We start from the raw sequence: 57,671 nt of genomic DNA on the forward strand, positions 1-57,671 counted from the left end.
CTCGTCAATTCTCTATCACCTATAATAAAAGGCTGAATGCAAAATATGAAGTTACTTATGAGAATTAAATAATAAAAGTTGTACAACAGCCTACATGCCTACATAAAATCGCTCAAAATCCGCATATACAAAGGATTTCTTGTACTTTTAAGCCTACATAAAGCCTACATCATTTCTACGTGATACCTACATGTTTTAACATTTATACACGGGGTAGAAGATGGTTTTTGTCTGAATAACAACTTTTATCCTTAATACTTGTTGTAAAATTCTCTAGAGAATTTTGTGCTTAGCTAGGCAGTTAGCAATGTTTAGTACGGCACTTAGCCAAAAATTCTCTAGAGAATTTCGCAACTACCCTTACTACAAATTATTGCAAGTACGTTGAAAAGTAACTTTTTGCTCGGCAGGAAGCCACTTCTTGTGCCTCAAGAAGCTACTTCTGACCTATCAAAAAGCTACTTTTTGTGGATTTTATGTAGGAATCATGTAGGCTTTATGTAGGCTTTTGTGGGGCTTTATGTAGGCTTGGACAACACGAAAACGCCCATAAACACAGTTGTTTTGATCAATTTTATGTAGGCATGTAGGCTAACTGCGATTATTTTATTCGCTTAAATACGAATGTGGCTGGAACATGGTCGCAGAAGTAGAAGCCGTAATAGTGAAGTTTTAGTCGAGTACTTGTAACCTCATAACCGAATGGCACTTCATCAATCTTTAGAACAGGATAGTTGGAATAAGTAGTTTCTTCAGAAGAAACAAGAGTCAACTTAACTGGTGTACTCGGTGTTGAGGCGTTCTTCTCGTCTTCGGGAAACAGAATGGTTCCATCTCCTTTAATCTCAATCGTATAATCATTTGGAATATCCTTCTTCCATGCGTTTTGTCCATCATCACCTAGTGATCCTGGTCCATTCTGTACTTCAAGCAAACGCCATCTGCCATAGAGACCTTCCCCTTCGAATTCATCACTCGAACAACCAGTTATGCTGATGGATAGCAGCATAACAGCAAAAATCTGTAAAAAACAATTCTTCTTCATACTTATAGCTTTTTTATGTTTGTTACTGACAAGATAATGAGAGAAAGTAGGAATCCTTGTATGGAGAAGTGTATTTTTTACAATTTGTTAACGTTGGGGGACTTTTAACGTTGGTAGATAATTCGTATCTTTGCAACCAAAATATCAATATTTTCTAACGAACTATGATCAGAAATGTTTTTTTAGTAGCCGCTTTGTTGGCTACAAGCCTCTGCCAGGCAGAGGAGGTAAAGGTGAAATCACCAAGTGGAAATCTGGAAGTTACAGTGAACGATGAGGGTGGCAAGGCTACCTATCAGGTATCGCTCGATGGCAAGCAGATGGTTACCAAGTCGAACTTAGGCTTGAACACCAGCATTGGCGATTTAACCCAGGGCTTGAAGATTGTGGATAGCAAGACCGAAGCTGTGGCAAAGCAGTATGATATCCGTACCGTTAAGGCTTCGCACATTGATTACAAAGCCAACAAACTTACATTAACACTCGAGAATGAACAGAAGTTGCAGATGACTGTTACCTTTATGGTGGCCGATAACGATGTGGCTTTTAAGTATGGTATTGCCAAAGCTCCACGCGGCATGCAGCGCACGCTGGTGTTTGGTGAGGCTACCAGCTTTAACTTTCCTGATGGCACCACCACGTTTATCACACCACAGATTGGTCCTAAGACTGGTTGGGCAAATACCAAACCCAGCTACGAAGAGGGCTATAGCGTTGATGGCCAGCTGAACGAGAAGTCGCACTACGGTCGTGGCTATACCTTCCCTTGTCTGTTCCACCTGCAGGATGGCTGGGCATTGGTAAGTGAGACAGGTACCACCGGCGCTTATTGCGGTACACATGTTTCTGATTATCAGCCTGGTACAGGCTATACCATCGCTTTCCCAGATAAGGGCGAGAATGGTGGCTTTGGTTCGGAGTTCGTAGCGCTGTCGTTGCCTGCCGAAACACCTTGGCGTACCATCACCGTAGGCTCAACCCTGAAGCCTATCGTTGAAACTACCGTAAGCTACGATGTGGTTGATCCACTCTACGAGGCTTCTGAACAGTACAAGGAGGGTCGATATACCTGGAGCTGGCTTATCTGGCAGGATGGTGCTACCGTTTATAAGGATCAGGTACAGTTTATCGACCTGGCTGCGGCTATGGGCTACGAGTACTGCTTGGTTGATGCCCTTTGGGATTCCCAGATAGGTCGTGACAAGATGGTGGAACTCTCACGTTATGCCCAGAGCAAGGGTGTGAGCCTGATGCTTTGGTACAACTCAAATGGCTATTGGAACGATGCGCCTCAGGGCCCACGTAACTGTTTGAACACCTCGCTGGCACGTAACCGCGAGTTCAAGTGGTTGCAGCAGATTGGCGTGAAGGGCATCAAGGTTGATTTCTTTGGTGGCGACAAGCAGGAAACCCTGCAGCTTTACGAGGATATCATGGTTGATGCCAACCGTTACGGCATTCAGGTTATCTTCCATGGATGTACCCTGCCTCGCGGTTGGGAGCGTATGTTCCCCAACTATGTAGCTTCTGAGGCTGTGCTGGCCAGCGAGAACGTGTTCTTTGGCGAGGGCGCTGCCATTCACGAGCCATTCGACCTCACCTTGCATCCATTCTGCCGCAATGCTGTGGCATCGATGGACTGGGGTGGTGTGATTATGAATAAATATCTGAGTCGCGACAACAAGAGTCGTCACTCTCGCAAGACTACTGATATCTTCGAGATTGCTTCAGGCATCACCAACCAGACATCTATCCAGTGTGTGGCCATGTGTCCTAACAACCTGCAGGAGCTGCCTCAGTTCGAGCTCGACTTCCTGAAGACTCTGCCTGCTACATGGGATGAGACACGCTATATTGATGGCTATCCTGGTAAGTATGTGGTACTGGCCCGTCGCCATGGTGCCGATTGGTACATCGCAGGTTTGAATGCCCTGAAGGAGCCACTCAAGCTCACACTCGATCTCTCGATGTTGGCTGGTAAAACACCAACTATCTATGTAGATAACCAGAAGGGCGAGCCTACCATGGGTACCCTGAAGGTAGATAAGAAGGGTAAGGCTAAGGTTACTATCCAGCCTAATGGAGGATTAATCATCAAATAACAAATGACATGAAGAAATTACTAACTACTATGTTGCTGGCTGCAAGTGGTGTGCTTGCAGCTTCAGCCGCTAACGAGCCCCTGCCATTAATCCAGAATGTGCAGGCTTATGAGAGCTGTTCATTGAATGGCGATTGGAACTACATTGTTGATGTACAGGAAGAGGGCTATTACGACTATCGCATGAACCCTATGCGTAATGGTTTCTTTATCAATGCCAAGCCCCAGAAACCTGAGGATTTGATTGAGTACGACTTCGACAAGTCGCCAACCATGAAGATTCCTTCTGACTGGAATACACAGGACGAAAAGCTGTTTTTCTACGAGGGAACAGTTTGGTTTAAGAAGAGTTTCCAGGCTGTGCCTATGACCGAATGCCGCACCTTGCTGTATTTCGGTGCTGTAAACTACGATTGCCATGTATGGGTGAATGGTAAGAAGGCTGGTCACCACGTGGGTGGCTTTACCCCATTCAACTATGATATCAGCGACTTGCTGAAGAAAGGCGAGAACACCGTGATTGTTAAGGTAGATAACAAGCGTCATGCCGAGGATGTGCCCACACAGATTTTCGACTGGTGGAACTACGGTGGTATTACCCGCGACGTGAAGCTGGTAAAAGTGCCCATGAACTATCTGGAGAACTACGATCTGCAGCTGAAAAAGGCCGCCAACAAGGCCAAGGTGAGAGAGCTCGCCTTTTCGGCTAAGATGAACGCCAAGGAGGCTGGTCATCAGGTAGAGGTGTATATTCCTGAACTGAAGTTGAAACAGCAGTTCACTACCGATGCCGAAGGCAAGGTGAGTGGTGTTCTGAAGGTGGCTGCCAAGAAACTGCAGCTGTGGTGCCCAGAGAACCCCAAGCGCTATGATGTGCAGCTCACGCTCGATGCAGGTATGGTTGCTGATTCTATCGGTTTCCGTACCATCGAGACACGTGGCAAGCAGATTCTGCTTAACGGCAAGCCCATCTTCCTGAAGGGTATCTCTATCCACAATGAGAAGCCCAATGGTGGCGGACGTGCTAACAGCGTTGAGGATGCTCACACGCTGCTTTCATGGGCCAAGGAGTTAGGTTGTAACTTTGTGCGTCTGGCCCACTATCCTCACCACGAGGAGATGGTGCGCGAGGCTGAGCGTATGGGTATCCTGGTATGGAGCGAGATTCCTGTTTACTGGACCATCGCCTGGACTAATCCAAACACCTTCGCCAATGCCAAGCAGCAGCTTACCGATATGATTGCCCGCGACCATAATCGCGCTAACGTGATTATCTGGAGTATCGCCAACGAAACCCCACACTCTGCCGAGCGTGATAAGTTCTTAGGTGGTCTGGCCAAATATGCCCGCACACTCGATAACACCCGTCTGATTTCGATGGCGATGGAGGTTACTGGTGCCTCGAACTATGTGAACCGTTTGAACGACAACATGAACGAGTATGTGGATGTAGTAAGCTTCAACCAGTATATTGGTTGGTATCGCGATGTAAACGATGCCCCAAAGATGAAGTGGGTGATTCCTTACGACAAACCCGTGATTATCAGCGAGTTCGGTGGCGGTGCCCGTTACGGCTATCATGGTGCCAAGAACCAGCGTTGGACCGAGGAGTTCCAGGAGAATCTCTACAAGGAGAATACCGCCATGCTCGATAAGATTGAGGGTCTGGCAGGTACTACACCTTGGATTCTGAAGGACTTCCGTTCGCCTCGTCGTGTTCTGCCTGGTGTGCAGGACTACTATAACCGTAAGGGTCTGGTAAGCGATAAGGGCGAGAAGAAGCTGGCCTTCTACGTGCTGAAGAAGTGGTACGAGACTAAATAATAATAAATAAGGTATTATCCAATGAAAAAGGAACTTAAGACTATTGGCAGTTGGGCTATGATGGCGCTTGCTGCATTAATTACAAGTTGTAACACAGCAACAGACATGGAACAGCAAATAGATGAACTCTACCAGAAGATGCCTCAGGAGGAGCGCATCGCACAGCTGAAGAGTATGTATATGGACGAACTCTTTGATGCTGACGGCAAGTTAGATACAGCCAAGTGTAAGGAACTGATACCTTATGGTATTGGTCATTTCTCACAGTTCTGCATGCAGCAGCCTCGCGATCCGAACGAACTGCGCGATCGTGCTGTGGCTATTCAGGACTGGCTGATGCACCATACACCCAACGGCATCCCAGCCCTCTTGCACGAAGAGGTGCTCTCGGGTATCAATACCTTAGGTTCTACCATCTATCCCCAGCAGATTGGTCAGGCAGGTTCGTTCAACCCTGAGTTGGCTGAACTGAAAACACGTCAGACCAGTACGCAATTGCGAAAAATGGGTGGTATTTTTGCCCTGTCGCCAATGGTCGATGTATGTCGCACCCCCAGCTTTAATCGCTTGGAGGAGTCGTATGGCGAGGACGGCTACCTGTCGGCTGTGATGGGTACCGCCTTTGTTGACGGCTTGCAGCAGGGCGACTTGAAGAAAGGTGTTGGCGCCTGCTCTAAACACTACTTAGGTTATGGTGGTGGCGGCGATGCCGACGAGAAGGAGATGATGGAAGAGATTCTGTTGCCTCACGAGACTATGATTCGTTTGGCTGGTAGCGTAGCTGTAATGCCAGGCTATCACGAGGTGCATGGCACAAAATGTGTGGCTAACAGCGAGATTCTGCAGGATATCCTGCGTGGTTACGTAGGCTTTGATGGTATGGTAGTGAGCGATTATACCGCTATCGACCAGATTCCGAATATCGACAGCGCCGTAGAAAAGGCTGCCGCTGCCATCAATGGTGGTAACGATGTCGACTTCCCCTTTGGTGCCAACTATCAGCTTTTGCAGGAGGCTATCGATAAAGGTCTGGTTAAGCCCGAGGTGCTGGAGCGTGCCGTGAAGAATGTGCTGCGCACTAAGTTCCGTATGGGCCTGTTCGATAAGGATGCCTACCTCTACTCGAAGGAGGATATCAAGCTCGATACTCCCGAAGAGCGAAAGACGGCTTACGATATCGCTACCCAGAGCGTGGTGCTGTTGGAGAACAATGGGGTGCTGCCACTCAAGGAGGTGAAGAACGTGCTCCTTACTGGTCCTAATGCCAACTCTATCTGGGCTATGTGTGGCGACTATACCTATCCTGCCATGTCGTACTTCTGGAAAAAGGTCGACTATAAGTCGGAGAATCCTCACATCGTGAAACTGCTCGAAGGTATGCAGAACCACAAGCCCGAGGGTGTTAACGTGATGTATTCGCGTGGCTGCGATTGGACCGAGGAGATTGAGACTAAATATGGTGAGCTGGGCGATGCACGTGCTTGGGAGTACGAGTTGCTGCACCGCAAGGTGGATGCAGGCGAGAAGGCCGACAAAGCAGAAACCCTGCAGATGGCTAAGGATGCCGATGTGATAATTGCCGCTGTTGGCGAGAATGTGATGCTTTGTGGCGAGAACCGCGATCGTCAGGGACTGCGCTTGCCAGGTAAGCAGGAACAGTTTGTTGAGGAACTCATCCAGACAGGTAAGCCTGTTGTACTGGTGATGTTTGGCGGTAGAGCTCAGGTTATCTCTGGCTTAGCCGAGAAGTGTGCTGCTATCATTCAGGCCTGGTATCCAGGCGAGGAGGGTGGTAATGCCGTTGCTGATATCCTGTATGGTAAGGTATCTCCATCGGCCAAATTGTCTGTCAGCTATCCTAATGTTGAGATCAACGAGCCCATCTGCTACAACTATGCTGCCGAGAAGGATGCACGTGTTGCATGGCCCTTCGGTTATGGTTTGAGCTATACCACCTTCGAGTATGCTAACTTAGAGGCTACAACCGAGGTTACTACCAAGGACGAGAGCTTTAATCTCACCTTTGATGTGAAGAATACTGGTAAGGTGGCAGCCGATGAGGTGGCACAGATCTATCTCTCGCCTGCCGATAAGAGTCTGCAGATTCGTCCTATCCAGCTGCAAGGCTTTGCCCGTGTATCGCTGAAGCCCGGTGAGAGCAAGAAGATTAGCGTGAAGATGTACACCGAGCAGTTAGGTTATTATACCCATGATGGTCAGCGCCAGTGGAACATCCAGCCAGGCAAGTATATCATTAAGGTAGGCGCATCATCGCAGGATATCAAGTTGCAGCAGGAGATTAACGTAAGTGGCGAGCCGGTTAAAATGCCTTTGAGAAAGTTCTATTTCTCAGAGGCAAAACAGATTTAACCTAAAGATAACATTACGATAACTCAATGCTTGTGCAACTTTTCGTACCTTTGCAACGTCAAACAGATAAAAATAACAATTTAAAACGATAAAGGTATGAAAGCAATCATCACAGCAGCAATGGTTATCGCCATGTGTCTTAGCACTGTTAGTTCGTATGCAGCTAACAATCAGAGTGAGGCTCAGAAGGTTGAGTATCGTTATGAATACGATGAGCAGGGTCGCCTTGCCTTCAAGGAGATGCTGAGCTGGGATGAAGCCACACAGCAGTGGCAGAAGAGCAGCCGCCTGACTTATAAGTACTTTAAGAATGGCTACAACGAAGAGGTTAGTCAGTGGAATGCCGATAAGCAGACCTATGATATCCCCTCGCAGGTAACGCTCTACCGTTCGCAGGCTCCTAATCTTACAACGGTTAAGACCTATAAGATGAACGAGGCACACGACAACATGTATCTCACCAGTCGTACGGTAGTCATGGAACCTTTGGATGCTTATTTGCTCGCGTTGAAGTAAATTCTCTCTCTTTAAATTATAAAAACCCTTAAAGGGTAAAAGAATCCGTGGTCAGTTTACACTGATTACGGATTTTCTTAGTAACTTTGCACCCGAATTTATAATAATACAAAAACAATGGAACTAATTAGAGGTAAGGAATTTGGAGGCGAGAGGCCTCTGTTTGCCGCTCATGATTTGAGATTAGAAGAGATTACAATTGTAGATGGAGAGTCTGGTATCAAGCAGTGCCAGAACATGGAATGTTACGATAGCAAGTTCTATGGAAAATACCCTTGGTGGCACGTGGATGGTGCTAAAATCGAACGCTGCTATTTTGCACCTGGTTCGCGTTCGGCCATCTGGTACACCAACGATCTGGTGATGAAGGATTGTACGATTGATGGCCCTAAGTTCTTCCGTGAGATGAAGAACGTAGAGCTGGAGAACGTGGTGATTAACGATGCCGACGAAACTTTCTGGAAGGTAGATGGCTTGAAACTGAAGAATGTGAAGCTGCATGAGGGAACCTATCCCTTCATGTTCTCTAAGAATATCTATGTAGATGGATTGGAGAGTGATGCCAAATATGTATTCCAGTATTGTGAGAATGTAGAGATTCACAATGCTAAAATTATCACGAAGGATTCGTTCTGGGAGTGTGAGAATGTGACTATCTACGATTCTACGCTGGATGGTGAGTACCTGGCTTGGCACTCTAAGAATGTGCGCTTGGTTAACTGTCATTTGGCTGGCGAGCAGCTGTTGTGCTATGCACAGAACCTGGTACTTGAGAACTGTACCTTTGACGCTGCTTGCGACCGTGTGTTTGAATATTCAACCGTTGAGGCCGACATCAAAGGCCACATCGAGAACATTAAGAACCCCACCAGCGGCCACATCGTTGCCGACAGTATAGGTTCGATTACTATCGATGAGAACGTGCGTGAACCAAATAATTGTATTATAGAAACAAGAAAATGAAATACGATTTTGACGAGTTGGTAGAACGTCGTGGAACGGGATGCGTAAAGTGGGATGCGGAAGCCCCACGTTCAACGGGGGGCTGGCTTCCGCCAGGGGGCAATTCCGAGTTTAAGGAAATAATTCCTCTGTGGGTGGCCGATATGGACTTTAAGGCTGCCCCGGCTATTCTGGAGGCCGTTCGTAAGCGTGCCGAGCACGGTGTGTTTGGTTATACCGTAGTTGAGGATGATTACTACGAGGCTGTTATCTCATGGTTCCAGCGCCGTCACGATTGGACAATCCATCGCGAAGAAATTCTCTATACCACAGGTGTCGTTCCTGCCATGAGCGTGGCCATTAAGGCGCTCACCATGCCAGGTGAGAAGGTGCTGATCCTGTCGCCCGATTACAATTGTTTCTTCTCGTCAGTTCGTAACAACGGTTGCGAGGTGCTTGAAACAGCCTTGAAGCGTGTTGGCGATACTTTCGAGGTGGATTGGCAGGACTTTGAGACCAAGTGTGCCGACGAGAAGACTACTGTTTTCTTGCTTTGCAATCCTCATAACCCCACAGGACGCGTGTGGACTAAGGCTGAGCTGATGCAGATGAACGATATCTGCTTGAAGTACGGTGTAAAGGTGGTGAGCGATGAGATTCATTGCGAACTGATGATGCCAGGCTATCAATTCCAGCCGTTTGCGGCTGTGAGCGAGGCATGTCGCCAGAACTGTGTCATCCTTAATTCGCCTTCAAAATCGTTCAATATAGCAGGTTTGCAGGCTGCCAACATCATCTGTTCACAGCCTTCATGGCGCCGCAGATTGGATCGCGCTATCAATATCAACGAGGTGTGCGATCTGAATCCCTTCGGTCCTGTAGCCCTGAAAGCGGCCTATAACGAGAGCGAGGAGTGGATTGATGAGCTGAACCAGTATCTCTGGGGTAACTATCAACTGCTTTGCGAGTTCGTGGCAGAAAACATCCCTCAGTGGAAAGTTTGTAAACTGGAGGGCACCTATCTGCCCTGGGTAGATATCTCGGCCATGAATATGACCTCGCAGGCGCTTTGCGATATGCTGCTCGATAAGGCTAAGGTGTGGATTAATCCTGGCACGATGTACGGGCCTCAGACAGGCGAGGGCTATGTGCGCTTTAACATAGCTACTCAGCGTTCGCGACTGAGAGAAGCCTTGGAAAGAATAAAGGATGCACTCGGTTGAGTGCATCCTTTTTCTTTATTAGTTAATCAGGAATATCTTTGTAAGACCGTTGTAGGTTGCCTTAACGGTGGCACGTCCTTCTACAACTTTGCTTATCTCAAACCTTACTTCAGGTACATCAGAAGTGACAACAATGTTTGAGTTGTCGCTTACTTTACCATATACCTGATAGCGGGTCTGGTCGGTATAGCCGTTCAGATTGGTGAAGCGGATAGGTGTTGTGGGCATTACTAACTTCTGTCCGTCAACCTCAATGTTAACCTGAGGCACAACTGGAGCTTCGAACTTGTCGCCAGCCTTTGAGAAACCGATACCGTGCAGGTCGAACAGTCCCTGAGGGCGCTGAGGTCTGCGTGGGCCCCACTGTGGGCGCATAGGGGCTTCAATCTCGGCACCATCGGCCACCAGATAGATAGCGTGCTTACCTGTCAGTCCTTCGACTGCAGGTGTGCTTACCTGGTAAATCTTAGCGGTACGTGGAGCATCAGCAGGAATATCCAGAACAGCAATCTCTTCGCCCTTCCATGGGTTATCCAGACGAACGTGAATCTTAAAGGCACCATGTCCGCCTGGTGTCAGGTTCAGATTCAATGTGGCGCCATCGCCTTTACTGATGCCTTTAAAGGCCTTGATGCCCTTGGTGTCGGCTTTCAGTCCGCCAAAGCCAAAGTACTTAAAGCCTACAATACCAGTATTGGTAATGCCTGCCAGGTCCATCGAGTTGTTCCAGATGTCGTGGTTATCCTGCATCCAGTCGTTGCTGTTTGTGCCGCCAGTCATGAAGCAGGCGATACCAGCCGAATAGTACTGATAAGGAGGCAGACCAAAAATCTGGAAACCCTCAGAGGTTACCTCGGCACCTGTATATTCTGTGCCATCGGTAGCCTTGGCTGTCCAACTGTTATCAGCAGCATATGGATCGTAACCGGTAATCTTTACGGTACCGCCTTTAGCTACAGGTTTCTTATCCCATGTAATCTTAACAGGAGCAACCATTGCCTGACGGGCATAGCCGAAACCACGTGGTGGACGATGATAGAATACGTACCACTGACCGTTGATCTCCTGCAGCGAGCCGTGGGTGTTGTGGGCCGCATTGGTGGTAATCAGCTTCGAACCATCTTCGCCAGTTACTACACCACGTGAGTCAACCAGTACACCACCAGAGCGCCATGGGCCTAATGGTGAATCGCCAAAAGCATAACGCAGGGCAGAGTTAGTAGAGCCCTGTCCGTAGTCAGGACCGCTATAACCAGAGAATACCATCACGTATTTGTTGCCTACCTGACGGATGCTCGAAGCCTCGAAGAAGTTGAACTCGCCAGGGTTCTGGCCTTTATAGAGGGCTGGATACTGCGTGCCCTCTGGGTCGCGTACCTTACCATAACTGGCCGATGCGGGGATAAAGTAATCGTGCAGCTCAGTGCCTGGGCGCATTGAGTACATGGTATTCTGATCCAACTCGCAAGCGGTTGAGTGCTGGAAACCATAGAATACGTAGGCACGGAAACCTTTAGCGTAATCGGGATCCTTCTTGTTGGTTACAGGCTCGATAAATACTGATGGGTCGAAATCAATCAATGAGCCAGGCAGACACTTGCGACCATCCTCTGTGAGGTTGATGGGAGTGAAGGGGCCGTTGGGGCGGTCGCCCTTACAAACCATGGGTACACGCTGCCAGCCACGAGAGTGGGGGTACAGATAGTAAGTCTTCTTACCTGTGGCCTTATCTTTTACCTCAACCAGATCGGGGGCAAACATGGTGTCCCACTGACCGTCAACATAATGGGTGAAGATTGGACCTTCGTCGCGCCATTGGCTTAAGTCCTCAACAGGTGCCGACCACATGCGGATATCGCTTCCGCAGTAGGCTGTGTAGTTTGTGTCGTGCGAACCAATAATGTATGCACGGAACTTTCCTGGCTGATCGGGATCCTCAAATACACGGGGTTCGCCATCAGGCAGATGCTCCCAAAGCGGGAGGTACGGATTCTGTGCCTGAGCCGATAATACGGCCAGCAACAGAAGGGGTAACATAAAAAGTCTTTTCATATAAATATGGGTTGGGTTTTGTGAAAAATTGTGTGCAAATTTAGTAAATTATCCACATTTATGCTATTAATTTTAAAGGAAATGTTTAACTTTGCAACATATATGAAAGTAATTGTAACTATTCTGGCGTCTTTGTGTATAGCATCGATGCACGCAGCCGACTTTAACATTAAAAGTTATGGTGCCCAAAACGACACCACAGTACTCTCTACGCATGCTTTACAACAGGCCATCGACGCTTGCTCTGCTGCAGGCGGTGGTCGTGTGGTGGTGCCTGCAGGTAAATATAAGATAGGTACCATACAACTGAAGAGTCATGTACACCTGTATCTGGAACAAGGAGCTACGCTCTATGGTAGTACCCGATTAGAGGATTATATACCGATGAAATCGGACTATTTGTCGCTTCGAACGCAAACTACCACCATCCAATTGATCTATGCTGATGGCGTGCAGGATGTGTCGATTGATGGCTTGGGTACCATAGATGGTCGAGGACGGGCCTTTAAGAAACTCTTGTGGAACGATGAAGGCATCACCCGTCCGCATCTGATTCGCTTTATCCAGAGTCAGGATATTCTGGTGCGTGGTGTCACCTTGCGTAATTCGGGCTGCTGGATGCAGCATTACTTGGCTTGCGACCGCTTGAATATCGATGGAATCAAGGTTTTTAATCGTAATAACTATAATAACGATGCACTGGATATTGATGGCTGCCATGAGGTGATTGTGCGTGGTATGATAGCTGATAGCGACGACGATGGTATTACGCTGAAGAGCACCTCGCCCCGTCTTTGTGAAAACGTGCGTATCAGCGATTGTGTGGTATCGAGCCATTGTAATGCCGTTAAACTGGGTACTGAGACCAATGGCGGCTTCCGAAATATCAATATCTGCGGTATAGTAGTAAAACCCAGCTACGATCAGCAGGAGAAGTTCTTCGGACAGTGGATTGGTTCGTCGGCTATCTCGCTTGAGATTGTGGATGGAGGTGTGCTGGAGAATGTGAAAATTGCCGATTTCATCGTTGAAGGCACCGAGTCGCCTATCTTTGTACGTTTGGGCCATCGTGGACGTGGCTACAAAACTGGGCAGCATATCGATCATGTTGGTTCGATAGATGGTGTGCATATCAATAATATCCAGATTCGTAATGCCGGCTCCATGGGCTGTTCTATTACAGGATTGCCTGGTCATCCTGTACGTCATGTGTACTTATGTAATATATCATTGCATCATAAGGGTGGGGTAAAAGCATCTCAATTAACCGAAATTGCCGATTCCATCGCCGATGAAAAGGCTGCCAGCTATCCTGAGGCTACAATGTGGGGCAATCTGCCAGCCAAAGGTTTCTTTGTGCGTCATGCACGAGATGTGCAGTTCTCTAATATCCACGTTTCAACAGTTGATGAGGATGTTCGCCCTGATTTTGTGGAAGTTGATACCGAGGGATGGGGCGATCAGGGTGACGGTACGTATCGCAACCCTGTGCTGAATGCTGATTTTTCAGATCCTGATGTGATTCGTGTGGGTAACAAGTTCTATATGGTGGCTTCTGATTTCCACTTTATGGGTATGCAGGTGCTGGAGAGCGACGATATGGTGAACTGGCGTTATACCTCTCAGATATATCGTCGTTTCAACGAGCCCGGATGGGATTCTAACCAGCATTATGCCGGCGGTTCATGGGCACCTAGCATTCGCTATCACCATGGACTATACTACGTTTATTTCTGTACACCCGACGAAGGCCTTTATATGTCAACAGCCAGCAATCCTGCGGGCCCATGGGCACCGTTGCACCTGGTGAAGCGCGTGGCTAAGTGGGAAGACCCTTGTCCGTTCTGGGACGAAGATGGACAGGCTTATTTAGGGCGCAGTCAGCATGGCGCTGGTCCTATTATTGTGCACCGCATGTCGGCCGATGGCAAAACGCTGCTTGATGAGGGTCAAACGGTGTATGAAGGTCCTATTGCCGAGGGTACTAAGTTTATGAAGCGTAATGGCTGGTACTATCTTATAATTCCTGAGGGTGGTGTCGGCACAGGCTGGCAGACAGTTTTACGTTCTCGTAACATTTATGGCCCCTACGAGCGTCGTATTGTGTTAGAGCAGGGTTCAACTGGTGTTAACGGCCCTCACCAAGGTGCTCTGGTTGATGCACCTGATGGCTCATGGTGGTTCTATCATTTCCAGGAGACACCCGTACTAGGGCGTGTGGTTCATCTGCAACCGGCTCGTTGGGAAGCCGATTGGCCAGTGATAGGTGTCGACTATGATAAGAACGGTATTGGTGAGCCGGTGGCTGCTTGGAAAAAGCCTATTTCTTCGGCGGGAACTGCCAGTTTCCAGTCTTGTGACGATTTTAATGGCGCCTTAGGACTTCATTGGCAATGGAATCATAATCCGGTTGATACGCATTGGAATCTCACCGATCGCAAAGGCTGGCTCACACTCAATGCCTTGCCTGCAGATAGCCTGAAACAGGTTCGCAATATGCTTACTCAGAAGGTGATTGGCAATCTGAGTGAGAGCTCTACCAAAGTAAGCATTAAAGGTGATAGTTATGCGGGACTTTTCTGCTCTGGTAAGTTGTTTTGTGGGGTAGGATTGTGTAAGGATGGTGTGTTTACTGAGTTCGGTGGTCAGCGTAAACTAATCGCTAAGGCGAGCTACCAGGAAGTATGGTTCAAGGTAACCAACGATTGTGAGCAGAATCGCCACCTTTTTTATTATAGTATAGATGGAGAGCATTATCAGTCTGCAGGTTCGGCATTCGCTATGCGTGGCGGTTATTGGAAAGGTATCCGTGTGGGACTGTTTAACTACATTCCTACAGGCAAAACAACCGCTAAGAGCCAGGCATCTTCGTATGCCCAATTCGACTATTTCAATCAAAAATTCGCCCAATAGTTTGGCTGATTGCTAAAAATCTCGTACCTTTGCACACGAAAGAACACGCGCCCTGATAGTTAAATGGATATAACAAGGTCCTCCTAAGACTTAGTTCCGCGTTCGATTCGCGGTCGGGGTACGAAAAAAGAGCTGCATTCCATCTGGAACGCAGCTCTTTTTTATAAGCGATTGTTTGATTACTTGTTCTCAGCAACCTCTACGTCGTCCTCCTTGATTGTACGGCCCATCCAAAGGAAGGCTGTAGGAGCGGCGATGAAGAGCGAACTCAGAGTACCGAATACAACACCCAGAATCATAGCCAGAGAGAACGAGCGGATGCTATCACCACCAAGGATGAAGATAGCCAACAGCACGATCAGTGTGGTTACAGAGGTGTTGATGGTACGAGCCAGTGTCTGGTTCAGTGAGTCGTTGAACAACTGCTGACGGTCGCGCTTGCCATACAGACCGAGGTTCTCACGGATACGGTCGAATACTACCACCTTATCGTTGATAGAGTAACCGATAACGGTCAGGATAGCACCGATGAATACCTGGTCGATCTCGAGCGACATTGGAACCCAACCCCAGCACAGTGAGTAAACACCGATTACGAGCAGGGCGTCGAGAGCCAGAGCCACAACAGCACCTACAGAGAAGGCGAGGTTGCGGAAACGCAGCAGGATGTAGAGGAAGATAGCAATCAGAGCGATACATACGCTGATGATAGCACCATGAGTAATATCCTTAGCAACTGAAGGACCTACCTTAGCAGAGCTGATGATTGAACCACCCTCGCGAACATCAGGATTCTTGAATGCCTCAACGTTCTCCTGACTTACGAGACCAGCCTTCTTCAGTGCACCGAACAGGATGTTCTCAGCCTTGTCGTCAACCTCAGGATTGTTGCTCTCGATATCCCAGTTGGTAGAGATACGAACGGTCTTACCATCAGTACCCAGAGCGATAACAGAGGTGTTAGCCTCCTGGTTAGCCTTCTCGCCGATAGTGTTGATGAATGCACCTGCCATAGCCTTACGAACCTCCTCAACAGGAGTCTGCTTGTCGAGTGTTACAACGTAGTTACGACCACCAGTGAAGTCGATGCTCTGGCTCAAACCACGAACAAAGAACGAACCAATGCAAACTACTGCTACAGCAGCCCAGAGAGCATAGGTCTTCTTGTAAGCGCCCATGAAGTTGAACTTAGCGTTCTGCATCAGGTTCTTTGAGTAACCAGTTACGAAGGTGAGGTTAGTCCACTTATCCTTGCCCAGCATGTAATCGTAAACTACACGAGTGAGGTAAACGGCTGTGAAGAATGAGATAACGATACCAATGATCCATGTGGTAGCGAAGCCCTTAACAGGACCTGTACCGAAGTAGAGCAGGATGATACCGGTAATCAATGAAGTGAAGTTAGAGTCGAAGATAGCGCTGAAAGCGTTAGAGTAACCCTTGTTCAGAGCCTCCTTAACACCAAGACCCTTCTTCAGCTCCTCCTTGATACGCTCGTAGATAAGCACGTTAGCATCCACAGCGGTACCCAGTGTCAGTACGATACCGGCGATACCAGGCATTGTAAGAGCGGCCTGGAACGAGGTAAGGATTCCCAGTGTGAAGAACAGGTTGAACAGCAGAGCGATATCCGAGAGGAGACCTGGTACAAAGCCGTAAAGCATGATCATGTAGATCATCAACAGTACGAAAGCTACTACGAATGAGATAATACCCTGCTGGATTGACTGAGCACCCAGTGAAGGACCTACAACCTCCTCCTGTACGATACGGGTAGGAGCAGGCATCTTACCTGAATTCAGTGTGTTAGCCAAGTCCTTAGTGGCCTCGATAGTGAAGTTACCAGTAATCTGTGAGTTACCACCATCAATCTGAGTGAGGATACGAGGAGCAGAGTAAACGGCATCGTCGAGTACGATAGCAACGGCCTTACCGATGTTCTGCTTGGTAATCTGGCTCCAACGACGAGCACCGTCAGAGTTCATCTGCATTGATACAGAGGGGTGGCCCATCTGGTCGAAGTCGTCCTTGGCACCAGTGATAACATCACCCTCCAGTGGAGCACGACCTGAAGGCTCAGTAACCTTCAGAGCATAGAGCTCAAAGATATCGCCCTTTGTATTCTGTCCTCCGAAGTCCTCAGGTGTAGCACCCCAACGGAGCTTCAGTTCAGCAGGGAAGATACGACCAGCGAGGTCAGAGTAGATAATCTTGTTAATCTCGGCAGTATCGCGAGCGTTAGCATAACCAACTACAGCGAGGGTGTTACCCTGTGTAGGCTGGAAGATAGAGAACAGAGGATTCTGCTTCTTGGCCATCTCAACAGCCTTGGTATCTTTGCTGTCCTTCTTAGCCAGCTTAGCAGCCAGGTCGCTTGTAGCAGCCTTAGCGCTATCGGCAACAGCAGCAGTAGCAGCGCTGTCAACAGCAGTTGTGTCGGCTACGTCGACACCACCCTGAGCAGCCCAACGCTGATTCAGCTGAGCCAACAGAGGAGTAACCTCCTGTGAGTTGTAGGTCTCCCAGAACTCAAGGTTAGCTGAACCCTGGAGCAACTTACGTACACGCTCAGGCTCCTTGATACCAGGCATTTCTACCATGATACGACCGCTCTGGCCTTCGAGCTTCTGGATGTTTGGCTGAACAACGCCGAACTTATCGATACGGTTACGAACTACATTGAATGAGTTATCAACGGCACTCTGTACCTCAGTACGCAGCGCAGCCTCTACCTGTGAGTCGGTAGATGATGTGCTTACCTTGCCCTTCATCTGCTGGGTAGCAAAGATGGCAGCAAGTGGACGACCGTTGCCCTCCTGTTTCCAATACTTTACGAACAGAGAGATGAAGTCGTTCTGACTGGTCTCCTCTTCCTTCTTAGCCAGTTCCATGGCCTTCTTGTAGGCAGCGTCAGTCTTGTGGTCGGCCAATACGTCAACCACATCAGGTACTGATACCTCAAGAATAACGTTCATACCGCCTTTCAGGTCAAGACCCAGGCCAATCTCCATCTCACGGCACTGCTTCAGAGAATAGATACCCATGTACACCTTCTCGTTGTTGATTGAATCGAGGTACTCCGCACCTGCCTCTTCGCCCATAGCAGCAGCCTTACTTTCGTAGTGGCGTGTTACGAACGAGAAGGAAAGGTAGAAGCAGCACACGAGAATCAGAAGCACTGCGATAAATTTTACAATTCCTTTGTTTTGCATTTTGTTTTTAATTATTATTTATTTATATTATTTTCTGTTCGCGTATAAAATAGCGTGCAAATATAGGCATTTTTTTACACAAGGAAAAATTTATTGGCAAAAATTCACTCATTTTTATTGATTACTTTTCATTTTTAGGGTGCAGATGATAGGATTATGGTCACTTGCGTCCATTTTACTATCAATATGGCAGTTATAGGGCTCAAAGTGGTCGGATACTAAAATGTGGTCGATACGTACAAAGAAACCTTTCTGATTATATGACAAACCGATGCCTTTTCCAGTCTCCTGATAGCAGTCTGTCAACCCCTGTGCGATGGTACGACGGGAGTACGAAATAGGGTTGTCGTTAAAGTCGCCACAAACGATAATCGGGTACTGTCGGTGTGCCTCGATATAGTCGTGGACAGCTTCGGCTTCAGGGGCTCGTTTGGCGGCATATTTGCCCAATTTTTCGATAAGAAACAACGTTTCGGCCTTAGCGGTGTCTTTCTCCATCTTACCGCTAATCATCTGCTTGTATTTATCACGGTCTTCGTTCGAAAGATGTGTACCTTCTAAGTGGTTGTTAATCACCAGTACGGTGTCGTTATCCACTTGGAGATAGTAGGCCACAGAGCCATTGCCTGCAGACTCGTAGGGGATTCGTTCCTTCCTGATAATCGGGTACTTAGTATGGATACCAACACCGTTGATGCTGGCATCTTGTGGGTTAAAAATGGTGGTGTCGTTATAGGGGTAGATTTTCTCGTACCATTGTTTCACATATCTGCGCCAGGTATCAACATCCTCCTGCAGGCAAACAATGTCGGCATCTTGCTCTGTCAGGTATTCGTGTACTTTCTCAAAGCCTTGCTCATACTTATAGTTGCCACCATACTGACATACGTTGTAGGATATCAGTTTAATGGTGCCTTCTGGGGGCGTTTGTGAGGTGTGTAGCGGCATATAAAGTGTAATAGGCCCATATACTATCACATATCCTACGACAGGAATCCAGGCTTTCTTCCATTTAAATGTCAGCCAAAAGAACAGAAATAGCAGGTTGGCTATCAGGAAACCAGGAAAAGCCATACCCATACACGAAAGCACGGGATGTTCTACAGGATTGATACGGTCGGCATAGCCTGCCAATATCATCAGCAGTACAGTAGCCACATTGGCGCCTGCGATAAGGTTTACCGTTATGGTCTTAAGTTGCTTGATCATGATTGGTTGCTTGCATCGAAGAGTTTTTTCTTCTCTTCTTTTGTCAGACTGTCGTAGCCACTCTTGCGGATTTTATCAAGAATGGCATCTATCTCTTCCTGGTTCTGGCGCTTACGGGCATTATACTCCATATCATCTTCTTTCGAACCGCCACCTCTGTTTACGTGCATGTTGGGATTGCTGTACCCGCTGCCCTGATGGTGTTGGCGCTGTTCAAAGTTGCGCTTCAGGTTGTCGAAGAACTGCATACCGCGACCACGGTCGAAGCCGGAGTTGGGATGACGGTTCCAATAACGAATCATCAGGAATCCGAACAGCATACCACCTAAGTGGGCTGTGTGAGCTACACCATCGCCACTGGTTCCTAAAGCTGAGAAGAACTCGATGGCTACATAACCCAATACAAACCATTTGGCTTTAATGGGGAATGGGAAGGGGATGATAAAGAGTCGCTCGTTGGGGAATGTCATACCGAATGCCAAGATTACGGCATACACGGCACCAGAGGCACCAATGGTGGTCCAGGCGTTGAGTTGGCCGCTCAGTTGCTGGCCGATGGCAAATATCTCGCCAAAGGTTACCGTTGGGTCTTGTGCGTTAATAGTCATATAGAACTGGCCCAACTGTGCGATTTCCTGCAGGAATCCGGCACCAATACCACAAGTAATGTAATAAAAAAGGAATTTCTTGGGGCCCCAAACATTTTCTATCACACAACCAAACATCCATAAGCCGAACATATTACTGAGAATATGCATGAAGTTGGCATGCAGGAACAGGTAGGTGACAAACTGATACAGGTGGAAATCGTTGGCCATAAAGAAATGTAGGCCACCGATGTCGGCCAGATCGATACCACGCAGTTGTAGTACTACCGTGGCTAAGAATGCTATCAGGTTAATGATAAGCAGATTCTTTGTGATGGTTGGTATGCGGAACATCATATCATTTACTATTTATCTATTATTACTTTTTAAAATGAGTGCCTTTCGGCATCTATCGGGTGCAAAATTACTAAAATAATCTCTTTTTTAGGCCAAAATGCCCTCGATAACAACTATTTTTTATTAAAAAGTGAAATTTTTCTGTTTTTTTGTTGTTTCTTTAAATACTTTCCCTTATATTTGCCAAAGTTTTCGACTATACAACAGTTATTACTATTAAATATTTCATTAAATTTTTTAAGATTATGAACAAAACAGAATTGGTAGAGAAGATTGCAGCAAGTGCTGGCATCTCAAAGGTTGACGCTAAGAAAGCTCTCGACGCAACAGTAGTAGCTATTAAGGACGCTCTCGTTAAGGGTGACAAGGTTGCTCTCGTAGGTTTCGGTACATTCAGCGTAAACGAGCGTCCTGCTCGTGAGGGTATCAATCCTCTGACAAAGCAGAAGATTACAATTGCTGCTAAGAAGGTTGCTAAGTTCAAGGCTGGTGCTGAGCTTGCTGACGCTATCAAGTAAGTCGATTGTAAATAAAAATTTAATGGGGATCCTTTTCAGGGTCCCCATTATTCTTATATATGTATCGTGTGCTTATTTGGGCTGCTTGCCGATATAAGCCAAGATACCACCATCTACATAAAGCACGTGACCGTTTACGGCATCCGAGGCGTGTGAAGCCAGGAATACAGCAGGACCACCCAACTCTGAAGGATCGAGCCAACGACCGGCAGGTGTCTTAGCGCAGATGAATGAATCGAATGGATGACGGCTTCCGTCTGGCTGACGCTCACGCAATGGGGCTGTCTGTGGGGTAGCAATGTAACCCGGGCCAATACCATTACACTGGATGTTATACTCACCATACTCAGAGCAAATGTTACGTGTAAGCATCTTCAGACCACCCTTAGCAGCAGCGTAGGCAGATACGGTCTCACGTCCCAGCTCACTCATCATAGAGCAGATGTTGATGATCTTACCCTCACGACGCTCCATCATTTCAGGAATAACGGCTGATGAGCAGATGTATGGAGCAACCAGGTCAACATCGATAACCTGCTGGAACTCGGCGCGCTTCATCTCATGCATAGGGATACGCTTAATGATACCGGCGTTGTTGACCAGAATATCAATCTGTCCAACCTCAGCGTGAATCTTTTCAACGAGTGCCTTTACTGCATTCTCGTCGGTCACGTCACACACATAACCCTTTACATTGTCGATACCAGCCTCCTTGTAGTTGTCGAGACCGCGCTGCAGTGCAGCTTCGTTAATGTCGTTGAAGATGATGGTTTTGATGCCAGCAGCAACAAATGCCTTAGCAATGTTGAAACCAATACCGTAAGATGCACCAGTAATCCAGGCGTTCTTACCCTCTAATGAAAATAGATTTGCCATAATTTTGTTTGTTTTAGAAAAATGTTCTTAGTAGTTGGACGACTCGGATTCGAACCGGGAATGACAGAACCAAAACCTGTAGTGTTACCATTACACCATCGTCCAAGGATATTTGGCTGCAAAGGTACGAAGTTTTTTTCTAAGTACCAAATTTTGCAGCCAAATATTATTTAACGATCAGCAAGTAGTAGTTCTTTTTGCCTTTCTGGGCCAAAAGATACTTGCCATCAATCATATCCTCGGCTGTGATAGCGCGGTTCTGATCGGTAATCTTTTCTTTGTTAAGCGATACACCACCGCCCTGAACCATCTTGCGCATTTCACCCTTTGATGGGAATACAGGTGCAACGGTTGTCAGCAGCTCGATAGCGGGCTGACCAAGCTGGTCTTTAGAAATCTCGAACTGTGGTACGCCGTCGAATACGTCAAGCAGTGTCTGCTCGTCAAGCTTCTCCAGTCCTTCCTTGGTTGACTTACCAAACAGGATGTTTGATGCCTCGATAGCTGTGTCGAGAGCCTCCTTTGAGTGTACCAGTACGGTTACCTCCTCGGCCAGACGCTTCTGCAGAACACGACGACCTGGATCCTGCTTGTGCTCCTCAATCAGGGCATCGATGACGTCCTTTTCGAGTGATGTGAAGATCTTGATGTAACGCTCGGCATCATCGTCACTTACATTCAGCCAGAACTGATAGAACTTATATGGTGTGGTACGAACAGGATCGAGCCAGATGTTACCGCTCTCGGTCTTACCAAACTTCTTACCATCGCTCTTGGTAATCAGTGGACAGGTGAGTGCAAAGGTCTCAACCTCATTGCCCAGAGTACGACGGATAAGCTCAGTACCAGTAGTCATGTTACCCCACTGATCGTTACCACCCAACTGTAATTTTACGCCGTAGTGCTGATAGAGATACAGGAAATCATAACCCTGCAGCAGCTGGTAGGTGAACTCTGTAAATGATAGACCGTCGCGAGCAGTACCGTTCAAGCGCTGCTGTACGCTCTCCTTAGCCATCATATAGTTAACGGTGATGTGCTTACCAACCTCGCGTGCAAAATCAAGGAAGGTAAAGTCTTTCATCCAGTCGTAATTGTTAACCATCAGTGCAGCATTAGGCTCCTTCGACTCGAAGTCGAGGAACTTGGCAACCTGCTTCTTGATGCACTCCTGATTGTGATATAGTGTTTCGTTGTTAAGCAGATTACGCTCCTGGCTCTTACCCGATGGGTCGCCAATCATACCTGTGGCACCACCTACCAGAATAACAGGACGGTGACCGCAACGCTGAAGGTGGCGGAGCATCATGATACCGCACAAGTGTCCGATATGCAGTGAATCGGCTGTAGGGTCGGTACCCAGATAGGCTGTAACCATCTCTTTCTGGAGTAGTTCTTCTGTACCTGGCATCATCTGTGCCAGCATACCGCGCCATTTCAGTTCTTCTACAAAGTTCTTCATTTTTATCTCTAAAATATTATTTCTTTATTCTTTATTTTACTAAGGAACGGGATCGTAACCCGAACCGCCCCATGGGTTGCATCTTAATATGCGCCAGATAGCCAATCCTAAACCCTTGATGGGACCGTGCTTCATGATGGCCTGTTTGGCATACTCGCTACATGTGGGAGTGAATCGGCACGAAGGTCCTAAAAGTGGTGAGATGGCCATTTGGTAAAAGCGGATAGGTAATACCAGCAGCCACGAAATGAGATGTATCAGCCTCTTCATGCTTTATCTTTAGCTATCTGCTTCATGAGACTTATCATCTTCTTCTCAACATCAAGTGTAGGGAAGTGTTTGTCGGTCAGCCAAATGATGGCTATCAATAGCATCTCGCCTTCGTTTACCTTCCCCTCGAGCAGTGATTTGTTCTTGCGGTAGGCTTCACGTACCTGACGTTTCACTCTATTTCTGTCAACCGCATGCTTAAAGCGTTTTTTAGGCACGCTGATGAGCAGTTGCACAGGGGCACATCCCTCATGGTGTTCTGTTTTAAGAAAAACAGCCCTTAGAGGATAAGCAGTCAGCGAGTGACTATTGCCTTTCTCAAAGAGCGTTTCTATCAGCAGGTTGCTGACGATGCGCTCCTCTTTGCTGAAGGTAGGCGCTGTCGTCATCAATTCTTAGTCTTGTATTTCAAACAGGTAGTGCTGCAGAGCACCTGTCATTGATGGATACTTCTCGTTAGGAGCCTCGATATCCAAGCGCAGACCGGCTTCCTTGGCAGCTTTTGCTGTTGCTGGACCAAAAGTGGCGATAGCAATCTTGTCCTGCTTGAAGTTGGGGAAGTTCTTGGTCAGCGACTCGATTCCGGCAGGGCTGAAGAAAATCAGCATGTCGTAGTCGAAGTTCTTAACCTCTTCCTCAGTGAAGTCGTTGCTCACAGTCTTGTACATCACACACTCAGTATGCTGTAGCTTCTTAGAGTCGAGCAGGTTGGCCAGACTGTCGGTATGTACATCGCTCAGTGGAACAAGATACTTCTCGGTCTTATGCTTAACCATGGTAGGAATCAGATCGTCAATACGACCAGTCTCACCAAAGAAGATCTTGCGCTTTCTGTACTGCACATATTTCTGGATGTACAAAGCAATAGTCTCGGTAACACAGAAATACTTCATGTCCTCAGGAATATTGATTCTGAGCTCCTTGGCCATATTGAAGAAATGGTCAATGGCATGACGCGAGGTAAATACGATGGCAGTGTGATCCAGGATGTTCACCTTCTGTGCACGGAAATCTTTAGAGCTGATTGCCTCGACCTTGATGAAAGGACGGAAAACCAGTTCAACACCAAACTTGTTCGCAATATCGAAATATGGCGACTTCTCACTTGTTGGCTTAGGTTGTGAAACCAAAATCTTTTTGAGCATATGTGTCCTAAATATTTATTTTCAAATTCTCAGTTATTACCAGCAATCCGCTCCAGAGCGAAATTAAAGGTATCATTTCGAGGGCACAAAAGTACAAAATATTTTGCAGAAAACCTCCTTTTTGATTAAAAAAGATAACATAAGACTTATAAAATGTGAGAATTTTAGCAAAAATAACGATAGTTGCGGTATAATAGATGGCATTTTGGAGTGAAAACTGGAAATATGCCAATAGTAATACCAATGGGAATAATGCTACCCCTTCGAGTGATGTTATGAGTAGTAATGATCCCTGGAATTGTAAATTTTCTTTCTTTGAAAAGAATACACTGTTCACTATCGAATACAATATCATTCTGCCTAACATATAAATCAGTATGCTCAATCCATATATGAACAGCAGCGTGTATTCGGACGAGAATACAAAGGTGTTAGCCACAAAATGGTTGGTGTAGAAGTAGTAGAGCAGGGCATATAGCAGACAGGTGATAAACAGGAACAGAAACTGGAATTTGATTTCGCTGCCTGTCTCGTCGAGCATCTGGACTGACTTGGATGGTGAGAAGAAATGCTTGGTCTGCTTGATAATAAATCCTGATATGCGCGATAAAGTGAATGTTATCAGCAGGAAGCAGAAAATCAGAATGCCTGTTACAAAACTGTCGTTCTGAATAGTGTAGGGGATAGGGGCGCCCGAAACGCCAATACGCTCTACATTCAGTTCCGGATGATACATCGTGTTGTTCGAGAAGAAGTTCTCGCGGTAATAGTTCGGCAAACTCACTTCCTTCAGGTCGCGAGGTATCTCTTGTCCTGGTAAGTGCAGTGTGTCAGGTCTGCTGCTGTAATGAATCTCTTTGGGTTCAAACCACTCTTGTATAGCCGAGTCCTGTTGGGCAGGCGTAGCATCTTTAGGCAACAACCGCAGCACCTCGTAGGGTGTCTGCGGTTTTGCCGTATGAACTGCCACCGTATCTTCGGGGGCAGATGTTATAGTAGTTAGGATGCTATCGTTCTCCAGCATATCTGATTACAGTCCGAACTCTTTGCGGATATCGTCTACACGGTCCAACTTCTCCCATGTAAACAGTTCAACATCCATCGTTTTTGTTTCGTGATAATGACTGGTGAAAGTCTTCTGTACAACCTCGCACTTACGTCCCATGTGTCCGTAGGCTGCTGTCTCGCTGTACATAGGCTGACGGAGCTTCAGGGTACGCTCGATGGCCTTTGGACGCAGGTCGAAGAGCTTCTCAATTTTCTTGGCAATCTCGCCATCGCTCATCTGTACATTGCTGCGACCGTAGGTGTTTACATAGATGTTCATGGGCTTGGCCACACCGATGGCGTAGCTTATCTGTACCAGCATCTCATCGGCAACACCTGCTGCAACCATGTTCTTGGCAATGTGACGGGCTGCGTAAGCGGCGCTGCGGTCAACCTTTGATGAATCTTTACCCGAGAAGGCTCCACCTCCGTGGGCACCCTTACCACCGTAGGTATCTACAATGATCTTACGGCCTGTCAGACCAGTATCACCGTGAGGACCACCAATCACAAACTTACCTGTTGGGTTTACGTAGTACTTGATGTCGAGTCCGAACAGGTCGAGTACTTTCTGTGAGTGAATCTGCTTCTTCACGCGTGGAATCAGGATGTTGATGACGTCGTCCTTGATCTTGGCCAACATCTTCTCGTCCTCGTCGAACTCGTCGTGCTGGGTTGATACCACGATGGTGTCGATACGCTCAGGGATACCCTCGTCTGAATATTGTACAGTTACCTGACTCTTAGAGTCGGGGCGTAGGTAAGTCATCTCCTTACCCTCCTTACGGATATCTGCCAGGGTACGCATAATGAGGTGTGCCAGATCGAGGCTTACGGGCATGTAGCTTTCAGTCTCGTTGGTGGCGTAACCGAACATCATGCCCTGGTCGCCAGCGCCCTGTTCGTCTTCGTTGCCGTTGTCAACACCGCGGTTGATATCGGCACTCTGCTCGTGGATGGCACTCAGGATTCCGCATGAATCGCCGTCGAATTGATACTCTGCTTTGGTATAGCCAATGCGCTTAATTGTTTTGCGGGCCATAGTCTGCAGGTCGATGTACACATCACTGCGAACCTCACCCATGATTACTACCTGACCTGTAGTGACAAACGACTCGATGGCACAGCGTGCCTTCGGGTCGTAAGCCAGGAATTGGTCAAGTATTGCATCAGATATCTGATCGGCCACCTTATCGGGATGGCCTTCAGATACTGATTCTGACGAAAATAGATAACTCATTCTCTCTTAATTCTAAATACTTAATTCTAAATTTTACTCTGCGGGCAGCATGATCACCTCGGCACGGTTGCCCGACTTCAGAACCTCTTTTACAAGGGCACTGATGCTTTCAGGGGTCTGTGCGTTCACCAGCTTCTCATAGTTGCTGTGGAAGTCGATACCATACTTGCGCCAGCCATTAATGATGCTCAGCCAGTAGCTGTTCTGCTTTACCTGGTCGCCATGGCTCTTCAGCATGTATTCCTTAACCTTCTGCAGTTTCTCTGCATCACAGGTCTTGGCCATAGCTGTCACCTCATCGCGCAGAATCATGATGGCAGTATCAGCCTTCTCTGGCTTCATGGGGCAAACGGCAAGGATCTGAGCAATAGTCTCAAAGTCGTTGCGCTCAATGCCGGCCATTGCCTGTACGGTATAGGCAGCGCTGGCATCTTCGCGAATCTTCTTCAGATATTCCATGCTGAGAATCTGTCCAGCCATGTCAATTTTGATATCGTTCTCTGCTGTCATAGGAATATCTTCAGAGTACCACTGCATAACAGCAAAGGCCTTTGGTGTTTCAGCCTTCTGCTTGAAGTTGTTGATGGCAACACCCTTGAAGAGGGTAGATACTTTCGGACTCTTTACCACTTTTTTCTTGGCAGGCAGTGATGCCAGATAGGTTTCGATGAGTGGACGGATAGTGCTCTCGTCGTAGTTACCAATGATGGTAAAGGTAAAGGCAGCTGCGTTGGCAGTCTGTTCCTTGGCCATCTCGAGGATACGATCGTAGCTCACCTTAGTCAAATCGGCTGTCGTCAGCACCTTGTTACGTGGGTTGTTGCAGGTGAGAGTGGCAGTCAGAGAATCCTGAAGTACTGCCTCGGGCTGCAACAGACGGTTCTTCAGACTTACCTCTGTGGTCTGCATCAGGTTGTCATACGATTTCTGGTCCTTTGCAATGTTGGTGAAATAGAGGTATACCAACTGCAGCATAGTCTCAATATCCTTTGGTGTAGAGCTACCGCTTACATTTTGGCGGTTAGAGCCCAGTGAGATAGATGCACTGGCAATTTTACCGGCAAGGGCTTTCTCGAGCTCGGTGTGTGAGAAGTTGCCCAGACCGCTGGCTTCAATCACATCGTCGAACATCTTGATGTTGGCAAAGTCTTTCTCGCCATAAAGGGCCGAACCTCCAAATCCTTCACCGCGCAGCAATACCTGATCCTTCTTGAAGTCGGTCTGCTTCAGGATAACCTTGGCGCCGTTAGAAAGTGTCAACTCGGTATAGCCAAACTGGTCGTTCTTGGTCTCTTTCTTGATGCTACCCTTCTTAGGCATGGTGGTCATCAATGGCTCATCCTTTACATTGTCGACGTAGGCTTTGATCTGTGCCGAACGGGCGTTGGCAACAGCTTTCTTCATGCTGTCCTCTGTAGGATAAACATTGCCTTCCTTTTCAGTGTTCATGCTGAATACCACCAGGTTGCTGTCGGTGGGCAGGATCAGCTCCTTCATCAGAGCGTTGACAGTCTGCAAAGGCAGCATTGGTATAATCTGTTTCATGGTGGTGTAGATGTAATCAATGCTTGGCATTGGTGTATTGTTCAGGAAGTTCTGAACACACTGATTTACAAACTGTGAGTTGTAACGCTTGTCTTTGTTTGAGTACTGCTTCTCAAGCTGACTGGTATAGTTCTGCTTGAAACGGTTGTACTCTGTAGCTGTGAAACCGAACTCAGCAGCACGACGTGCTTCGGTGAGGGCGGCGGTAACAGCGGCTTCAATCTGTCCGTCCTTAGGACTTAAGTCAATCTCAAATGCATCCATTGTGCTCGAGAGAATGTATCTGCCGTCGGCTGCTCTAGCGCTCAGGAATGGACTCTCGGGCTTCTCGGCATACTCCTTCAAACGGTCGTTCAGCATCAGAATGCATGCATCTTTCAGATAATCGGACAGCATGTAGGTAATTGTGCCCTTCAGTGAGTCGGGGAAAACCTCATGCTTCATCATGATCATCACCTCGTTGGTGCGCTGCTCTTTATCTTTGTCGATAACATAAATTGCTTCGGCATTGTCGGGCACAGGCTCCTTGGTAACGAGCGTGCGGTTCTCTGGCAGTACGATGGGTGAGAACATATCCTTGATCTTCTTCTCAATCTGATCTACATCAACATCACCTACTACGATGATACCCTGATTGTCGGGACGGTACCACTTCTCGTAGTATGACTGCAGGAATGGACGCTCAAAGTTGTCGATAATCTCCATCAGACCGATAGGCATACGATGGCCGTACTTTGAACCTGGATAAAGCTTGGGCAGATCGCGCTCCAGCATGCGCATGAAAGCACTGGTGCGCAGGCGCCACTCCTCATGAATCACACCACGCTCCTTTTCAATCTCTTCCTGCTCCAGCAGCAAGCCGTCGGCCCAGTCGTAGAGAATCAGCAGACAAGAGTCTATGATACCCTCACGTGTGGTGGGGACATTACTGATGTTATATACGGTCTCATCGATTGATGTGTAGGCGTTCAGGTCACCACCAAAGTTGATACCTACGCTCTCACACCAACGAATCAGCTCGTTGCCCTTAAAGTGTTTCGATCCGTTGAAGGCCATGTGCTCAAGGAAGTGAGCCAGACCACGCTGATCGTCGTTCTCCTGAATAGAACCTACCTTCTGAGCAATGTAGAACTCAGCACGGTTCTCAGGCCAGTTGTTGTGACGGATGTAATAGGTTAATCCATTGTCAAGTTTACCGATGCGTACATCGGGATCTACGGGAATAGATGGCATCTGCATCTGTGCCATCATCGCTACTGTGCCGATCAGTGTCAGCAAAATGGTCGATAGAATTTTCTTCATGTCATTTAAGTTTGGTTGTTGCATAATTGTTATCGGGTGCAAAGTTACACCTTTTTTGCTTATTTGTTGCAAATTCTACGTTAAACCTACGTTAAAACTAAATTACCTAGACTAATAATCGCTTAGCAAAGTAGCGAACGGGATACCATACAGAGAGAAAACCTACAATCAGCACCGTACAGAATACCAGGATGATATCCTCGGGATGCACGCTTACGGGGTAGGCGTTAATTACAAATGTGCCGCTCGATGAACCTAAGGCTACAATGCCGTATTGCTGCTGCAACCAGCACAGGGTCAGACCGATGATGATGCCTAAGATAGCACCGATGGCTGAAATCATACGCCCCTCGAACAGGAATATACGAACAATCTGCTTGTCGCTTGCACCGAGGTTGCGCAGCGTTACTACATCGTCTTTCTTGTCGATAATCAGCATCGACAGCGAGCCGATGATGTTAAAGCAGGCCACCATCAGGATGAAGGTCAGGAAGATATAGGCTATCAACTTTTCAATCTTCATAATCTTGAATGTGTCGTCCTGCTGTTCAAAGCGGTCTTTTACTACAAACTTGGTGCCACACAGCTGCTTAATCTGATCTTTTGTTTTGTCGAAGTTGCTGCCTGACTTCAGACGCAGTTCGAGCGACGAGAGCATGCCCTGTTGTCCAAAAATGCGACGAGCGAATGCGATGCTGGTCAGAATGTAGTTCTTGTCATAGCGCGACTGCTTTACGTTGAACAGCACGCCAGGTGAGTAGAGCTCATCTTCCTCGAAAGCCTCGTCAGGATTGGTCATGTCTAACTGACCTTCGCGGCGTGGGGCATAAATGTGGATCGGCTCTTCGTAGGTGTAGCCTGTGCCTAACGTCTCGGCCAGTCGGATGCCTAAGGTGCCGTAGTCCATGTCGGCAGCATGCAGACTAAAATCACCATCGCCAACAAGAATCTCGTTGATGTGGGTAAGCTGGGCAAAGTTGTCATCAACACCTTTGATTACTACCATCGCCTGTCTACCACGATAGATGGCCAGTGCCATATCCTCTACGCTCTCAGTAGCAACCTCAATCTCGGGCAACTGTCTTATTTCTGTCAGAATCGGGTCGTCGGCAGCTACGGTCTTTCCTTCGGCAGGTACCACTTTCAGCTGCGGGTCGAAACTTGTAAAGAATGTTGCTACCAGATCGTGGAATCCATTAAACACTGATAGTGTGACCACCAGCGCCATTGTAGCTACGGCCACACCAATCACAGAGATACCACTGATGACGTTGATGGCATGAGTGGATTTCTTTGAGAACAGGTACCTGCGGGCAATAAAGAAAGGAAAGTTCACCTTTTTTACTTTTTCAAAAGTTCGTCGATGTGCTCAATATAGTCGAGCGAGTCGTCGATAAAGAATCGCAGCTCAGGGATAATACGCATCTGGTTTCTTACGCGAGTGCCTAACTCGTAGCGTATCTGTTTGGTATTGGCATTGATGTTGGCCAATATCTCTTCGCCCTTTTCGCTGGGGAATACACTCAGATAGGCGGTGCAGATACTCAGGTCGGGTGAAATCTTTGTACGTGTAACAGATATCATCACGCCATGGGTGGCACGCGTTTGCTGCTGGAATATCAGCGAGAGCTCCTTTTGTAGCAATCTCGCAATCTTGTTTTGTCTTGTCTCTTGCATCTCTTAAATCTTGCTTCTAAATTGTTATTTCTTTCTTATCAATGTAAGTCCGTCTCTTAGTGGCAGTATCACCTGCTCTACACGAGTGTCGCGGGCTATATAGTCGTTAAATGTCTCAATGCCCTTTGTTTGTCGGTCATTATCGTAGGCATGGTCTATCACGTGACCGTCCCAAAGTGTGTTGTCGGCCAGTATAAAACCGCCAGGCTTCAGTATGCTCATCACCATCTCGTAACAGTCGCGATAGGTGCGTTTGTCGCCGTCCATAAAAGCCATATCAAAAGCGATGCCTAACTTAGGGGCTTCTTGTAACGCATCGCCGATGATGAACTCTATCTTATCGCCCACACTCGAACCTTCTATCCATGGGCGGGTAAAATCCTCCATTTCGTCGTTAATCTCAAAGGTATATAGGCGTCCGCCTTCTTCCAGCCCCTCTGCCATCGATATAGCGCTGTAGCCGCTAAAGGTGCCTATCTCTAAGATGTTCTGGGGGCGAATCATCTTCACCAGCATCTTGAGCAGCCGACCTTGTAGGTGTCCACTCGCCATACGTCCGTGAATGGTGTGTATGTGGGTGGCGCGCCATAGTCGGTACAGGTAGTCAGGCTCTGGCTCCGTGTGTTGCAGGATATACTCGTCGAGCGTCATCCCTTCAGAGCTTCTATGGCCAAACGGTACGAATCAAGACCGAAACCGAGAATCACACCTTTGCAGGCGCATGAGATCATCGACTTATGACGGAACTCCTCGCGCTGGTGCACATTCGAGATATGAACCTCGATCACAGGTGCTTTGAGTGAACGGATACAGTCCTGCAGAGCGATAGAGGTGTGGGTGTAAGCGCCAGCATTCAGCACAATGCCGTCGTAGTTAAAGCCAACCTCTTGCATCTTGTTAATCAGCTCACCCTCTACGTTGCTCTGATAATACTCGATGTCGATGTCAGCAAAGCGCTTACGCAACTCAGGCAGGTATGCGTCGAACGACGACGAACCATAGATGCCTGGCTCTCTCTGGCCCAACAAGTTCAGGTTCGGACCATTGATAATCAGAATCTTCATTTTTGTAACTTTGTATTAATACGGCTGCAAAGTTACAAATATTTTTCTATATATTAGAAAAAAATACTAACTTTGCACCAAATTTGTGCAAATGATTGACCAAAAGGGCATTGTAAAGGCTTATGTGCGCTATTTAAAGCTGCAACGTAACATGTCGGGTAATACGCTCGATGCCTATCAGCGTGACCTGCGTAAACTGCTCGACTATCTAGATCATGAGAAGATTGCTATAAGCGATGTGACGTTAGCCGACTTGGAATATTTCTCGGCCAGTTTGCATGATATCGGCATCCATCCCCGTTCGCAATGTCGCATTCTGAGTGGCATCCGTAGCTTTTTTAAGTTTGTGCAGTTGGATGGCTATCGTGATGATGATCCTACCGAATTGTTGGAGTCGCCACAGATTGGCGACCATCTGCCCGAGGTACTCACAACGCAGGAGGTAGACCGTCTCGAAGAAAGTATCGATGTTTCCAAATGGGAGGGACATCGCAATCGTGCAATCATTGAGGTGCTCTTTTCGTGTGGCTTACGTGTCAGTGAGTTGGTTAACCTCAAACTTTCCGACCTTTATCTCGACGAAGAGTATGTGCGTGTGCTGGGTAAAGGCTCTAAGGAACGTTTGGTACCTATCTCGCCCAAAGCCATTCAGGAGTTGGGTTACTGGTTTGATGATCGTAACCTGATGAAGATAAAGCCTGGCGAGGAAGACTATGTGTTCCTGAATCGTCGAGGCTCCCACCTCACTCGTACCATGATTCTCATCATGATCAAAGCCCAGGCCAAGGAAGCCGGCATCCAAAAGACCATTTCTCCCCACACCCTGCGCCACTCCTTTGCCACCGCATTGCTCGAAGGCGGCGCCGACCTTCGCTTTATTCAAGCCCTCTTAGGTCACGAAGACATTGGTACTACAGAAATCTATACCCACATAGATACTTCAACTCTAAGACAAGAAATCTTAGAGCATCATCCGCGAAATAAGAAAATTAACCTAAAGTGATGTTATCTACCTCTACGGGTTCGTGGAGGAAAATTTGGGCTTGTTCCTTGAACTTGTTGGGGTTCTCGGTAGTGAGGTAGTGAACACCTGCACCTTTAGAACATTTGGCTTCGATATTTGGATGACGCTCCATATAGCTCTTCAGGCTCTCGGCCACGTATTCGCCTTGGGGTACAACGCGTACTCCTGCGGGCAGATACTTCAGAATCTTAGGCATCAATAAGGGATAATGGGTGCAGCCTAAGATGATGGTATCGATGTCGGGATCCTTACGCATGATTTCGTCGATACGCTTCTTGACGAAGTAGTCGGCACCTGGTGAGTCGGCCTCGTTATACTCTACCAAGGGCACCCAGAATGGACATGCCACGCCTGATACCTTGATGTCAGGAAAAAGCTTGTGAATTTCAAGGTCGTAGCTCTCACTCTTGATGGTTCCTTCGGTGGCTAGTACGCCAACATGTTTGGAAGTGGTAAGATCGCCAATCACCTCGGCTGTAGGACGGATGATACCCAACACGCGACGTTCGGGATCAATCTTTGGCAGATCGTTCTGCTGGATGGTGCGTAGTGCCTTGGCTGAGGCTGTGTTACAACCTAAGATCACCAGGTGGCAACCCATCTCGAACAATTTTACTACGGCTTGGCGTGTAAACTCATAAACCACGTCGAACGAACGTGGTCCATAAGGCGCACGGGCATTGTCGCCCAAATAAAGATAATCGTATTCGGGGAGCAGTTGACGGATACCATGCAGGATGGTGAGTCCGCCGTAACCACTGTCAAAAATACCAATTGGTCCTGGATTACTTGAGAGCATCCTTCACTATTTCGTTGATATCTTCGCCCAGAGCGGGATTGATGAATGGGCAGGCATCGCTGTCGGTATTGATAATGAGTGCCAAACCACGTTGCTGGGCAATGGCGCTAAGCGTCTCGTTAAGACGAGTCTTGAGGGCATTCATTGCCTCTTTCTCAGCGGCTTCAAGCTCCTTTGTGCTCTTGTTCTTAAACAAGATGTTCTGCTGCATCAGCTCCTGAAGTTCTGATTGGCGCTTCTGCAGAATGCTTTTAGGGAAGTCGCGCTGACCATCAAGAAATTCCTCGTACTTCCTGTTGAATTCGTCTTCTACACGCTTGGCCTCTGCCTGATACTTGGCTTTGAGGTCGGCCATCTGCTGCTGAACCAGCGAATAGTCGTTCATCGACTGGATGGCAGCCTGATAGCTCAGGTAGCCAAACTTGATGGATGATGTGGCGTCGCCCTGTGCAAATGCGTTGAGCGATACGAATGCCACAAGAAGTACGAGGAATCGTTTCATGATGTTATAATTTGGTAGTTATACTTTCGAATTACTTCAAACCTAACTTTGTCTTAACCTGAGCAGTTACATCGGTAGAGAGGGTAGTGCTGATGTAAGGCAGCGAGTTGTTCTCCATGATGTAAACATACTGACCAGCCTGACCTACGGCCTTGATAGCATCAAGAATCTTGGTCTGAATAGCCTGCATCTTCTCAGCCGAAGCCTTCTGCAAAGCCTGCTGGTTGTCCTGGTAGCTCTGCTGAATCTTGGTGTACATATCCTGCAGTTCCTGCTGACGGCGCTGCTTGATGTTCTCGGGCAGTGAAGCCTGCTCCTTCTCGAAAGCCTCACCCTTCTTCTGCAGTTCGTCCTGCATGCTCTTCAGGTCAGCCTCATACTGGTCCTGCAGTGCCTTAATCTCGTTCTGAGCCTTAGTAAACTCAGGCATGGCCTGCATAATCTCCTGGGTGTTCACATGGCCGAACTTACCCTGTGCATTGGCGGTAGTGAAACCGCAGATAGCGCAAAGTGCGCAGATAATCAATTTTTTCATATTACTTATTGTTTTTAATTATTATTTTTTCAATTATCAATTCTCAATTAGTTAGCGTATCCCAACTTACGAAGCACCTCTGATGAGATGTCGATCTTGGGCGAACTGAAGATGATACCAGCATCGCTGGCACGATCGAGTACCAACTGATAGCCTCGCAGTTCTGCTATATCTTTAATCACGTTGTAAACCTCTTCCTGTATGGGGTTCATCAAGGCGGTACGCTTCTTAAACAGCTCGCCCTCTGGACCGAAGTAGTGCTTCTTCAGCTCGGCAGCCTGCTTCTCCTTGTCAACGATAGCGTCCTGCTTGGCTTTCTTCTGCTCCTTCGAGAGGAACACCACCTCGTTCTGGTAGTTCTTATAAAGTGTCTGGGCTTCGGCATTCAAAGCGTCAACCTCAGCCTGCCACTGCTTTGATACCTGACCTAACTGCTCGTTGGCACGCTCGTAGGCTGGGATGTTCTTCAGGATGTACTCCATGTCGATCACTGCCACCTTCTGGGCGTTGATACTTGTGAAACCACAGATTGCGCAGATTGCGCAGATAATCAATTTCTTCATAGCTGTATAATTTAGAATTCCTGACCGAGAATGAAGTGGAAGTTGCTTCCACCCTTCTTCTGTGCACCATACTGGCTGGTGTAAACATTGTCGAAACCGTATGCCCAGTCGATACCCATCAAACCAACCATAGGCAGGAAGATACGAACACCGAGACCTGCCGAACGCTTCATCTTGAATGGGTTGAAGTCCTTGGCGTTGGCCCAAGCGTTACCACCCTCCAGGAAGCCCAGTCCATAGATAGTGGTGTTACCCAGCATGAATGGGTAACGCAGCTCGAGTGTGAATCGGTCGTAAGCGTAAGAGTTATAAGATGAGATGGTACCACCCTTCATCATGGTCTCGTAGGCCGAAGAGTAAGAGAGTGATCCATTCTCGTATCCGCGCAGTCCGATGGTCTCCTCTGAGTAGCCGTATGAGTATCCGCTCATACCGTCACCACCCACGTAGAAGGTCTCGAATGGTGAGCGCTTATTGCTGTTGTAGCTGCCTAACAGTCCCATCTCTACACGGGTCATCAGCACAAAGCACTTCTGACCGCCTGTGAGGGCTGTAAAGGTGCGACTCTTAAACTTCCACTTGTGGTACTCAATCCAGCGATATACATCCTGCAACTCGTCCTCGTAGGTAGCCGAGTTAGAGTTCTTGGCCAGATTAGCATAATCCTTATTGTCGAAGAGCGACCAAGGTGGTGTAACGGTTACCGATGCCATGAACTCTGAACCGCGACGTGGGAATAGCTGGTTATCGGTAGATGTACGACTCAATGTCAAACCAAGGTTGATATTGTTACAGTTACCGTTGTGGATATAGAAGTAGCTCCAGTCGCGCAGCATGTAGCGTGAGAAGCCGAGCTGTGCCGACAGCTGGAAGTAGTCGTCGGGCCAGCGCAGACGCTTACCCCATCCCAACGATGCACCGAATACAGTCATGGTCTTATCGTCGTCGAGCATCGACTCATAGTTGTAATAGTAATTATTGTATGAGCCGTAGCCGCCGCTGTACATGTAGTAGTTGTTGTAGAATGAATTGTTACGGTAGTAACTTGAGATATCGCTCTGCTTAGAGTAGAACACACCTACATTCAAACTGTTAGGACGCTTGCCGCCAAACCAGTTGGTTCCATAGTTGGCACTCAGTGAGCTGTAGTAGCTACCGTTGGTCTGGAAGCTGAAGCCCAACTGCTCACCATCACCATAAGGCAGGATACCGCGGTGCAGCTTGTTCTTACCAAACAGGTTACGGATAGAGAAGTTGTTGAACTTGATACCAATCTTACCGATGATACCGGTCTGTCCCCAACCTAATGAGAACTCCAGCTGGTCGTTACTCTTCTGCTCCAGGCGCCAGTTCACGTCAACCGAGCCATCCTCAACGTTTGGCTTGATATCTGGAACCACCTTTTCTGGATCAAAGAATCCCATTGATGCGATATCACGTACCGAACGTGTCAGTGCCTCCTTGTTGAACAGGTCGCCTGGCTTGGTGCGCAGTTCACGACGTACCACCTCTTCGTACAAACGGTCGTTACCATAGATACGGACATGGTTCAGGTGAGCCTGAGGACCTTCGGTTACACGCATCTCGATATCGATAGAATCTCCGTCGATGTTTACCTCAACAGGGTCGATATTCGAGAAAACATAACCGTTGTTATAGTAATAGTTACCAGCGGCATCCTCGTCTTCACGCAGGCGCTTGTCGATGTGCTTCTGGTTATATACATCACCCTTCTTCATGCCTAATACGGCATTCAGGTAGTCGGTTGTAACCACAGTGTTACCTACCCATGTGATATCGCGTATAAAGTACTTCTCACCTTCGTCGATCTTTACTAAGATGTTTACGTGCTTATCGTCGCATGGATAAACCGAGTCCTCAACGATGGTAGCATCGCGGAAACCTAACTCGTTATATTTGTCGATCAGGGCCTGCTTTGCCTCCTTATAGCGCTCGTCGGTAAACTTCTTGGCCTTGAAGAAGTTGGTAAACTTACCAGCCTCGTGAATCTTTCCGAAAGCACCCTTGCCAAACAGCGAGCCTTTAATCTTGCCAGTCTTCAGCTTGTCGTTACCCTGGAACACCAGCTGGCGTACCTTCATCTTGTCTTTCTTGTCGATGTTTACGTCAAGTGTTACCTGTCCAGAGGCATCTTCGTGCTGTATGATGTCGATCTCGGCATTCTTATAACCCTTGTCGTCGAAGTATTTCTTGGCCAAGATCTTTGCACGGTCGATGATGTTACGAGTCAAGCTCATACCCTTAACCATACCCAACTTAGCCTCCATATCCTCGCGCTCGGCCTTTTTGATACCGTTGTAGTTGATGGTCTTGATACGTGGACGCATACCTAAGTGAATGCACAGATAAATCTTGTTGCCAACAATCGAGTCGGCGGTAATCTGTACTTTCGAGAACAATCCGTTACGCCAGTAGCGCTTTACGGCTTCGGTAATCTGCGAACCAGGAACCTCAATCTCCTGACCTACAGACAGTCCCGAGAGGCCAGCCAAAACATAATCCTCGTATCCCTCAACACCCTCAACTGCGATACCACCGATTTCGCAGGTACGAGGGGTACCGGCGTACGAGATATCAGGGTTTACAATCTTATCCTGAGCAGAAGCAGTGAAAGGTAAAAAGGTTAAAAGGTAAACAGGTAAGATACCTTTCACCAGTCCTTTCACCTTATTTATAATATAAATATAAGTCACTTTCTTTTTTACTTTTTTACTTTCGTACCTTTTTACTTTTTCTCTTCGGCCTCTACCTGTGCCTCGGTCTTGCCGAATCTGCGCTGGCGGCTCTGATAGCTGTAGATAGCCTTATGCAGGTCTTCTTCCATAAAATCAGGCCAGTATGTATCGCAGAAGTAAAGCTCTGAGTAGGCAATCTGCCACAACAGATAGTTTGATATACGAATCTCACCACCAGTACGGATCAGCAACTCTGGGTCGGGCATGAAATTGGTCCACAAACGTTCGTTGATGGTCTCCTCGGTAATGTTGTTTACATCCAGCTTGCCATCCTTTACCTCCTGGGCAATCTGCTTGGTAGCTGTTGTCAACTCCAGTTTCGATGAATAGCTCAGTGCAACTACCATGGTCATAGCATCGTTCTTGGCAGTATGCTCCTCGGTCTCGGCCAACTTCTTGTTTACGGCATCGGGGATACGTGAACGGTCGCCCACCACGCGGAAACGTACGTTATTCTTCATGAAGATCTCGTCTTCAAGCGATGTGAGTACCAGTCCCATCAGGGCTGCAACTTCGTCGGCTGGACGATTCCAGTTCTCCGTAGAGAAGGTGTATAGCGTTAAGAACTTGACTCCCAGTCGGGTACACTCAGAAGTGATGCGGCGCACTGCGTCTACACCTGCCTGGTGGCCAAAACTACGGTCTTTACCACGCTCCATGGCCCAACGTCCATTACCGTCCATAATGATGGCAATGTGCTGGGGAATCCTGTTCATGTCTAAAAGTTCCTTCATATATCTTAATATCTATCGTTGTTACACGTTTTGCATTTCTCCCAGAGGTCGTAGGTTAGTGCTATTTGTAGCACGCTATAGCCATCGGTGTTCTTAAACAGACCGCTGCTCTTAATGCCTAAGGGATCCTTACTGCCGTCCAGCTTGTCGCTCAGCGTAAAACGTATTGCCCATTCAGCTGTCAGGTTCAGTCTGTTGCCTATTTTATATTTTATGCCTGCACCTATTGGCAGGTTCATCGTTGCGCCTTTTTCTGATCCGCCATAAAAGCTTGCGCCTGCGCCCATGGTGATGAATGGTGTAAAGCGCCTTGCGCCTCGGTATTCATAACCTGTTCCATATGGCCAGAAGTTGTATTCCAATCGTACGTCGGCTTCGGTAATATGATGACTGAACTCGTAGCCATTTGTTGTTGTCTCGGCTTTGCCTTTCAGCTTGCCTGTGCCTAAATCTAAGGCTATAGCCACACGTGGGTCAAGTCGGTATTTGGCTACTAGTGCCAGCCAAGGCTGCATACCTTTCAGCGGATTGCTGTTGTAGTCGCCTACATAGCTTACTAAGCCTACACCGGCACCTATCTCCATCTTGTACTCAGGCTCGTCCTGAGCAGTGGCGGCCATCGTTATGGCCAGTGCGAAGATTACTGCCAACAGTTTTTTCACTGTTATTCAATGATAAGGCCTCGCCATACTTCACCGGTATCCTTGCCTACCAGCCAGAGATAGCCGTTGTCGTCGGTGATGGCGGTGAGATTATTGGTGCCCAAAGCATCGGGTAATGTATATTTCGTTGTCGTTTTCCAGGTGATGCCCTGATCGCGACTTACGTAAATGTTCTTGTCGTTGCCGATGGCCAGAACCACATTGTTAAAGCGTACCAGATTCAGGTTGTCCATCTTTGGCAGATAGTAACCGCTGTATTCCTCGATAGGAATAAGCACCCATCTTGAAGGCAGACTATTATGGGCGTATTCGGCTATCTTGCGCCATACCATACAAGCCTTATCGCTCTTGTCGTTGGTGCCTACCAACATCTGGTAGTCGGTAGAATCGTTGGCTGCAAAAGCCCACGATGCAAAGGCTATATTGTCTGTTGGCAGCCAGGCTGCATCATCGTCGATTATATCGGCTTCCCATGTGTCGCCGTTGTCCTTACTTACCATCAGTGTACCGTCGGTACCAAAGGCATAACCCTCGGTAGTGCCGTAACCTATCAGCTGCTTCATACCTGCTGTAGCAGCTTTCTGCTCCCACAGGGCTTTCTTGGCATCGGTAGGCAGGTCGGCAGCAGTCATCTGCTCCCAAAGCATCTTGTTTGTCTCGGCCTGATGTACGTTGATTGATATTGCATAAGTGCGGTAGCTGTTACCGCTCTGTGCGTACACACGCAGATCCTTCAACTTGGTAAAGTCGATCGAGTCAGTACTGCTGTAGTAGAGCAGTGAGTCTTCGCCGTTTTTGTCGGGGTAGTTAACTACCACAGTACCAGAGTTAATGCTGCTGATAGTGGCCAGAACGTGGTTCAGGTCAACATCTGATGGCAGAGAGTCGGTATTGTAAATCTTGCGCTGTGCCTGATCGATGGTGAATACAACAGGGTCGCTTAGCGTCTTCTTGTAAACAGAATCCGCACCTGCCGAAGTTGTGGTGTGTACATAACGATTTACACACGACAGCTTGAACTGTGTAATAGCCGTGTTGTTGTAATACTGGGTGGTGTCGTCGTTTTCGTCCTTCAGGCACGAAGTCATCAGCAGGGCACCCGCCAGCATCATGCAAAGCGTAGAAATATATCTTTTCATTGAGTCAATAATCTCTTTTTTGTTCAATTTGGCTGCAAATTTACGCACATTTCTGCAAAAATGAGCACATTTCTACTTATAATTAATGAAAATATGCCATAATTTGACCGATTTTAAGTTAGTTTAGGGTTTTAATACCAAAAAGAGCGCGGTATGAATCACTCACCCCGCACTCAATTCAACGTATGTTAGTATGCATGAGCGTATAAATGCTCAGGCCGGCAGACAATCCAACCGTTACTAACATAACAGTTGTTTGAAAATCTAATAACATAATCTTTTACCTTAAAATCTAACTAATAAAAAACCTAATGAAATACACGTAATCTCCCGATTACAAGTGCAAAGGTACTAAGAATAATTGGAATATTAAAGGATTAAAGAATTAAAATAGGGTCGAAAAAAGTCGAACTTGATATGTATCAATAAAAATTGGCCACGCCTTTCGGCGCAGCCAATTCTGATATTTAAAGTGATAAATCTCTTATTAGAGCTTTGGACCAGCAGCAACCAGAGCCTTACCAGCCTCGTTGCCCTCGTACTTCTTGAAGTTCTTGATGAAACGGCCAGCCAGATCCTTAGCCTTCTCCTCCCACTCAGCAGCGTTAGCGTAAGTGTCGCGAGGATCAAGGATGTTGGTGTCTACGCCCTCAAGCTGTGTTGGAACCTCGAAGTCGAAGTAAGGGATCTTCTTGGTAGGAGCGTTCAGGATAGCACCACCCAGGATAGCGTCGATGATACCACGAGTATCGCGGATAGAGATACGCTTACCAGTACCGTTCCAACCAGTGTTTACGAGGTATGCCTTAGCACCGCTCTTCTCCATCTTCTTAACCAGCTCCTCAGCATACTTTGTTGGGTGCAGCTCGAGGAATGCCTGACCGAAGCAAGCAGAGAATGTTGGAGTAGGCTCAGTGATACCGCGCTCTGTACCAGCCAGCTTAGCTGTGAAACCAGAGAGGAAGTAGTACTTAGTCTGCTCAGGAGTCAGGATAGATACTGGGGGCAGTACGCCGAATGCATCAGCACTCAGGAAGATAACGTTCTTAGCGTCAGGACCAGCACTCTTACCATTTACCTTTTGGGCAATCTTCTCGATGTGGTCGATAGGATATGATACACGAGTATTCTCAGTTACGCTCTTATCAGCGAAGTCGATCTTACCATCCTCGGCAACAGTTACGTTCTCGAGCAGAGCATTGCGACGGATAGCGTTGTAGATATCGGGCTCGCTCTCCTTGTCAAGGTTGATAACCTTAGCGTAGCAACCACCCTCGAGGTTGAATACGCCCTCGTCGTCCCATCCGTGCTCGTCGTCACCAATCAGCAGACGCTTTGGATCGGTTGACAGAGTGGTCTTACCTGTACCAGACAGACCGAAGAAGATAGCTGTGTTCTTACCCTCCATGTCGGTGTTAGCAGAGCAGTGCATAGATGCGATACCCTGCAGAGGCAGATAGTAGTTCTGCATTGAGAACATACCCTTCTTCATCTCACCACCGTACCATGTGTTGATGATGCACTGCTCGCGGCTTGTTGTGTTGAAGGCAACACAAGTCTCTGAGTTCAGACCCAGCTCCTTGTAGTTCTCAACCTTAGCCTTAGAGGCGTTGTAGATTACGAAGTTAGGCTCGAACTTCTCCAGCTCCTCAGCAGTAGGCTGAATGAACATGTTTGTTACGAAGTGTGCCTGCCATGCTACCTCAACGATGAAGCGAACAGCCAGACGTGTAGCCTCGTTAGCACCGCAGAAAGCATCTACTACATAGAGGTTCTTGTTAGAGAGCTCCTTGATAGCGATGTCCTTAACCTGCTTCCAAACCTCCTCGCTCATGGGGTGGTTGTCGTTCTTATATTCCTCAGAAGTCCACCATACCTTGTCCTCGCTCTGTGCATCCTTTACGATGTACTTATCCTTAGGTGAACGGCCGGTGTAGATACCAGTCATTACGTTTACAGCGTTGAGCTCGGTGTTTACGCCCTTGTCGAAACCCTCGAGGCCAGCCTTTGTCTCCTCTGCGAACAGAGTCTCATACGATGGATTGTGTGCAATTACGGTAGAACCTGTAATGCCATACTGAGTCAAATCTAACTTTGCCATATTACTAATCTTTATTTTAAGTTGTGAATATTATCCTTTTGTTATATATAACTTTTAAAAAGCGCTGCAAAGTTACAAATTATTCTCGAATTGACAAGTGGCATTTAGCAATATTTTGTGCGCACACAATTCTTTTTAGGTTAAAGAAATTAAAAAATAATGCCGGAGTAGCGCTTTTGCCACTCCGACATATCATTTTATGATTTTGGATATTTACTTTTTCAGCTCTTCTGGAATCACGGGCATGGCACCGTTCTGGGTGCATACATAGGCGCTTACCTGTACGGCAGTTTTGTGGGCTTCCTGTACGGGTTTCCCGTTGATGATTGATGCACAGAACGAGCCGGTAAACGAGTCGCCAGCGCCTACTGTATCGGCCACTTCTACCTTTGGCGTATCCTGGAACGATGTCAGACCGTCGTCGGTAAATACATACGATCCGTTAGTGCCGCAGGTTAGTACCAGCATCTTCAGTTGATAGTCCTGAACTATCTTCTCGCAGGTACCGCGCATATCCAGTCCGTCGTAGCCGAACATGCGGTTAACCACTACCAACTCTTCGTCGTTGATTTTTAGAATGTTACAAATGCAGAACGAGTCCTCAAGAATCTCCTTCGTGTAGAACTGTTGGCGCAGGTTGATGTCGCAAATCTTCAGGCAGTCTTCAGGGGTGGCATCCAGGAACTTACGTATATTCTCACGACTTACTACGTTGCGCTGTGCCAGCGATCCGAAACAAACTGCACGTGCATTCTTGGCTATCTCCTCCATCTCGTCGGTAAAGGGGATATTGTCCCATGCTACGTTTTCCTTAATGTCATAGGTGGGTATGCCGTCGCCCGTTAGCGTCACTTGTACCGTACCGGTAGGATAGGGTACCTGGGGCATCAGGTAGTTCAGATTGTGCTCCTTCAGCGCCTCGATAGTTTCCTCTGCCAATGCATCTTCGCCTAGTGCGCTGATGGCAATAGTATTCAGACCAAATTGTCCAGCATGATAAGCGAAGTTGGCTGGTGCGCCACCAAGTTTCTTTCCTTCGGGAAGTACGTCCCACAATGCCTCTCCGAGGCCTACTATATATCTCTTCATAATACTTAGTTGTTTTTTACGTTTTTAATATAGGTAAACAGATAAATCACTCCAACAGCCATTACTGCTACTGCGCCGGCCTGGCCCATGGCGTCGCTGGCAATTCCCATCAGCAGTGGAAAAATCGTGCCTCCAAACAAGCCCATAATCATCAAACCCGACACCTCGTTCTGCTTCTGTGGCATGGCTGTGAGTGCCTGTGCAAAACAGATAGAGAAGATATTTGAGTTGCCGTAGCCCACCAGTGCGATTGCTGCGTAGAGAATCCATTTTTCTGTGCCGATAAATAGTCCGCACATTGACAGTGCCATCATGATCACACTGATCACAAAGAAGGTGCGGTTAGGCAGTACTCGCAGGAAGAAAGAGCCTGTCAGGCAGCCGATAGTACGGAATATGAAGTACAGACTGGTAGCAAATGCTGCGTCGTTAAGTGTCAGTCCCAGTCGTTCCATCAGAATCTTTGGTGCTGTGGTGTTGGTGCCCACATCGATGCCCACATGACACATGATACCAAAGAATGATAGCAGTACGATAGGTGTGCCTAGCAGCTTCAGGCATTCAGTAAATGTAGATGCGTTGCCTGTGGTGTGTTCTTCTTCGATAGGCGTAACTGCCAGCAGTGCTGCAGCCAGAATACCCACCACGAAGTAGATCATAAACAGCACTCGCCAGTCGTAGCCGAACGAGGGCAGTACCTGTGTGGCGCCCCACATGGCCAGATATGGAGCCAGGAACGAGGCGATGGCCTTGATAAACTGTCCGAAGGTGAGTGTCGATGCCAGATTGCCGCCGCCCATCACGGTTGATACCAGTGGGTTAAGCGATGTCTGCATCAGTGCGTTACCTATGCCAAGCAGCGAGAATGCGCATAGCATAATCGGGAAGTTCTCGCCAAACAGAGGCAATAGCAGCGATGCGATGGTCACGCCGAGCGATAGCAATACAGTGTTCTTTCGTCCGATCTTGTTCATCAGCATCCCCGTAGGTACGCTGAAAATCAGGAACCAGAAGAATACGAGCGACGGGAAGATGTTGGCCACACTGTCAGTCAACTGCAGGTCTTCCTTCACATAGTTCGATGCAATGCCCACCAGGTCAACAAATCCCATGGCGAAAAAGCAGAACATCACGGGGATCAGAGCAAATTTCTTCATATTACTAAATATTCTCTAAATTCTAAATTCTTAATTCTTAATTTCATATATGGTCGCTTTTCCGCCCTTCACCTTTATGTTATTATAAGGTTCTGATGGGAATACCAGGTTTGTCATAGCCATCTTTCCTTCTGCATCGAAGGCCTCGATAGAACAGCGGTCGATAAACAATCGCAGCTGTTTGATATGTCCATAGGTGGGCGCGATAGTTGTGCATGCGAATGCTTCGCTGAAGCTCACGTCGCCACTCTTTGTGCGGTCCATGCTGAAGCTCTGGCGCTGTCCGTCGTAAACCATCACAACCTCTTCGCCCTTAGAGTTCGAGAGCACAATCTCCGCCTGATTCTTCACGTCCACTACTATCTCGCAAGCTTCAGTCGGCTTCCTCACTTTGGCGCCACGCATAGCCAGCATCTCCTTCGATGGTACTACGCTTACGTATGTCTCCTCGCCAAAGTTAAACAGTCCCAGGTCGCGAGGTATGCTGTTGCCCGAGCGATACTGCTTGGTTGGCACCTGGTTGGCATACTGCCAGTTGCTCATCCATGCCAGTACCACATGACGGTTCTCAGGTGCATTGTAGAACGATACTGTAGCATAGTGATCCTTGCCATAGTCCATCCATTTAGTTACCTTTGGCATCGACTCGCAGGTAAACTTATGTCCGTCGAATTGCCCCACAAAGTACTGTGTAGCACTACCGCCGAACGGGCCGCCAGGGTTGATGTTGCAGATAAGCACCCACTTGTTGTCGATCTTCATCAGGTCTGGGCACTCCCATACGCCACCGTGATTGCCATACTCCTGACCGAAAGCTGACTCGTATTTCCAGTCTTTTAGGTTCTCTGATGAGTAAAGCTGCATCTCCTGACCCACTGCCAGGATCATCACCCAGCGCTTGGTGCCCTCAAACCAGAACACATTGGGGTCGCGGAAGTCGGGCTTGTCGCTGGTCAGTATAGGGTTTCCTTCATATTTCTTGAATGTCATTCCACCGTCTTTTGATATGGCCATCGACTGTGTCTGGTGGTGACCGGCTGAGGTGTAGAAGGCTACTACATCATCTCCGTTGGTGATACATGAGCCACTGAAGATGCTACCCAACCAGTCGGGCTCGAATGTCTGTGGCTGTGCTTCCCAATGCACCAGGTCTTTCGACGTAGAGTGGCCCCAGTGCATGTTCTCCCATTGTGAACCATAAGGGTTGTACTGATAGAAGAGGTGCCAAACACCATCTTTGTAGAACATACCGTTAGGATCATTCATCCAACCATATACTGGTGTATGATGATAAACCGGGCGGAAGCGCTCGCGATTGGTGGTGTCGAAGGTATCGCTATACTTGATTTCCTTCCAACAGGCGAACTCGCCTACGGCACCTTTCAGACGGCGGTCGCCATGAAACTCGATGTCGAGCAGCTGGGCATCTTTCAGTTCATAGGGCACATAATAGTCTACGCGATCTACTGCCAACTTCACATTGATGCGCTGCACCATCTCGTTCTTCCCGTTTACCACAGCTATTGCTGCAATGTCCTCAGTTTCCTGTACGGGTAGCAGCAGGTACTTAGTTGGCTGTTCCACTCGCAGCATGGCATGCTTCTCGCCCAGCACCATAGGCGTTACTTGCGCCATTGCCGATGCAGAGGTAAGCACGGCTGTCACCATCATCATTACCGTTTTTCTCATTTTGCTATTCATTTTTTGTTGTACGATTTTAGATTTCTGCTGCAAAGTTAAGTCAAATCGCGTGTATATCCTATAAATAATGTTTCATTTCTTAAGAAAAATCGTTCATTGCAACAAATTTTTATGCAATGAACGATAATTGAAAGGTTTAATTCTCTAACTACTTTTCAATTGCAAAGTACCTAGCGTGCAATTGTTTTCTAACTACTTTGCAAATACTACACTTCAATAAAAACGTGCGACTCTCACGAACCGCACGTTTTTTTGAAAAACCAATCCATTACCTTACTACTAACTTACTAATTAACTTTTAACCAATTAATCACTCGATGAACCTAAAACAATTTAACTAACTAATAACAATATGACCGTATCCTAAATCTTCTGCTGCAAAGTTACGACGTTTTTCAATATCCATCGATAAATATTGTTTCAACTGCTAACAAAAATCGTTCATTGCAACAATTTTACGCGCAATGAACGATTATTTCTATAGTAGCTATATTTTATTGTTGACTTACCTTTACATCGCTAACTGTAATAGAACCGCCGTAGTTGTTGATGCTCCAGCAGTTTTTCTGGATGCCGTAGATGCGCTGGGTGTAGGCACATACATCGTTAATGTAAAGTGTCAGTACGCTGTTATCTGTGTAGATGTCGATGTTGTAGGTGTTGTCGGCGGGACGCTCGAACCAGTAGCCATCAGCGGCCTCGATGAAGCCCTTGCCTTCTGCACCTTCCTGCTCGAAGTTGAGCTTGCGGTGGTTATCGTCCTCGGGGTTCACTACGATGGTATAGTATTTCTTAGAATCTGTGCCGCGTACAAATGATACACCGAACTTATCCCAGTTGTTCGAAGTCTTTACAGTAAATGAGATGTGATTGGCAGTGCCCAGACGGTTGTAGAGCACGTATGCTCCATCGCCGCTCAGTGAACCACTGTTGTAGCCATTCGATTCCATCACTGTAGCGTTAACAGTCTGATTATACTTGGCAGCCATTGCTGGCACAGCACCCAGAGTAAGTGTACCATCGTTGTGCTGGATAATCTTGTGGCAAACCAATGCGCCACTCCAGTTGGGCTCGTTGCCGTCGCCAGCACCTACGTTGGTGTTCTTCTCGTGAATATCGCTACCAGAACGGAATGGGCACCATCCCCAGATGTAACGGTCTGTGCCGTTAGAAGCAGTCTTGGCGGCATAGAGCGAACGGCTGTCGAGCACACCCTCGTGTCCGTCAGGAGCCCACTTTGGTCCGTCGTTCAAACAACTCTTCAGCTCCTCGTAGGTTGAGGCTACCATGTACTTCACCTTACGGCTCCAGCTGGCGCGATAGCTCTCGCTGAACACGATGTACCAGTAGTTGCCCATCTTGAAGATGTCAGGACACTCCAACATGCGGTCCCAGATCATACGGATACGACCTACATGCTCCCAGTTCTTCATGTCGCTCGACTTGAACTCTGCAAATACAGGGTCGCCACCACCATTAGGATAGGTAGAGATAACCATGTGATAGAGGTTGTCGTCGGCCACGAATATCTGTGGATCGCGGAAGTCATTACCTGAGTAGCCAAAGTCAGGACCATTCAGAGTCCAAAGCTCGTCCTTAGTCCAGGTCTTGAAGTCGGTAGATGTAGCGCGCATCACCACTTCGCGATTCTTGCAGTTGCCGTTGTGACCTGTGTAGTAGATATAATATGTACCATCCTTTTCGTATGCGCAACCTGTACCCAGTGCCGCATCCTGCTGATAGTCGTTAGCACCGTATGCCAGTAACTCGCCCAGCGACTCGTAGTTAGCACCATCCTTGGTAGATACAGCCCAAATGGGGTGGAAGCGATAAGTCATGTTGTTGATGAACTCCTGCAGGTAGAGCACCTTGAAGTCGCCGCTCTTCTGATCGTAGAAAGGCATTGGGTCGCCTACACGGCCAACAGCTGGTGTATAGAATGTGCCAAAGCCGGCAGCATCAGTCGAAGCGAAGAATGTGGTTGTGCCGTTCCAGTCCTTTGCGGGATCGCCGCTGAACTCCTCGTCGCTGCACGCCGTCAGCACAGAGGCTGACAGCATGAGTGCGAATACTGAATATATCATTGTCTTCATAACTTTCTGTTTTTATTTTGTTAGATAATCAAATGCGTTGAGCATAATCTTGCCCATGTTTTCGTGATAGATCGACTCGTATGGAGTAGGAGAGTTCCAGTCGTAGAGGCCTGAGCCCAGACAGATGATACCACCCTTGCCAAATTCGCCGTTAGCACTCTTCAACTCCCAGGCGTTCACGCTGTTGTCGCCAGTCAGTGCGCGTCCACCAGTCTTGGCCTCGAATGCATCCTTACCATCCTGATAGGTATCCCAGAATCCGTACTGTGATGTGGTGTTACAGATGGTGTAGCCATTGTCGAGTGTGTAGATGGCGTTTTCAGGTGCTCCTGGATAGGTGGTGAGTCCTTTCCATAGTGGGTGAGCAGCGTCGTAGGCCCATGTGTGCCAAGGATCGTCGCCCATCAGGTCGGAGCCTTCGCCGCCTCCGCCGCCCCAAACATTGTTTGGATAAGCGTCCTCAGGCATAGCACCCAGAGCAATGGCATAGTTCACGGCCGAACGTCCCAATACGAATCCTACGCCGCGCTGCCAGAGTTCCTTCATCTTAGAGAGGGCTGTCATGGCACCCTGCTCGGCCTCTGCAAATCCGTTGTAGTTGCCGTATGAAGAGCAATGACGGTGGAAGAATATCAGCTTACACTTCTCGAGCGAGATGTTACCGCTGGCCACGTCACTCCACGATGCGTAGGCAGCGCTTGCAATGTTACCAGTGAGCCACTTGGCAGCGGCCTTCTCCTCATCGTTCAGCAGTTCGATGTTCTCAGCATCACCAACGAACAGTGCGATAGGATCCTCAATCAGTGTTACGTAAACCGTATAAACTGTGGTAGCAGTATTATCGTTGAGTGTAATCTGGAATGGCTCAGTGAAGTTGCCCTTAGTGCCGCTTGCTGGACTACATGTGGCATCCTCGCTGCATTCAACCTCGAATGTCGCATTGCTCAGGTCGATACCGCTGTTGGCCATCACGCTTACGGTGATAGTCTTGTCCTGCTGGTTGATGGCACCTTTCACGCCCTCAAGGATGAAGAGTGACATCAGCGCCTCGTCGTTTCTTACGCTTACCTGATAGTCCATCACCAAGTCGCCATTGCTGATGTGAAGATTGCGATCGGCATCAAAGTTGATGTGGTCGCCCACCTTCATATTGGTCTGTGCACCAGCTGATACAGTCAGACTGGTTATCTCCATATCACCCTTCTGGGCGAAATCTACGGGCACTTTCACTTTCACTAGGCGCTTCTCTGTATTGATAGTACCTTCGTATTGTCCGTTCAGGACGAACTTCTCAACGAGGCATGAACCGCTCACGTCGATGCTGCCTGTATGGTCATCGTTACAAGCGGTGAGCCCGCATACGATGCATATTGCGCAGATAATGCTATATATCGTTTTCATATAATTATCAATTTTCAATTATCAATTATCAATTCGTTTCTTACCACTGTCCACAGTTCTGGGTGTAGTGTCCGTTAGATGCAGCCATCTGTTCGAATGGTACGGGTAGGTACTCATTCTTGTTGGCAGTAAACTGCGATCCGCTCAGGAAGTTCATCTTCTCACTCTCTGTAGAGTAGTACTTGTTAAGTACTGTAGCCGCATCGCCCCAGCGTACCAAGTCGAAGAAACGCTCACTCTCCATAGCCAACTCCAGTCGGCGTTCCATCTTAATGATCTTCATGGCCTCGTCCTTGCTGTAGCTGCCACTGTACTTACCTACTGCATAGTGTACACCATACTTATTAGAATAGTTGGATACTACGCTGCTTGTAGCCATACCTGCTGCACGCTCACGAACCTGATTTACCAGGGCGATAGCCTCAGAAGTCTGTCCCAGTTGAGCCTGTGCCTCAGCACGCATCAGCAGTACGTCGGCATAGCGAAGAACGATACGGTTCATCGAACTTGCCCACTGCGAGTCACACAGATACAGATAGCTGTCAGTCAGTGCAGGATCAACATTCTGCTTCAGCGATACAAAGTATCCGAATGTACCACCACTGCGGCTCCAAGCGTTGCTCTCGGCAATCATAAAGCTTGGGTTAAACATATATGGAGTACCAGGTACGCCTACTGTTACGAACAGTCGTGGATCTACAGTCTGGGCTGAACCAACGGTATATTCCTCGTCGGCAAAGGTGTCGAGCATGGGCAGACCGTCGCTGTTGGTGCGATAGGCACTTACCAGATTGTGAGAGGGCTTGTAGAAATCGCAACCAGAGTCGTGTACCTTTGGAATACATGGTACAATCAGACGGTATGAGAAGTTCAGGTTACCATATACGGTACCATCGTTTCTTGAGTACTGGATGGCCCAGATACTCTCCTTGCCGTTCTCATACTGCTCCTCAGGGCGAAAATTATTGTGCAGGTCGGGCTCCAGACCATAGCCGGCAGCAGTGTAGATGGATGGATTTGTGTATTCTACCACCTTCTGTAGGTCGGCATCGCTGATAGATGTCACCTGATTGCTGTTGGCATCGTCCTGATGATAAGCCTTATAGAGATAAACCTTAGCTAGGAATGCGGCACATGCAGCCTTTGTGGGGCGTCCCTTGTCGGCCTGGGTAACAGGTAGTACGGCGTAGGCATCCTCCAGATCGTTGATAATCTGCTGCCAGCCCTCGTCGTTGGTGTATTCTGTGTTCGAAAGGTTGTTGTAGTCATCTTCCGTCATGTTGGGCTTGTTCACAAATGGAATCTTCTTGAACAGTCGCTTCAGTTGGAAGTGTCCATAAGCGCGCAGGAACTTCATCTCGGCAGTACGCTGCTTGATGGTGGCGTTCTCCTGATCGGCGCTGGCCAGAATGTCGAGCGACAGACTTACGCGGCTCAGATAATTGTAGAAACGTGTCCAAATCGAGCTGAAAGGCCAGTCGGTAGTCATCACGCCAGTGCTCTTTTCCAAGCGGTGGAATGGTTCACCATCAGAGAAGTCTGAACCGCCAACGTATGCGTCGTCGCTTCGTGTGTCGTAGTTCCAGAGTGAGAACGATGCGTTCATATCCTCAATCGAAACCAGTCCGGCGTATGCTGAAATCAGCACGTTGTCGATATACTCAGGGTTCTTTACCTCGTCCTGAGTCAGCGTTGCCTGTGGCACCTGTTCCTCCAGGAAATCAGAGCAGGCAGTAAGACCACAGATTACGCAGATTGCGCAGATTGTTCTATATATCGTTTTCATAATCGTTGCTATATTTTAGAATGAAACATTAAGTCCGAATGTAAGATTGAGGGGGATAGGATAGTTGAATCCTGGGTTCTCAGGATCGGCACCTGTAAACTTATTGCTCTTGATGGTGAGCAGGTTCTGAGCCGATGCGTAGAGGCGTATGCGATCCATACATAACTTCTCTGTCAAATTCTTGGGCAGATTGTAACCCAACTGTATGGTGCGCAGCTTCACGTAACTACCATTCTCTATATAGTAAGATGAAACACGTCCCTCATTGTTTGTATCCGATGTGGTGAGTGCAGGGATGTTGCTGCTAGGATTAGCTGGGCTCCAGGCATCGAGTGCTCGCTTACCCTTGTTCAGATAAGGTACGTTGATGGCTGAATTTGCCCAGAAGTCGGTCTGCGACTTATATCCGCGGCAGTCTACATCAACACCCTGTACGCCTTGCCAGAACATTGTCAAATCCCAGTCCTTATACTGCAGATAGATGTTCAATCCCCAAGTGAAATCTGGAGTTGGATCGTAAATCCAGTCCTGATCGGCCTCTGTAATAACGCCGTCGCCATTCAGGTCCTTATAGCGTATGCGGCCCAGGCCAGCACCTTCCTGTGTAGCATGATTATCAATCTCCTCCTGACTCTTGAAGATCCCGTCGTAGATGTAGCCTACCTGCGAGAACATAGGATGACCTACAACACTCTTCACACCGTTACCACCATACTTACCGTTGGCAGCTACTGTTTCAGGCAGTTTTGTAATCTCATTCACATACTTACTGATGTTTCCGTTGATATCCCACGAGAAACCGTTCTCCAACTGATGACGATAACCAATACTCAGTTCCCAACCGTTGTTCTTTACCTCGCCGGCATTGATCCACTGACCAGAGCCTTCACCCATAGCAGCGATACCTTCCATGAAGAGCAGAATGTCTGTGGTCTTCTTATTGAACCAATCAAAACTACCGTAGATCTCGTTTCTCAGCATTGCGAAATCAACACCGATGTTATGTTGTGTGGTGGTTTCCCACTTGATATCGTCGTTGCCGCGCTGATTGCGTACGTAACCGTTAGCCAGATCGTATCCGCCGTTCTTACCGCTAATGTCGTATGATGAACCAGCCTGACCGCTACCCCAAAGTCCTGTTGATACTACGCTCTTGTAGAGGGTGTATCGTGAAGTGTTTGAGATTTCCTGGTTACCAGTCTGTCCCCAAGAGTAGCGCAGCTTCAGGTTGTCGAGCCAGCTCTTTGCCTTAGCCATAAACTTCTCTTCTGAGAGACGCCAACCTGCAGATACTGATGGGAATGTACCATATTGGTTGTTAGTACCAAATCGGCTCGAACCGTCTCGACGGATAGTAAAGCTGGCCAGATACTTGTCGTCATAGGTGTAGTTAACCTTTCCGAAGAATGATACGAGACTGAAACCTTCGCCCGATCCTTCTGCCAGCTGCTTGCCTGCACCAGCACTTGGCCACATATAGTCGGTGTTCAGAATAGCCAGTTCATAGCGCTTGGCACTGTTCCACTTATAGTCCTGACGATTCACCTCAGTACCAATCATGGCGTCGCCGCGATGCTTGCCGATTTCAAGATTGTAGGTAGCAATGGCGTTCCACATCCAGCGCATCCAGTGTTCCTGCTTGCTTTCAACAGCGCTATCGGTACGCTTAACCTTACCATTTTCGATAGGGTAGGTAAAGAAGCGCTGCTCCTTCTGTGTATAGTCCATACCCAGTGTGGTGCGAACCATAAAGTTCTTGAATGGGGTGATGCTCAGGTGCACATCGCCGAATGAGCGCCACTGTGTATATTCATTGTCCTTTGCATTGTCGATCATGCTCAGTGGATTCTCGCGCTCAGAGTAAGCACCCAGTGCCTGAGCATATTTACCGTTCTCTGCCCATATAGGGAAGTTAGGGTTAAACTCAAGTGCGTGCTCCAGCACTCCGCCAGGAGCGTCATTGCCCTTGGTACGGTTCATGGTGAAGTTCTCACCAATCACTACCTTGCCATCGAACAGCTTATAGTCTGCATTAGCACGAGCCGACAGACGGTTGAAGTTACTCTTCTTAATGGTACCCTGGTTGTCGTAGTAGCCAATGCTGAAGAATGAACTGCCCTTCTCCGAACCGTTGCTTACCGAGAGGTTGTACTGCTGTACCACGCCTGTGCGCGTAATCTCATCGAACCAGTCTGTATCACCTGCACGTACACTGGCGTTCTCGTCCAGATACATATTCATAGTCATACGGTTCAGTACGGGATTGCCTTTAGCGTCGTAGCTCCAGTCGTAGTTGTAACCCAGATTATTGTTGCTTGGGTTCACACCATCGTTCACGCAAGCCTGCCAGTATGCGCGTCCCCACTCGCTAGCGTTCATGGTCTCAATCTTATTAGTATAGAACGAGGTGGCCACACTGCCGTCGAAGTTCACCTTTACCTTGCCGTCCTTACCCTTCTTGGTGGTGATGATGATCACACCGTTGGCGGCGCGGCTACCATAGATACTGGCAGAGGCTGCATCCTTCAGCACCTGGATGCTCTCGATATCGTTACCGTTCAACTCATGCATACCAGCCTTTGTGGGCACACCGTCGATAATGTAAAGTGGATCGTTGTCGTTCAGGGTTCCTACACCACGGATACGGACCGTTGCAGCACCCGAAGGATTACCATCGGCTGTGATATTCATGCCTGGTACACGACCCTGCAGTGCCTTCATTGGGTTGTTCTCGTTCTGCTTGGCAATCTCGTCTACGCTTACGGTCGAGATGGCACCCGTCAGATCGGCCTTGCGCTGGGTGGTATAACCTGTTACCACAACCTCCTTCAGAAGTTCGCTGTCGTCTTTCATAGTTACCTTCATACCTTGTTTCGCAGGTACCTCTTGTGTCTGGTAGCCGATGTACGAGATAACCAGAGTGGCATTCTCGTTCACTTTGATGGTGAAGGCTCCATCGAAATCGGTTACTGTACCGTTCGTGGTCCCCTTCTCCTTTACTGTAGCACCGATGACCGATTCTCCTGTAGCGTCGACCACCGTACCACTGATCTCTGTCTGCGCGTACATCATTGTACTTACGAGCAAGAGAGCAAAACACAGAAAACGTTTCTTTAGTCTTTCCATTGTTGCTTGTTTTAATTGTTAGTACTCAAATCTGATTTTAAATCCTGCACAAAATTACTAATATATTGTGCGTGCAGCGTTAAAATATCGTTCATCACGTTCAAAAATTGTTTCAATGTATCATATTTGTTATCAAATGAACGTTTTTTGTTAGTATTTGTTGGCAAATATACAAAAATTACGCAAGAATGTCTTGTATATCAGAACTTTTTTTTATATTTGCCGACAGAAAGCTTAAAACAATTATGAGGAACTTATCAATTTACCTTCTTACGTTAGCTGCAGTCCTGCTGATGGGTTGCAAGCAAAACGAGCCTAAATATATAATAGGTGTTTCACAATGTTCTGAGGATATATGGCGTGATTGGCAGAACGCCGAGATGAGAATGGAAGCCAACTTTCATGAGGGTGTAGAACTCCGTTTTACTGCTGCTCACGACGATTCTGAACTTCAGAGCAACCAGATAGACAGTCTGGTGGAAAGTGGCATCAATCTGCTGATTGTGGCTCCCAACCAGCTCTCGACGGTGTCACCTGCTATCGACCGTGCCTACGATAAGGGCATCCCCGTTATCGTGTTTGAACGTAAGACCGACTCACGTAAATACACAGCCTTTGTAAGTGCCGATAACTACGAGATGGGACACCTGATGGGTGAATACATCGCTACCCAACTTGGTGGTAAGGGGCAGATAATGGAAGTGAAAGGACTGAAAGGTTCATCGCCTGCCGAGGAGCGTTATAATGGCTTCCATGTGGCTTTGGCTGCCTATCCTGATATTAAGGTGGTGGTTGAGTTACAAGGCGACTGGACTGAGCCGACGGCTTATCAGGCCGTTAAGAACTGGAAGGGCGATATGAACAGTATCGATCTGGTTTTCGGACATAACGATCGCTCTGCTATTGGGGCCCGTAAGGCCTTCGAAGAACGAGGCGCCAAACTGCCCATGTTCTGTGGTATCGATGCCTTGCCAGGACCTGATGGTGGTATCCAACAGGTGCGCGATTCGCTCCTCGATGCCTCGTATATCTATCCTACACATGGCGACCAACTGCTACAACTGGCCCTCGACATCCTCGATGGCAAAGAATATCCAAGAGAAACCTTGCTTACCTCGGCTTTGGTAACCCGCGATAATGCTACGGTGCTGTTACTCGAAAGCAACGAAGTGGTGCGCCAGGCGCATAATCTGATTAAACTTCAGAAAAAAGCCGCCAGCTATCTTGAACAACTGTCAACACAGCGCACCATCTCGTTGCTGGCACTCATCTTGTTGGCATTGCTGGTACTTATATTAGTACTCTTTATTCTCTATCATCGTTCCAGAGTGTCGGCCCAGCGCGAGCGTATTGTCAATAACCTGTGGAACATGCAGACGCCAACCGAGCCGGTACGGCCTGCCGATCAACAGCCTGCGGCTGCACAGCCCGTCGTTCAACCCGAAGATGAGGCTGCTGAATCGGCCAAGGAGCCGCTATTCATTGTGCGTTTCAAGGATGTGGTCGAGGCCCGTCTCTCCGATAGTGATCTGACTATTGATGATTTGGCTGCTGCCATGAACCTGAGTCGTGTACAGCTGTACCGTAAAGTTAAGGCCATCTCTGGTTCGTCGCCTGTCGAGCTGTTGCGTTCTGCCCGATTGAATCGCGGCTATCAGTTACTGGTAAAAGGCGATAAGACCATCGCCGAGGTAGCCTACGAGGTTGGTTTCACCGCCCCTAGCTACTTTACCAAGTGTTTTAAGGATGAATTTGGAATCAGTCCTTCCGATCTGTCCTAACTCAGCATGTTTTTCCCATTAAAACTTGTCACTGTCATTTTAAATTTGTACTTTTGCCGCAAAAATGTAAGTATATGATTGAAGTAGTAGATTTTAGCAAAACCAATTCGGTACTCAACCAGTATATGGCTGAGTTGAGAGACAAGAACTATCAGAAGAACCGACTGCTGTTCCGTCATAACATCAAGCGTATAGGCGAGATGATGGCGTATGAACTGTCGAAGA

The 57,671-nt window shown here is 47.8% G+C and carries 45 protein-coding genes and 1 tRNA gene (2 of these 46 only partly in view); 12 read left to right on the plus strand and 34 right to left on the minus strand.

Annotated features, from left to right (window positions below; all coding sequences use genetic code 11):
• Window positions 1-68: the end of a hypothetical protein gene (locus T500_RS16215; protein ID WP_051611805.1), read on the plus strand. Its footprint begins 436 nt before the window's first position; 68 of the gene's 504 nt are visible here — the last part of the coding sequence; the start codon falls outside the window, past its left edge; its stop codon occupies window positions 66-68.
• 533 nt (window positions 69-601) lie between these two features.
• Here the strand turns inward: T500_RS16215 and T500_RS0101225 are convergent.
• The gene (locus tag T500_RS0101225) at window positions 602-1,045 is read right to left on the minus strand and encodes a hypothetical protein (RefSeq protein ID WP_036908116.1); all 444 of its coding nucleotides are present in this window, start codon (window positions 1,043-1,045) and stop codon (window positions 602-604) included.
• Window positions 1,046-1,209: 164 nt separating this feature from the next.
• Here T500_RS0101225 and T500_RS0101230 point away from each other — a divergent pair, with 164 nt between their 5' ends.
• The 6 genes from T500_RS0101230 to T500_RS0101255 all read left to right on the plus strand — a co-directional run bounded on the left by T500_RS0101230 (window position 1,210) and on the right by T500_RS0101255 (window position 10,021).
• Window positions 1,210-3,147: a glycoside hydrolase family 97 protein gene (locus tag T500_RS0101230; RefSeq protein WP_028906608.1), complete on the plus strand. Its 1,938-nt coding sequence runs from the start codon at window positions 1,210-1,212 to the stop codon at window positions 3,145-3,147.
• 8 nt (window positions 3,148-3,155) lie between these two features.
• Entirely contained in the window at window positions 3,156-4,970 is a 1,815-nt protein-coding gene (locus T500_RS0101235; RefSeq protein WP_028906609.1) for a glycoside hydrolase family 2 protein, read from the plus strand.
• A 21-nt stretch (window positions 4,971-4,991) separates the two neighbouring features.
• Window positions 4,992-7,340, plus strand: coding sequence for a glycoside hydrolase family 3 C-terminal domain-containing protein (locus T500_RS0101240; RefSeq protein ID WP_028906610.1), 2,349 nt, complete (start codon window positions 4,992-4,994; stop codon window positions 7,338-7,340).
• 96 nt (window positions 7,341-7,436) lie between these two features.
• Complete coding sequence (locus tag T500_RS0101245) at window positions 7,437-7,856, plus strand: DUF3836 domain-containing protein (protein ID WP_028906611.1); 420 nt, start codon at window positions 7,437-7,439, stop codon at window positions 7,854-7,856.
• Window positions 7,857-7,973: 117 nt separating this feature from the next.
• Complete coding sequence (locus T500_RS0101250; RefSeq protein WP_013063370.1) at window positions 7,974-8,819, plus strand: DUF3737 family protein; 846 nt, start codon at window positions 7,974-7,976, stop codon at window positions 8,817-8,819.
• A complete protein-coding gene (locus T500_RS0101255) occupies window positions 8,816-10,021 on the plus strand; it encodes a MalY/PatB family protein (RefSeq protein WP_028906612.1) in 1,206 nt (401 codons plus the stop codon). The genes T500_RS0101250 and T500_RS0101255 overlap by 4 nt, the downstream gene beginning before the upstream one ends.
• A gap of 18 nt (window positions 10,022-10,039) precedes the next feature.
• Here T500_RS0101255 and T500_RS0101260 read toward each other — a convergent pair whose 3' ends face one another.
• Window positions 10,040-12,073: a hypothetical protein gene (locus T500_RS0101260; RefSeq protein ID WP_028906613.1), complete on the minus strand. Its 2,034-nt coding sequence runs from the start codon at window positions 12,071-12,073 to the stop codon at window positions 10,040-10,042.
• Window positions 12,074-12,175: 102 nt separating this feature from the next.
• Between T500_RS0101260 and T500_RS16595 the strand changes: the two genes are divergently transcribed.
• On the plus strand, window positions 12,176-14,986 hold the full coding sequence (locus tag T500_RS16595; protein ID WP_196243444.1) for a family 43 glycosylhydrolase: 2,811 nt from the start codon (window positions 12,176-12,178) through the stop codon (window positions 14,984-14,986).
• Between the two features lie 179 nt (window positions 14,987-15,165).
• On the opposite strand, the gene secDF is transcribed toward T500_RS16595, so the two are convergent.
• From secDF to T500_RS0101280, 3 genes are all read right to left on the minus strand, one after another.
• Entirely contained in the window at window positions 15,166-18,198 is a 3,033-nt protein-coding gene (secDF, locus tag T500_RS0101270; protein WP_028906614.1) for a protein translocase subunit SecDF, read from the minus strand.
• Between the two features lie 114 nt (window positions 18,199-18,312).
• On the minus strand, window positions 18,313-19,407 hold the full coding sequence (locus T500_RS0101275; RefSeq protein WP_028906615.1) for an endonuclease/exonuclease/phosphatase family protein: 1,095 nt from the start codon (window positions 19,405-19,407) through the stop codon (window positions 18,313-18,315).
• A complete protein-coding gene (locus T500_RS0101280) occupies window positions 19,404-20,348 on the minus strand; it encodes a rhomboid family intramembrane serine protease (RefSeq protein WP_028906616.1) in 945 nt (314 codons plus the stop codon). Before T500_RS0101280 ends, T500_RS0101275 begins: the two co-directional genes overlap by 4 nt.
• Before the next feature lie 248 nt (window positions 20,349-20,596).
• On the opposite strand from T500_RS0101280, the gene T500_RS0101285 reads away from it, so the two are divergent.
• Window positions 20,597-20,869, plus strand: a complete 273-nt coding sequence (locus tag T500_RS0101285) for an HU family DNA-binding protein (RefSeq protein WP_013064050.1) — start codon at window positions 20,597-20,599, stop codon at window positions 20,867-20,869.
• A gap of 72 nt (window positions 20,870-20,941) precedes the next feature.
• On the opposite strand, the gene T500_RS0101290 is transcribed toward T500_RS0101285, so the two are convergent.
• The 13 genes from T500_RS0101290 to aroQ all read right to left on the minus strand — a co-directional run bounded on the left by T500_RS0101290 (window position 20,942) and on the right by aroQ (window position 32,497).
• A complete protein-coding gene (locus T500_RS0101290; RefSeq protein WP_028906617.1) occupies window positions 20,942-21,745 on the minus strand; it encodes a gluconate 5-dehydrogenase in 804 nt (267 codons plus the stop codon).
• Between the two features lie 34 nt (window positions 21,746-21,779).
• Window positions 21,780-21,850: transfer RNA gene (locus T500_RS0101295), tRNA-Gln, on the minus strand.
• Window positions 21,851-21,911: 61 nt separating this feature from the next.
• On the minus strand, window positions 21,912-23,207 hold the full coding sequence (gene tyrS, locus T500_RS0101300; protein ID WP_028906618.1) for a tyrosine--tRNA ligase: 1,296 nt from the start codon (window positions 23,205-23,207) through the stop codon (window positions 21,912-21,914).
• 39 nt (window positions 23,208-23,246) lie between these two features.
• Window positions 23,247-23,477, minus strand: a complete 231-nt coding sequence (yidD, locus tag T500_RS0101305; RefSeq protein ID WP_013065440.1) for a membrane protein insertion efficiency factor YidD — start codon at window positions 23,475-23,477, stop codon at window positions 23,247-23,249.
• Complete coding sequence (gene rnpA, locus T500_RS0101310) at window positions 23,474-23,866, minus strand: ribonuclease P protein component (RefSeq protein WP_028906619.1); 393 nt, start codon at window positions 23,864-23,866, stop codon at window positions 23,474-23,476. Before rnpA ends, yidD begins: the two co-directional genes overlap by 4 nt.
• A gap of 6 nt (window positions 23,867-23,872) precedes the next feature.
• Complete coding sequence (locus T500_RS0101315; protein ID WP_013063921.1) at window positions 23,873-24,622, minus strand: uroporphyrinogen-III synthase; 750 nt, start codon at window positions 24,620-24,622, stop codon at window positions 23,873-23,875.
• A 7-nt stretch (window positions 24,623-24,629) separates the two neighbouring features.
• Window positions 24,630-25,646 (minus strand): DUF4271 domain-containing protein, encoded by a 1,017-nt coding sequence (locus T500_RS0101320; protein WP_028906620.1) that lies wholly within the window; start codon window positions 25,644-25,646, stop codon window positions 24,630-24,632.
• A gap of 6 nt (window positions 25,647-25,652) precedes the next feature.
• Window positions 25,653-26,909, minus strand: a complete 1,257-nt coding sequence (gene metK / locus T500_RS0101325; protein WP_028906621.1) for a methionine adenosyltransferase — start codon at window positions 26,907-26,909, stop codon at window positions 25,653-25,655.
• A gap of 33 nt (window positions 26,910-26,942) precedes the next feature.
• The gene (locus T500_RS0101330; protein WP_028906622.1) at window positions 26,943-29,756 is read right to left on the minus strand and encodes a M16 family metallopeptidase; all 2,814 of its coding nucleotides are present in this window, start codon (window positions 29,754-29,756) and stop codon (window positions 26,943-26,945) included.
• A gap of 106 nt (window positions 29,757-29,862) precedes the next feature.
• Window positions 29,863-31,092, minus strand: coding sequence for an FtsX-like permease family protein (locus tag T500_RS0101335; protein WP_028906623.1), 1,230 nt, complete (start codon window positions 31,090-31,092; stop codon window positions 29,863-29,865).
• Window positions 31,093-31,097: 5 nt separating this feature from the next.
• Window positions 31,098-31,433 (minus strand): 30S ribosome-binding factor RbfA, encoded by a 336-nt coding sequence (rbfA, locus tag T500_RS0101340; RefSeq protein WP_028906624.1) that lies wholly within the window; start codon window positions 31,431-31,433, stop codon window positions 31,098-31,100.
• A 24-nt stretch (window positions 31,434-31,457) separates the two neighbouring features.
• Window positions 31,458-32,084 carry an O-methyltransferase gene (locus T500_RS0101345; RefSeq protein WP_028906625.1) on the minus strand — a complete coding sequence of 209 codons (627 nt, stop codon included), beginning with the start codon at window positions 32,082-32,084 and terminating at the stop codon, window positions 31,458-31,460.
• On the minus strand, window positions 32,081-32,497 hold the full coding sequence (aroQ, locus tag T500_RS0101350; RefSeq protein WP_028906626.1) for a type II 3-dehydroquinate dehydratase: 417 nt from the start codon (window positions 32,495-32,497) through the stop codon (window positions 32,081-32,083). Before aroQ ends, T500_RS0101345 begins: the two co-directional genes overlap by 4 nt.
• Before the next feature lie 91 nt (window positions 32,498-32,588).
• On the opposite strand from aroQ, the gene xerD reads away from it, so the two are divergent.
• Window positions 32,589-33,500, plus strand: coding sequence for a site-specific tyrosine recombinase XerD (gene xerD, locus T500_RS0101355; protein WP_028906627.1), 912 nt, complete (start codon window positions 32,589-32,591; stop codon window positions 33,498-33,500).
• On the opposite strand, the gene murI is transcribed toward xerD, so the two are convergent.
• The 16 genes from murI to T500_RS0101435 form a co-directional block, all read right to left on the minus strand.
• Complete coding sequence (murI, locus tag T500_RS0101360) at window positions 33,487-34,320, minus strand: glutamate racemase (protein ID WP_028906628.1); 834 nt, start codon at window positions 34,318-34,320, stop codon at window positions 33,487-33,489. The genes xerD and murI overlap by 14 nt on opposite strands.
• Window positions 34,307-34,822: an OmpH family outer membrane protein gene (locus tag T500_RS0101365; protein ID WP_028906629.1), complete on the minus strand. Its 516-nt coding sequence runs from the start codon at window positions 34,820-34,822 to the stop codon at window positions 34,307-34,309. Before T500_RS0101365 ends, murI begins: the two co-directional genes overlap by 14 nt.
• A 31-nt stretch (window positions 34,823-34,853) precedes the next feature.
• A complete protein-coding gene (locus T500_RS0101370) occupies window positions 34,854-35,357 on the minus strand; it encodes an OmpH family outer membrane protein (RefSeq protein WP_028906630.1) in 504 nt (167 codons plus the stop codon).
• A 47-nt stretch (window positions 35,358-35,404) separates the two neighbouring features.
• A complete protein-coding gene (locus T500_RS0101375) occupies window positions 35,405-35,920 on the minus strand; it encodes an OmpH family outer membrane protein (protein ID WP_013063167.1) in 516 nt (171 codons plus the stop codon).
• 11 nt (window positions 35,921-35,931) lie between these two features.
• Window positions 35,932-38,607 carry a POTRA domain-containing protein gene (locus T500_RS0101380; RefSeq protein ID WP_051611806.1) on the minus strand — a complete coding sequence of 892 codons (2,676 nt, stop codon included), beginning with the start codon at window positions 38,605-38,607 and terminating at the stop codon, window positions 35,932-35,934.
• 59 nt (window positions 38,608-38,666) lie between these two features.
• Window positions 38,667-39,410 (minus strand): isoprenyl transferase, encoded by a 744-nt coding sequence (locus T500_RS0101385; protein WP_028906632.1) that lies wholly within the window; start codon window positions 39,408-39,410, stop codon window positions 38,667-38,669.
• 5 nt (window positions 39,411-39,415) lie between these two features.
• Window positions 39,416-40,072, minus strand: coding sequence for a DUF6089 family protein (locus T500_RS0101390; RefSeq protein WP_028906633.1), 657 nt, complete (start codon window positions 40,070-40,072; stop codon window positions 39,416-39,418).
• A 2-nt stretch (window positions 40,073-40,074) separates the two neighbouring features.
• Window positions 40,075-41,211 carry a DUF6242 domain-containing protein gene (locus T500_RS0101395; RefSeq protein ID WP_155267381.1) on the minus strand — a complete coding sequence of 379 codons (1,137 nt, stop codon included), beginning with the start codon at window positions 41,209-41,211 and terminating at the stop codon, window positions 40,075-40,077.
• Window positions 41,212-41,698: 487 nt separating this feature from the next.
• Window positions 41,699-43,312, minus strand: a complete 1,614-nt coding sequence (gene pckA, locus T500_RS0101400; RefSeq protein WP_013065231.1) for a phosphoenolpyruvate carboxykinase (ATP) — start codon at window positions 43,310-43,312, stop codon at window positions 41,699-41,701.
• A 213-nt stretch (window positions 43,313-43,525) separates the two neighbouring features.
• Entirely contained in the window at window positions 43,526-44,401 is an 876-nt protein-coding gene (locus tag T500_RS0101405) for a carbohydrate kinase family protein (RefSeq protein ID WP_036908124.1), read from the minus strand.
• A 5-nt stretch (window positions 44,402-44,406) separates the two neighbouring features.
• Window positions 44,407-45,558, minus strand: coding sequence for an MFS transporter (locus tag T500_RS0101410; protein WP_028906636.1), 1,152 nt, complete (start codon window positions 45,556-45,558; stop codon window positions 44,407-44,409).
• Window positions 45,559-45,588: 30 nt separating this feature from the next.
• The gene (locus tag T500_RS0101415; RefSeq protein ID WP_028906637.1) at window positions 45,589-47,247 is read right to left on the minus strand and encodes a DUF4980 domain-containing protein; all 1,659 of its coding nucleotides are present in this window, start codon (window positions 47,245-47,247) and stop codon (window positions 45,589-45,591) included.
• A 506-nt stretch (window positions 47,248-47,753) separates the two neighbouring features.
• Window positions 47,754-49,352 carry a glycoside hydrolase domain-containing protein gene (locus T500_RS0101420; RefSeq protein WP_028906638.1) on the minus strand — a complete coding sequence of 533 codons (1,599 nt, stop codon included), beginning with the start codon at window positions 49,350-49,352 and terminating at the stop codon, window positions 47,754-47,756.
• 12 nt (window positions 49,353-49,364) lie between these two features.
• Window positions 49,365-50,753: a DUF4960 domain-containing protein gene (locus tag T500_RS0101425; protein ID WP_028906639.1), complete on the minus strand. Its 1,389-nt coding sequence runs from the start codon at window positions 50,751-50,753 to the stop codon at window positions 49,365-49,367.
• A gap of 40 nt (window positions 50,754-50,793) precedes the next feature.
• The gene (locus T500_RS0101430) at window positions 50,794-52,539 is read right to left on the minus strand and encodes a RagB/SusD family nutrient uptake outer membrane protein (protein WP_155267382.1); all 1,746 of its coding nucleotides are present in this window, start codon (window positions 52,537-52,539) and stop codon (window positions 50,794-50,796) included.
• Window positions 52,540-52,554: 15 nt separating this feature from the next.
• Window positions 52,555-55,665 carry a SusC/RagA family TonB-linked outer membrane protein gene (locus T500_RS0101435; protein WP_028906641.1) on the minus strand — a complete coding sequence of 1,037 codons (3,111 nt, stop codon included), beginning with the start codon at window positions 55,663-55,665 and terminating at the stop codon, window positions 52,555-52,557.
• 245 nt (window positions 55,666-55,910) lie between these two features.
• Between T500_RS0101435 and T500_RS0101440 the strand changes: the two genes are divergently transcribed.
• Together T500_RS0101440 and upp are read left to right on the plus strand one after the other, a co-directional pair.
• Entirely contained in the window at window positions 55,911-57,446 is a 1,536-nt protein-coding gene (locus T500_RS0101440) for a substrate-binding domain-containing protein (protein ID WP_196243445.1), read from the plus strand.
• A gap of 77 nt (window positions 57,447-57,523) precedes the next feature.
• Window positions 57,524-57,671, plus strand: partial view of a uracil phosphoribosyltransferase gene (gene upp / locus T500_RS0101445; protein ID WP_028906643.1) — the beginning only. Its footprint extends 536 nt past the window's final position; 148 of the gene's 684 nt are visible here — the first part of the coding sequence; its start codon is at window positions 57,524-57,526; its stop codon lies off the right edge, out of view.

Source organism: Xylanibacter ruminicola Ga6B6, from assembly GCF_000687715.1.
In the GTDB taxonomy this organism is placed as follows: domain Bacteria; phylum Bacteroidota; class Bacteroidia; order Bacteroidales; family Bacteroidaceae; genus Prevotella; species Prevotella ruminicola_B.

Bases quoted from the DNA above. Each gene is read 5' to 3' on its own strand.
- T500_RS0101320 (WP_028906620.1), bottom strand. From the start codon at position 25,646: ATGCTGGAGAACGATAGCATCCTAACTACTATAACATCTGCCCCCGAA.
- T500_RS0101420 (WP_028906638.1), bottom strand. From the start codon at position 49,352: ATGAAGACAATGATATATTCAGTATTCGCACTCATGCTGTCAGCCTCT.
- T500_RS0101425 (WP_028906639.1), bottom strand. From the start codon at position 50,753: ATGAAAACGATATATAGCATTATCTGCGCAATATGCATCGTATGCGGG.
- T500_RS0101345 (WP_028906625.1), bottom strand. From the start codon at position 32,084: ATGACGCTCGACGAGTATATCCTGCAACACACGGAGCCAGAGCCTGAC.
- T500_RS0101230 (WP_028906608.1), top strand. From the start codon at position 1,210: ATGATCAGAAATGTTTTTTTAGTAGCCGCTTTGTTGGCTACAAGCCTC.
- T500_RS0101290 (WP_028906617.1), bottom strand. From the start codon at position 21,745: ATGGCAAATCTATTTTCATTAGAGGGTAAGAACGCCTGGATTACTGGT.
- T500_RS0101395 (WP_155267381.1), bottom strand. From the start codon at position 41,211: ATGAAAAGATATATTTCTACGCTTTGCATGATGCTGGCGGGTGCCCTG.
- T500_RS0101365 (WP_028906629.1), bottom strand. From the start codon at position 34,822: ATGAAACGATTCCTCGTACTTCTTGTGGCATTCGTATCGCTCAACGCA.
- rnpA (WP_028906619.1), bottom strand. From the start codon at position 23,866: ATGACGACAGCGCCTACCTTCAGCAAAGAGGAGCGCATCGTCAGCAAC.
- murI (WP_028906628.1), bottom strand. From the start codon at position 34,320: ATGCTCTCAAGTAATCCAGGACCAATTGGTATTTTTGACAGTGGTTAC.
- T500_RS0101235 (WP_028906609.1), top strand. From the start codon at position 3,156: ATGAAGAAATTACTAACTACTATGTTGCTGGCTGCAAGTGGTGTGCTT.
- T500_RS0101430 (WP_155267382.1), bottom strand. From the start codon at position 52,539: ATGAAAACGATATATAGAACAATCTGCGCAATCTGCGTAATCTGTGGT.
- T500_RS0101255 (WP_028906612.1), top strand. From the start codon at position 8,816: ATGAAATACGATTTTGACGAGTTGGTAGAACGTCGTGGAACGGGATGC.
- T500_RS0101385 (WP_028906632.1), bottom strand. From the start codon at position 39,410: ATGAAGGAACTTTTAGACATGAACAGGATTCCCCAGCACATTGCCATC.
- aroQ (WP_028906626.1), bottom strand. From the start codon at position 32,497: ATGAAGATTCTGATTATCAATGGTCCGAACCTGAACTTGTTGGGCCAG.
- T500_RS0101260 (WP_028906613.1), bottom strand. From the start codon at position 12,073: ATGAAAAGACTTTTTATGTTACCCCTTCTGTTGCTGGCCGTATTATCG.
- T500_RS0101435 (WP_028906641.1), bottom strand. From the start codon at position 55,665: ATGGAAAGACTAAAGAAACGTTTTCTGTGTTTTGCTCTCTTGCTCGTA.
- T500_RS0101315 (WP_013063921.1), bottom strand. From the start codon at position 24,622: ATGCTCAAAAAGATTTTGGTTTCACAACCTAAGCCAACAAGTGAGAAG.
- xerD (WP_028906627.1), top strand. From the start codon at position 32,589: ATGATTGACCAAAAGGGCATTGTAAAGGCTTATGTGCGCTATTTAAAG.
- T500_RS0101225 (WP_036908116.1), bottom strand. From the start codon at position 1,045: ATGAAGAAGAATTGTTTTTTACAGATTTTTGCTGTTATGCTGCTATCC.
- yidD (WP_013065440.1), bottom strand. From the start codon at position 23,477: ATGAAGAGGCTGATACATCTCATTTCGTGGCTGCTGGTATTACCTATC.
- pckA (WP_013065231.1), bottom strand. From the start codon at position 43,312: ATGGCAAAGTTAGATTTGACTCAGTATGGCATTACAGGTTCTACCGTA.
- T500_RS0101375 (WP_013063167.1), bottom strand. From the start codon at position 35,920: ATGAAGAAATTGATTATCTGCGCAATCTGCGCAATCTGTGGTTTCACA.
- metK (WP_028906621.1), bottom strand. From the start codon at position 26,909: ATGAGTTATCTATTTTCGTCAGAATCAGTATCTGAAGGCCATCCCGAT.
- T500_RS0101405 (WP_036908124.1), bottom strand. From the start codon at position 44,401: ATGAAGAGATATATAGTAGGCCTCGGAGAGGCATTGTGGGACGTACTT.
- T500_RS0101250 (WP_013063370.1), top strand. From the start codon at position 7,974: ATGGAACTAATTAGAGGTAAGGAATTTGGAGGCGAGAGGCCTCTGTTT.
- T500_RS0101440 (WP_196243445.1), top strand. From the start codon at position 55,911: ATGAGGAACTTATCAATTTACCTTCTTACGTTAGCTGCAGTCCTGCTG.
- T500_RS0101275 (WP_028906615.1), bottom strand. From the start codon at position 19,407: ATGATCAAGCAACTTAAGACCATAACGGTAAACCTTATCGCAGGCGCC.
- T500_RS0101245 (WP_028906611.1), top strand. From the start codon at position 7,437: ATGAAAGCAATCATCACAGCAGCAATGGTTATCGCCATGTGTCTTAGC.
- secDF (WP_028906614.1), bottom strand. From the start codon at position 18,198: ATGCAAAACAAAGGAATTGTAAAATTTATCGCAGTGCTTCTGATTCTC.
- tyrS (WP_028906618.1), bottom strand. From the start codon at position 23,207: ATGAAGAACTTTGTAGAAGAACTGAAATGGCGCGGTATGCTGGCACAG.
- T500_RS0101285 (WP_013064050.1), top strand. From the start codon at position 20,597: ATGAACAAAACAGAATTGGTAGAGAAGATTGCAGCAAGTGCTGGCATC.
- T500_RS0101280 (WP_028906616.1), bottom strand. From the start codon at position 20,348: ATGTTCCGCATACCAACCATCACAAAGAATCTGCTTATCATTAACCTG.
- T500_RS0101330 (WP_028906622.1), bottom strand. From the start codon at position 29,756: ATGAAGAAAATTCTATCGACCATTTTGCTGACACTGATCGGCACAGTA.
- T500_RS16595 (WP_196243444.1), top strand. From the start codon at position 12,176: ATGAAAGTAATTGTAACTATTCTGGCGTCTTTGTGTATAGCATCGATG.
- T500_RS0101415 (WP_028906637.1), bottom strand. From the start codon at position 47,247: ATGAGAAAAACGGTAATGATGATGGTGACAGCCGTGCTTACCTCTGCA.
- T500_RS0101370 (WP_028906630.1), bottom strand. From the start codon at position 35,357: ATGAAAAAATTGATTATCTGCGCACTTTGCGCTATCTGCGGTTTCACT.
- T500_RS0101240 (WP_028906610.1), top strand. From the start codon at position 4,992: ATGAAAAAGGAACTTAAGACTATTGGCAGTTGGGCTATGATGGCGCTT.
- rbfA (WP_028906624.1), bottom strand. From the start codon at position 31,433: ATGCAAGAGACAAGACAAAACAAGATTGCGAGATTGCTACAAAAGGAG.
- T500_RS0101410 (WP_028906636.1), bottom strand. From the start codon at position 45,558: ATGAAGAAATTTGCTCTGATCCCCGTGATGTTCTGCTTTTTCGCCATG.